At 60.6% G+C, this 57,671-nt stretch carries 50 protein-coding genes and 1 pseudogene (1 of these 51 running past the window's edge); 21 read left to right on the plus strand and 30 right to left on the minus strand.

Annotated features, from left to right (window positions below; genetic code table 11):
- The 5 genes and pseudogenes from FZE95_RS14945 to FZE95_RS14965 all read right to left on the minus strand — a co-directional run.
- Positions 1-77: pseudogene (locus FZE95_RS14945) on the minus strand (electron transfer flavoprotein subunit beta/FixA family protein); the annotation flags it as partial.
- Between the two features lie 161 nt (positions 78-238).
- Complete coding sequence (locus tag FZE95_RS14950; protein WP_150301677.1) at positions 239-1,369, minus strand: acyl-CoA dehydrogenase family protein; 1,131 nt, start codon at positions 1,367-1,369, stop codon at positions 239-241.
- A gap of 10 nt (positions 1,370-1,379) precedes the next feature.
- Complete coding sequence (locus FZE95_RS14955; protein WP_150301678.1) at positions 1,380-2,576, minus strand: acyl-CoA dehydrogenase family protein; 1,197 nt, start codon at positions 2,574-2,576, stop codon at positions 1,380-1,382.
- Positions 2,577-2,672: 96 nt separating this feature from the next.
- Positions 2,673-4,766, minus strand: a complete 2,094-nt coding sequence (locus FZE95_RS14960) for a 3-hydroxyacyl-CoA dehydrogenase NAD-binding domain-containing protein (protein ID WP_150301679.1) — start codon at positions 4,764-4,766, stop codon at positions 2,673-2,675.
- Positions 4,767-4,968: 202 nt separating this feature from the next.
- Positions 4,969-5,760: an IclR family transcriptional regulator gene (locus tag FZE95_RS14965; RefSeq protein ID WP_150301680.1), complete on the minus strand. Its 792-nt coding sequence runs from the start codon at positions 5,758-5,760 to the stop codon at positions 4,969-4,971.
- 310 nt (positions 5,761-6,070) lie between these two features.
- On the opposite strand from FZE95_RS14965, the gene FZE95_RS14970 reads away from it, so the two are divergent.
- Positions 6,071-7,696: an AMP-binding protein gene (locus FZE95_RS14970; protein ID WP_150301681.1), complete on the plus strand. Its 1,626-nt coding sequence runs from the start codon at positions 6,071-6,073 to the stop codon at positions 7,694-7,696.
- Positions 7,693-8,370, plus strand: a complete 678-nt coding sequence (locus FZE95_RS14975) for a crotonase/enoyl-CoA hydratase family protein (RefSeq protein WP_150301682.1) — start codon at positions 7,693-7,695, stop codon at positions 8,368-8,370. The genes FZE95_RS14970 and FZE95_RS14975 overlap by 4 nt, the downstream gene beginning before the upstream one ends.
- A gap of 44 nt (positions 8,371-8,414) precedes the next feature.
- Here the strand turns inward: FZE95_RS14975 and FZE95_RS14980 are convergent, their stop codons facing one another.
- From FZE95_RS14980 to FZE95_RS14995, 4 genes are all read right to left on the minus strand, one after another.
- A complete protein-coding gene (locus tag FZE95_RS14980; protein ID WP_150301683.1) occupies positions 8,415-8,897 on the minus strand; it encodes a YbhB/YbcL family Raf kinase inhibitor-like protein in 483 nt (160 codons plus the stop codon).
- A 93-nt stretch (positions 8,898-8,990) separates the two neighbouring features.
- Complete coding sequence (locus tag FZE95_RS14985) at positions 8,991-9,287, minus strand: hypothetical protein (RefSeq protein ID WP_150301684.1); 297 nt, start codon at positions 9,285-9,287, stop codon at positions 8,991-8,993.
- 169 nt (positions 9,288-9,456) lie between these two features.
- A complete protein-coding gene (locus FZE95_RS14990; protein ID WP_190324585.1) occupies positions 9,457-10,659 on the minus strand; it encodes a 3-oxoadipyl-CoA thiolase in 1,203 nt (400 codons plus the stop codon).
- 1 nt (position 10,660) lies between these two features.
- The gene (locus FZE95_RS14995) at positions 10,661-12,175 is read right to left on the minus strand and encodes a 3-hydroxyacyl-CoA dehydrogenase (protein ID WP_150301686.1); all 1,515 of its coding nucleotides are present in this window, start codon (positions 12,173-12,175) and stop codon (positions 10,661-10,663) included.
- A 219-nt stretch (positions 12,176-12,394) separates the two neighbouring features.
- Here FZE95_RS14995 and FZE95_RS15000 point away from each other — a divergent pair, with 219 nt between their 5' ends.
- From FZE95_RS15000 to FZE95_RS15020, 5 genes are all read left to right on the plus strand, one after another.
- Positions 12,395-12,823, plus strand: coding sequence for a PaaI family thioesterase (locus FZE95_RS15000; protein WP_150301687.1), 429 nt, complete (start codon positions 12,395-12,397; stop codon positions 12,821-12,823).
- A gap of 10 nt (positions 12,824-12,833) precedes the next feature.
- Positions 12,834-14,177: a hypothetical protein gene (locus FZE95_RS15005; RefSeq protein WP_150301688.1), complete on the plus strand. Its 1,344-nt coding sequence runs from the start codon at positions 12,834-12,836 to the stop codon at positions 14,175-14,177.
- A gap of 11 nt (positions 14,178-14,188) precedes the next feature.
- Positions 14,189-15,001: a bifunctional DNA-formamidopyrimidine glycosylase/DNA-(apurinic or apyrimidinic site) lyase gene (mutM, locus tag FZE95_RS15010; protein ID WP_150301689.1), complete on the plus strand. Its 813-nt coding sequence runs from the start codon at positions 14,189-14,191 to the stop codon at positions 14,999-15,001.
- 158 nt (positions 15,002-15,159) lie between these two features.
- A complete protein-coding gene (locus tag FZE95_RS15015; RefSeq protein ID WP_150301690.1) occupies positions 15,160-15,498 on the plus strand; it encodes a multidrug transporter in 339 nt (112 codons plus the stop codon).
- A gap of 68 nt (positions 15,499-15,566) precedes the next feature.
- Entirely contained in the window at positions 15,567-17,507 is a 1,941-nt protein-coding gene (locus FZE95_RS15020; protein ID WP_150301691.1) for a Na/Pi cotransporter family protein, read from the plus strand.
- Here FZE95_RS15020 and ggt read toward each other — a convergent pair.
- The 9 genes from ggt to FZE95_RS15065 form a co-directional block, all read right to left on the minus strand.
- Positions 17,494-19,179, minus strand: coding sequence for a gamma-glutamyltransferase (ggt, locus tag FZE95_RS15025; protein ID WP_150301692.1), 1,686 nt, complete (start codon positions 19,177-19,179; stop codon positions 17,494-17,496). The two genes, FZE95_RS15020 and ggt, sit on opposite strands and share 14 nt — an antisense overlap.
- A 4-nt stretch (positions 19,180-19,183) precedes the next feature.
- Positions 19,184-19,435: a YfhL family 4Fe-4S dicluster ferredoxin gene (locus FZE95_RS15030; RefSeq protein ID WP_150301693.1), complete on the minus strand. Its 252-nt coding sequence runs from the start codon at positions 19,433-19,435 to the stop codon at positions 19,184-19,186.
- Between the two features lie 41 nt (positions 19,436-19,476).
- A complete protein-coding gene (coaD, locus tag FZE95_RS15035) occupies positions 19,477-19,956 on the minus strand; it encodes a pantetheine-phosphate adenylyltransferase (protein ID WP_150301694.1) in 480 nt (159 codons plus the stop codon).
- Positions 19,957-20,008: 52 nt separating this feature from the next.
- On the minus strand, positions 20,009-21,655 hold the full coding sequence (locus FZE95_RS15040; protein WP_150301695.1) for a GMC family oxidoreductase: 1,647 nt from the start codon (positions 21,653-21,655) through the stop codon (positions 20,009-20,011).
- A 23-nt stretch (positions 21,656-21,678) separates the two neighbouring features.
- Positions 21,679-22,206 carry a twin-arginine translocation pathway signal protein gene (locus FZE95_RS15045; protein ID WP_150301696.1) on the minus strand — a complete coding sequence of 176 codons (528 nt, stop codon included), beginning with the start codon at positions 22,204-22,206 and terminating at the stop codon, positions 21,679-21,681.
- Between the two features lie 28 nt (positions 22,207-22,234).
- Positions 22,235-23,677 (minus strand): coniferyl aldehyde dehydrogenase, encoded by a 1,443-nt coding sequence (locus FZE95_RS15050; protein WP_150301697.1) that lies wholly within the window; start codon positions 23,675-23,677, stop codon positions 22,235-22,237.
- A 454-nt stretch (positions 23,678-24,131) separates the two neighbouring features.
- Positions 24,132-24,707 (minus strand): 16S rRNA (guanine(966)-N(2))-methyltransferase RsmD, encoded by a 576-nt coding sequence (gene rsmD / locus FZE95_RS15055; protein WP_150301698.1) that lies wholly within the window; start codon positions 24,705-24,707, stop codon positions 24,132-24,134.
- Positions 24,704-26,272, minus strand: a complete 1,569-nt coding sequence (locus FZE95_RS15060) for a M16 family metallopeptidase (RefSeq protein ID WP_150301699.1) — start codon at positions 26,270-26,272, stop codon at positions 24,704-24,706. Before FZE95_RS15060 ends, rsmD begins: the two co-directional genes overlap by 4 nt.
- On the minus strand, positions 26,272-27,633 hold the full coding sequence (locus FZE95_RS15065) for a M16 family metallopeptidase (protein ID WP_150301700.1): 1,362 nt from the start codon (positions 27,631-27,633) through the stop codon (positions 26,272-26,274). Before FZE95_RS15065 ends, FZE95_RS15060 begins: the two co-directional genes overlap by 1 nt.
- 124 nt (positions 27,634-27,757) lie before the next feature.
- Between FZE95_RS15065 and ftsY the strand changes: the two genes are divergently transcribed.
- The 6 genes from ftsY (at position 27,758) to hemN (ending at position 34,275) form a co-directional block, all read left to right on the plus strand.
- Complete coding sequence (gene ftsY, locus FZE95_RS15070) at positions 27,758-29,044, plus strand: signal recognition particle-docking protein FtsY (RefSeq protein WP_150301701.1); 1,287 nt, start codon at positions 27,758-27,760, stop codon at positions 29,042-29,044.
- Positions 29,045-29,047: 3 nt separating this feature from the next.
- Positions 29,048-29,710 (plus strand): cell division ATP-binding protein FtsE, encoded by a 663-nt coding sequence (gene ftsE / locus FZE95_RS15075; protein ID WP_150301702.1) that lies wholly within the window; start codon positions 29,048-29,050, stop codon positions 29,708-29,710.
- A gap of 2 nt (positions 29,711-29,712) precedes the next feature.
- Positions 29,713-30,750 carry a permease-like cell division protein FtsX gene (ftsX, locus tag FZE95_RS15080; protein WP_150301703.1) on the plus strand — a complete coding sequence of 346 codons (1,038 nt, stop codon included), beginning with the start codon at positions 29,713-29,715 and terminating at the stop codon, positions 30,748-30,750.
- A gap of 125 nt (positions 30,751-30,875) precedes the next feature.
- Entirely contained in the window at positions 30,876-31,739 is an 864-nt protein-coding gene (gene rpoH, locus FZE95_RS15085) for an RNA polymerase sigma factor RpoH (RefSeq protein WP_150301704.1), read from the plus strand.
- 419 nt (positions 31,740-32,158) lie between these two features.
- Positions 32,159-32,764, plus strand: coding sequence for a hypothetical protein (locus tag FZE95_RS15090; RefSeq protein ID WP_150301705.1), 606 nt, complete (start codon positions 32,159-32,161; stop codon positions 32,762-32,764).
- Positions 32,765-32,886: 122 nt separating this feature from the next.
- Positions 32,887-34,275, plus strand: coding sequence for an oxygen-independent coproporphyrinogen III oxidase (gene hemN / locus FZE95_RS15095; RefSeq protein ID WP_150301706.1), 1,389 nt, complete (start codon positions 32,887-32,889; stop codon positions 34,273-34,275).
- Positions 34,276-34,336: 61 nt separating this feature from the next.
- Here the strand turns inward: hemN and mtgA are convergent, their stop codons facing one another.
- Positions 34,337-35,095, minus strand: a complete 759-nt coding sequence (gene mtgA / locus FZE95_RS15100) for a monofunctional biosynthetic peptidoglycan transglycosylase (RefSeq protein ID WP_150301707.1) — start codon at positions 35,093-35,095, stop codon at positions 34,337-34,339.
- 51 nt (positions 35,096-35,146) lie between these two features.
- On the opposite strand from mtgA, the gene FZE95_RS15105 reads away from it, so the two are divergent.
- From FZE95_RS15105 to gloA, 6 genes are all read left to right on the plus strand, one after another.
- The gene (locus tag FZE95_RS15105; protein WP_150301708.1) at positions 35,147-35,521 is read left to right on the plus strand and encodes a DUF423 domain-containing protein; all 375 of its coding nucleotides are present in this window, start codon (positions 35,147-35,149) and stop codon (positions 35,519-35,521) included.
- 73 nt (positions 35,522-35,594) lie between these two features.
- Positions 35,595-35,795 carry a sulfur carrier protein ThiS gene (gene thiS / locus FZE95_RS15110; protein ID WP_150301709.1) on the plus strand — a complete coding sequence of 67 codons (201 nt, stop codon included), beginning with the start codon at positions 35,595-35,597 and terminating at the stop codon, positions 35,793-35,795.
- 52 nt (positions 35,796-35,847) lie between these two features.
- Positions 35,848-36,639, plus strand: coding sequence for a thiazole synthase (locus FZE95_RS15115; protein WP_150301710.1), 792 nt, complete (start codon positions 35,848-35,850; stop codon positions 36,637-36,639).
- A gap of 104 nt (positions 36,640-36,743) precedes the next feature.
- Positions 36,744-37,391 (plus strand): tRNA (guanosine(46)-N7)-methyltransferase TrmB, encoded by a 648-nt coding sequence (gene trmB / locus FZE95_RS15120; RefSeq protein ID WP_223825088.1) that lies wholly within the window; start codon positions 36,744-36,746, stop codon positions 37,389-37,391.
- Between the two features lie 122 nt (positions 37,392-37,513).
- Positions 37,514-38,362: a crotonase/enoyl-CoA hydratase family protein gene (locus FZE95_RS15125; protein WP_150301712.1), complete on the plus strand. Its 849-nt coding sequence runs from the start codon at positions 37,514-37,516 to the stop codon at positions 38,360-38,362.
- A gap of 102 nt (positions 38,363-38,464) precedes the next feature.
- A complete protein-coding gene (gene gloA / locus FZE95_RS15130) occupies positions 38,465-39,007 on the plus strand; it encodes a lactoylglutathione lyase (protein WP_150301713.1) in 543 nt (180 codons plus the stop codon).
- A 159-nt stretch (positions 39,008-39,166) separates the two neighbouring features.
- Here the strand turns inward: gloA and FZE95_RS15140 are convergent, their stop codons facing one another.
- From FZE95_RS15140 to FZE95_RS15185, 10 genes are all read right to left on the minus strand, one after another.
- On the minus strand, positions 39,167-39,601 hold the full coding sequence (locus FZE95_RS15140; protein ID WP_150301715.1) for an acyl-CoA thioesterase: 435 nt from the start codon (positions 39,599-39,601) through the stop codon (positions 39,167-39,169).
- Positions 39,602-39,657: 56 nt separating this feature from the next.
- Positions 39,658-40,821 (minus strand): iron-containing alcohol dehydrogenase, encoded by a 1,164-nt coding sequence (locus tag FZE95_RS15145; RefSeq protein WP_150301716.1) that lies wholly within the window; start codon positions 40,819-40,821, stop codon positions 39,658-39,660.
- Positions 40,822-40,937: 116 nt separating this feature from the next.
- Positions 40,938-41,288, minus strand: a complete 351-nt coding sequence (locus tag FZE95_RS15150) for a hypothetical protein (protein WP_150301717.1) — start codon at positions 41,286-41,288, stop codon at positions 40,938-40,940.
- Between the two features lie 281 nt (positions 41,289-41,569).
- Complete coding sequence (locus FZE95_RS15155) at positions 41,570-43,477, minus strand: beta-ketoacyl synthase (protein WP_150301718.1); 1,908 nt, start codon at positions 43,475-43,477, stop codon at positions 41,570-41,572.
- 448 nt (positions 43,478-43,925) lie between these two features.
- Positions 43,926-44,780, minus strand: coding sequence for an alpha/beta hydrolase family esterase (locus FZE95_RS15160; protein ID WP_190324582.1), 855 nt, complete (start codon positions 44,778-44,780; stop codon positions 43,926-43,928).
- Between the two features lie 396 nt (positions 44,781-45,176).
- On the minus strand, positions 45,177-46,517 hold the full coding sequence (locus FZE95_RS15165) for an aspartate aminotransferase family protein (protein ID WP_150301720.1): 1,341 nt from the start codon (positions 46,515-46,517) through the stop codon (positions 45,177-45,179).
- 534 nt (positions 46,518-47,051) lie between these two features.
- Positions 47,052-49,130 carry a TonB-dependent receptor family protein gene (locus tag FZE95_RS15170; protein ID WP_150301721.1) on the minus strand — a complete coding sequence of 693 codons (2,079 nt, stop codon included), beginning with the start codon at positions 49,128-49,130 and terminating at the stop codon, positions 47,052-47,054.
- 14 nt (positions 49,131-49,144) lie between these two features.
- Entirely contained in the window at positions 49,145-50,404 is a 1,260-nt protein-coding gene (locus FZE95_RS15175; RefSeq protein ID WP_150301722.1) for an osmoprotectant NAGGN system M42 family peptidase, read from the minus strand.
- A gap of 33 nt (positions 50,405-50,437) precedes the next feature.
- Positions 50,438-52,189 (minus strand): N-acetylglutaminylglutamine synthetase, encoded by a 1,752-nt coding sequence (ngg, locus tag FZE95_RS15180; protein WP_150301723.1) that lies wholly within the window; start codon positions 52,187-52,189, stop codon positions 50,438-50,440.
- 105 nt (positions 52,190-52,294) lie between these two features.
- Positions 52,295-54,067, minus strand: coding sequence for an N-acetylglutaminylglutamine amidotransferase (locus FZE95_RS15185; RefSeq protein ID WP_150301724.1), 1,773 nt, complete (start codon positions 54,065-54,067; stop codon positions 52,295-52,297).
- Positions 54,068-54,331: 264 nt separating this feature from the next.
- Between FZE95_RS15185 and FZE95_RS15190 the strand changes: the two genes are divergently transcribed.
- The gene (locus FZE95_RS15190) at positions 54,332-54,799 is read left to right on the plus strand and encodes a MarR family winged helix-turn-helix transcriptional regulator (RefSeq protein WP_163981854.1); all 468 of its coding nucleotides are present in this window, start codon (positions 54,332-54,334) and stop codon (positions 54,797-54,799) included.
- Between the two features lie 54 nt (positions 54,800-54,853).
- Here the strand turns inward: FZE95_RS15190 and FZE95_RS15195 are convergent, their stop codons facing one another.
- The gene (locus FZE95_RS15195) at positions 54,854-56,260 is read right to left on the minus strand and encodes a phospholipase D-like domain-containing protein (RefSeq protein WP_150301726.1); all 1,407 of its coding nucleotides are present in this window, start codon (positions 56,258-56,260) and stop codon (positions 54,854-54,856) included.
- A gap of 468 nt (positions 56,261-56,728) precedes the next feature.
- On the opposite strand from FZE95_RS15195, the gene FZE95_RS15200 reads away from it, so the two are divergent.
- Positions 56,729-57,671 carry the 5' end (the start) of an intermembrane phospholipid transport protein YdbH family protein gene (locus tag FZE95_RS15200; protein WP_163981853.1) on the plus strand. Its footprint extends 1,682 nt past the window's final position, so the window shows 943 of its 2,625 coding nt (coding positions 1-943); its start codon is at positions 56,729-56,731; its stop codon lies beyond the right edge, outside the window.

The following is a 57,671-nucleotide window of genomic DNA, read 5'->3' on the forward strand; positions in this document are numbered from 1 at the left end:
ACACCGGAATTGTCCGCTTTGACGCGAACCTTGACGTTGTAATCGACCACGCGCTTTACGGCGACGAGGATTTTCATGGACGTTAGTCCTCCACAAGTCTATGAGACGCCCGGCGGGCGCATGACATTAAAAGGGTGCATAGCATAACGGGCACTGTGCCTGGCTGATAGTGCAAATCGCCATCAACCGGGTCACAAGTCGGCCGGAACAGCTTCAGCGGCTGTTCCCGCCGAGCGGCTCAGATGCTCAGTTGAGCAGCGTAGGCTTCGAGATGATGATCATCATCACCGAACTGATGGCCAATCATGACCAGACGCTTGGCGTAATGAGCACCGGCGTATTCCCAGGTCATGGCGATACCGCCGTGCAGCTGAATGCTCTGCTCTGCCACGTACTGGGCAGCGCGGTTGACCATGTACTTGGCAGCGGACAGCTTGGCGCTGCGCTCTTCGCTGTCTTCGTCGTCCGCCAGGCAGGCAGCCAGAATCGCCATGGAAGTAGCACGTTCCAGCTCGCTGATCATGTCCACCATACGGTGCTGCAACACCTGGAACTTGCCGATGACCACGCCGAACTGCTTGCGGGTCTTCAGGTAGTCCAGAGTGATGTCGCACAGTACGCGCATGGAACCGACGGCCTCAGCACAGAGTGCAGCAATGGCACGGCCGGAGTGATAGCGGATTGCGTCGTAGGCTTCGCCGTCGGTACCCAGCAATTCGCCCTTGGCGTTGTCGAGGAACAGTTCGCAGCCCTTGCGGCCATCTACAGTGGAATAGGTGCGGCGGCGAACGCCCTGGCTGTTCGGATCGATGATGAACAGGCTGATGCCGGACTGGTCGCGCACATCGCCCGCGCTGCGGGCAGAGACCAGAATCTTGCCGGCGGTGTGACCGCCGATAACGACAGCCTTGCGACCGTTGAGTGTCCAGCTGCCATCCTGTCTGGTTGCAGTAGTGGTGACGTGGCACAGGTCGTAGTGGCTCTGCTGTTCTTCCAGCGCCACAGCCGCCTGCAGCTCGCCGGAGGCGATGCCAGCCAGCAGCTCTTCCTTCTGTGCGTCGGAACCGAGCTGGGTGATCAGTCCGCCTGCGAGGATGACCGATTCCATATAGGGCTCCAGGCAAAGCCCCTTGCCCAGCTCCTGCATGATCAGCATGTTCTCGATGCCGGTGCCGCCAAATCCGCCCAGCTCTTCGGGGAAGGGAATCGCAGTCAGGCCCAGCTCGCCCATCTGATTCCAGAACTCAGGGCTGAAACCGGCTTCGCTTTCGCTGAATTTCTCGCGGTTGCTGAAAGTGTAAGCGTCGCGTACCAGACGCTCCGCAGTTTCCTGGAGCATTTGTTGCTCTTCAGTCAATTTGAAGTCCACGGCAGGCTCCTTAAAGTTCGAGAATCATTTTCGAGACGATGTTCTTCTGGATCTCGTTGGATCCGCCGAAGATCGACAGTTTGCGCATGTTGAAGTAGATGGAAGCCAGCGACGGGCTGTAGTCTTCCAGCAATACTTCGCCTTCGTAACCGTATTCCATTTCCTCCGGCAGGAAAGGCAGAGCGTACGGGCCGATGGCCTTGCGCAGCAGATTGGTGATCGCCTGGCGGATCTCGGTGCCCTGTACTTTCAGGATCGAGCTTTCAGCGCCGGGAACGCCGCCTTCCGAGGCTGCTGCGACAATACGCAGGGTGCTCATCTCGGCTGCCATCAGTTGCATCTCGATCTGGGCGATCTGCGTGCGGAACAGGGTGTCTTCGATCAGCGGCTTGCCATTTTTCTGCTGCTTGCTGGCAACGCGCTTGAGGTGACGCATGGCAGCCTTGGAGGCGCCGATGCCGGCCAGTCCGGTACGCTCGTGAGTCAACAGGTACTTGGCGCAGGTCCAGCCCTTGTTTTCTTCGCCCACCAGGTTCTCGACCGGTACCTTGACGTCGTCGAAGAAGACTTCGTTGACTTCATGGTCGCCGTCCAGAGTGATGATTGGACGTACGGTGATACCTGGGGTCGCCATGTCGATCAGCAGGAAGGAAATGCCGCGCTGCTGCTGCGCTTCCGGATCGGTACGTACCAGGCAGAAAATCCAGTTGGCATGCTGGCCCAGTGTGGTCCAGGTCTTCTGGCCATTGACGATGTAATGGTCGCCATCGCGCACGGCGCGGGTTTTCAGCGAGGCCAGGTCGGAACCGGCGCCCGGCTCGGAATAACCCTGACACCACCAGTCTTCACCGGACAGGATGCGCGGCAGGTAATGCGCCTTCTGCTCCTCGGTGCCGAACTTGATGATTACCGGAGCAACCATGTTCACGCCGAAGGGGATGGTGCGCGGCGCGCCGGCTGCAGCGGACTCTTCATCAAAGATGTGCTTTTCGACGGCTCCCCAGGTGGTGCCGCCGTGCTCAACCGGCCAGCCCGGAGCGTACCAGCCCTTGGCCGACAGGATTTTCTGCCAGCGCTGGTGGTCTTCCTTGGACAGGTGCTTGCCCAGCTTGACCTTGGACGCGATGTCTGCGGGCAACTCGTTTGTCAGAAATTCACGCACTTCATCGCGGAAGGCGAGCTGTTCAGATGAGTAATGGATATCCATGTGTGGTCCTCGTTGTAATCGGTCCAAATACGGCTGCTCCACCCGGTTGCGTTGACCGGGCTTCACAAGGACGTTTTCGGAATCCTCAATAATTGTTCAGAGATCAGCGAACTTGCGGCCTTCTTTAGCCAGCTTTTCCAGCAATGGAGCCGGTTTCCACCAGGCGCCGAGCTTTTCATGGAACTCGCTTATCTTCGCATAAACGCGATCCAGGCCAATGCTGTCGGCATAGTACATAGGGCCGCCCTGGTAGGCCGGGAAGCCATAGCCATTGAGATAGATGACGTCGATGTCGCTTGCGCGCTGGGCGATGCCTTCCTCGAGGATCTTGGCGCCTTCGTTGATCAGGGCGTACAAGGTGCGCTCAAGAATGTATTCGTCGCTCAGCTGCTGACGCTCGATACCCTGTTCCTTCGAAGCAGCTTCGAGAATCGGCGGCAGGGCCGGGTTCTCCAGCGGCGTGCGCGACCCTTTCTCGTAGACGTAGAAACCCTTGCCGGTCTTCTGACCGAGCATGCCGGCCTCGGCCATCTTGTCCAGAATCGCCGGCAGCTTGTACTCGGCAGGCAGTGTTTCGCGCTGACGGGTGCGGATCGCCAGGCCAATATCCAGGCCGGACAGGTCGCGCATCGCAAAGGGGCCCATCGCCATGCCGAACTTGCGCAGCGCGCCATCGACCTGGGCAGGTGTAGCACCTTCTTCGAGCAGGAATTCGGACTCGCGGCCGTACTGGAAGACCATACGGTTACCGACGAAACCGTCACACACGCCGACCGGCACCGAGACTTTCTTGAGTTTCTTGCCGATGGCCATGGCGGTAGCCAGTACGTCGTTGGCGGTTTTCTCGCCACGGACGACTTCCAGCAGACGCATGACATTGGCCGGGCTGAAGAAGTGCAGGCCGACTACATCCTGGGGACGCTTGGTGAATTCAGCGATCCTGTTCAGATCCAGCGAGGATGTGTTGCTGGCCAGGATAGCGCCCGGCTTGCAGTTGGCATCCAGTGCTTCAAAGACCTTCTGCTTGACACCCATTTCTTCGAAAACGGCTTCGACCACCAGGTCTACGTCAGACAGGTCGGCGTAATCCGTTACGCCCTGAATCAGGTCGAGACGCTTGTTCATGGCGTCTTCGGTCAGGCTGCCGCGCTTGACGCTCATCATGTAGGTATCGCGGCAACGCTGCATGGCCTTGGCTTTGGCGTCTTCGCTGATTTCCAGCACCTTGACCGGAATCCCGACATTGGCAAAGCACATGGCGATACCGACGCCCATGGTGCCGCCACCGATAACGGCGGCGATCCTGATATCACGGACCGGTGTGTCCTTGGGCAAGTCATTGACTTTGGATGCCTGGCGCTCGGAGAAGAACGCATGAACCAGGGCGCCGCGCTGAGGGGAAACCAGACATTCGCCGAACAGTTCACGCTCACGCTTGAGGCCTTCCTCGAGCGGCAGGGTGAAGGCGGCTTCGACAGCAGAAACGCAGCGCTGTGGTGAGAACAGGCCGGGCGTCTTTTTCTCGATTTCTGCACGCTTGGCAGCAACGGCAGCGGCGTTGTCTACCCCTTCCAGCTTGTCGGTGCGCTCGCCGGTACGACGTGCATCCTTGCCTTCGGCAATCAGCTTCTCTGCATAGGCGATACCGGCAGCTTGCAGGTCGCCTTCGATCAGTTCGTCGATAACACCCAGTTCGTGGGCTTCGGTGGCACCGATCGGGTTACCGCTGACAATCATGTCCAGAGCCTTGGACACACCTACCAGACGCGGCAGGCGCTGCGTGCCACCGGCACCCGGCAGCAGGCCCAGCTTGACTTCCGGCAGGCCGACCTTGGCGCTCTTCACGGCAATGCGGTAGTGGCAGCTGACTGCCACTTCGAGTCCGCCACCCAGGGCGGTGCCATGGATAACGGCAACGCTTGGCTTGTTGCCGGCTTCAATGCCGTTGACTACTTCAGGCAGGCTCGGCGACTTCGGCGGCTTGCCGAATTCCTTGATGTCGGCTCCGGCCATGAAGGTGCTGCCTTCACAGACCAGTACGATCGCCTTGACTTGCGGATCGGCCTCGGCGGCTGCGAAGCTGTCTTGCAGGCCTTCACGAACAGCAATACCCAGGGCATTGACCGGTGGGTTGTTGACTCTGACGACTGCGATAGCGCCGTGTCGTTCCAGGGTGACCACGTCCGACATGCTGAACCTCCGTTCTGGTGAATCGTTATGGTTTCACTATGCGGAATAATGAAACCAAGTTTCGCTATGCAAAATACAAAAAAAGAATCTGTTTGTCGATGATTGAAGAAGCGAAATGTGGATCATTGATAACGGGTCATCGATAAGCAGACATACCGACCCCGCGCCGCGATTTTAGTGCGACGCAGGGTATGGCTGTTGGTCAGACGCCGAGTCGCTCGATATCCCGCGCGAGCATCTCCAGCTGATGGGCCAGCTGGTTCTTGACCTTTTCCGCAGGCACCAGATAGGTCGGTGCGCCGCAGGTCAGTACCATAATAGTGCCGTCCTGCAGGAACAGCGGAACGCCTGCAGCGTTAACGTTGCGGTCCCAATCACCGAGCGACAGGCAGAAACCATAGGCTTCATATTCTTCCAGCGCGGTTGCCACACGCCGTTCGATGTCCGGCCAGGTTTCCGGATGACGGTTGGCCAGAGCGGTCAGCACATGGGCGCGCTCTTCTTCCTTCATCGCTGCGAGATAGGCGCGCCCTGCGGCGGTGGTGCCGAGCGGCAGGCGGATACCGACATCCATGCGCAGGGAGGTCGCTTCGGCAGGGCGGCAGTTTTCCACGTAGATCATTGACAGACGGTCGCGGCAGGTCAGGCCCACCGAGGTGTTGGTGCTGCGGGCGAACTCGTCCATGTACGGCTTGGCCAACTGACGCACTCGCAGATTCGAAACATAGGCATAACCGAGGGCCAGCACGCCTGAATCAAGCTGATATTTCTCCAGCTGCGGCGAGTAGCTCAGATAGCCGAGTTTGGTGAGTGTGTAGGTCATGCGGGAAACGGTGGGCTTGGGCAGGCCGGTGATGCGGGCGATATCCTGATTGCCCATGACCACGGTGCCCTGGCTGAACGCGCGCAGCACGTCGAGGCCGCGGGAAAGCGCCTCGACAAATTTGCGATCCTTGACCGCCGTTTCCTTGATTGATTGCGAATCTTCGTTCATGGCGCTTTATTACCCTTTAAGCGTCTTGGACATTGGTCTGTGCACATTCCGTACGTTGGACTGAAGTGCCTGAGATACCGTGCTATGGATCATTCGGCGGCGCTATGTGAGCGCTGCCCGAACGGAGCAAATATTCAATGTCCGGCTGTTTTTGTTGTCTCGATGCTCTGAGCAATTGAGCCGGTGTGGCCGAGCAACGATGCGTGCGTCGTTGCCTGATCATTGCACACTCACTTTGGATAGAATAGCATCTTTTTGGTATTCGGTTCCGCAGTGCAAAATAACAGTCCAAAAAAATCAAGAGGTTCAGATGTCGATATCCGCTCACTCTGTCGTCGGCACCCAGCTGGCGCAACTGGGTCACGCCACCATCTTCGATGTGCTTGAAAAGGCCTGCCAGGATTACGGCAACAAGCCAGCGTTTTCCTGCGGTGCAGACACCGAGACCTTCCTTGAACTGCGCGCCTCGGCGGACTTCTTTGCGCGTTACCTGCGCCACGGGCTGGGCCTTGAGCCTGGCGACCGCATTGCCATACAACTGCCCAATCTTCTTCAGTACACCGTCGCCATCTTTGGCGCGATGAAGGCCGGACTGGTCATCGTCAATACCAATCCGCAATACACCCCGCACGAAAGTCGCCACCAGTTCGCCGACTCCGGTGCCAAGGCGATTGTCGTTCTCGACAAGCTGGTGCCGATGTTGCGCAGCATTCAGGGCAATACCGAGATCGAGCACCTGATCGTCACCAGCGTGGACGATCTGCAAAACCCCGTCCATGAAGCAGACGAGCCTGATGTGACACGTTTCCAGCAAGCGTTGCGATTGGGTCAGGGCCTGCCCGAGGTACAGACCGCACGCGGTCTGGATGACCTGGCTCTGTTGCAATACACCGGCGGCACCACCGGCGTTTCCAAGGGCGCGATGCTGACCCATCGTAATATTCTGAGCAACGTGATCCAGGCCACCAGCATCATCCGCGAGGGTGATGTCGAATACGGTAACGAGGTTCGCGTTTCGCCGTTGCCGCTGTACCACATCTTCGCATTCACGGCGAACTGCATCGCCTCTGTCGCGACAGGGTTTCACAGCGTTCTGATTACCAATCCGCGTGATCTCGACAGCATGATCGCCGATATCAAGCGCCGTCCGGTGACGCTGCTTACCGGCATCAACTCGCTGTTTGTTTCGCTGTTGGCGCATCCTGAATTCGACAGTATCGACTTCAGCCGGCTCAAGTGGGTGAATTCCGGCGGCGCGCCCCTGAACACCGAAGTGGCCAGGCGCTGGCTTCAGCGCACCGGCAGCGTGGTGCGTGAGGGATACGGTCTGACTGAAACCTCTCCGGTGGTTATCGCTTCCACTGCCTTCACGCCCTATAAGGAAGGTTTTATTGGTCGGGCGGTGATCGACACCGAACTGAAGACGGTCGATGAGGATGGCCAGGAGACTGCACCGGGCGAACCGGGCGAGGTGCTGATCCGCGGGCCGCAGGTCATGCAGGGCTACTGGCAGCGCCCCGAGGAGACCACCGAAACCTTCACCGCCGATGGCTGGCTACGTACAGGTGATGTCGGTCTGATCGATGAAGAAGGTTTTCTCAAGTTGGTCGACCGCAAGAAGGACATGATCCTGGTGTCCGGTTTCAATGTGTATCCGAACGAAATCGAAGAAGTCGTCATGCTGCACCCGGCGATCCGCGAATGCGTGGCGGTAGGCGTGCCGGATGAGAAGAAGGGCGAGGCGATCAAGCTGTATGTGAGCCTCAGCGAGGCCAGCCTCGACGAGGCCGCGATTATCGCCCATTGCCGCGAACACCTGACCAGTTACAAGGTGCCCAGCACGGTCGAGATTCGGGATGACCTGCCCAAATCGACGGTCGGCAAGTTATTGCGGCGGGTGCTGCGTGACGAGGCGCGCGCGGGGTCTGCATCATGAGTGGCTTGACGCTGAATATCACCAACAGCATCGCCGAGATCACGCTGGATGACGGCAAGGCCAACGCCTTGTCGCAAACCATGCTCGAGGCCTTGCTGAAGGCGCTCGAGGAAGCGGCAGCGGCCGGTTGCGCGGTGTTGATCAGCGGGCGACAGGGCATATTCAGTGGCGGTTACGACCGTAAGCTGATTGATGCTGGCGGGCCTGCCTGTGATGCCATGCGCGCGGCGGGTGATCGCCTGTCGATGGCGATGCTGGATTTTCCTGCGCCGCTGGTGATCGCCAGCACCGGACACGCAATGGCCAAGGCGGCGTTCATGCTGCTGTTGGCGGATTACCGTCTTGGCATTGAAGGCCCGTTCAAGGTAGGGCTGAATGAAGTGGCAATTGGCATGACCATGCCCGATGCCGCCATGCCCCAGGCACGGGCGCGCTTGAATCCGGCGTGGCTGTCGCGTTGTGCATTGCAATCAGAGACGCTGGATCCGGAGCGGGCAGTGCAGGCGGGCTTTTACGATGAGTTGGTCAGCGCGGATCAGTTGCTCGATCGCGCTCGGGCAAAGGTACAAGGTCTGGCGAAGCTGGATCGCAAGGCGTATCGGGAAACCCGGCGATTGATGAGCGAGCCACTGCGAGCAGAGTTGAAGGCTGCGCTGGAAGGGCGCAACGCATAGAAATGCCCGCCGGTGAGCTTGCTCGCCGGCGGGATGCACCGGGCTCAGCCGCGCTGGTAGGTGCCGATCAGGCGGTTCATGGCCAGCGTATGCGGCTCAATCTTTTCCAGCAATTCCCACATGCTCAGCCCCTCGGGCAGGTTCAGCTCGGCGTCGAGCGCCAACACCCAATAGTAGTAATGATGACGGCCGTGACCTTCGGGCGGCATCGGTCCCTTGTAGCCGTTCTCACCGAAATTGTTGGTGCCCTGGGTGTAGTCCGAGGTCCCCTCCGGCAGCGAATTGACCTCGCCGGGGATGTTATAGAGCGTCCAGTGAACGAAACCGTAAGTGCCGTTGGGCGATACCAGCGGTGCGTCAGGATCATGGCAGATGATCGCATAGGACTTGGTGCCTGCCGGTGGGTTGCTCCAGCTCAGCGCCGGGGATACGTCTTGCCCCTCGCCGGTGTGTTTGGTGGGAATCGCGCCGTGCTGTTCGAAGGCGCTACTGGTCAGTTGCAGATCGGTGGAAAAGGCAAATCCCATGATGGTCTCCTCTGATGAAGTTGATGCCTACGCATAGGTCGTTCTATGCGGACTCTCATTTGTGCTCTCGGTTCACGCGTGCTGCACCGCGGCTCAGCGCACCAGCGCGCTCAACAACCAGAGCCCGAGCAGAATCCAGATGACTCCGCTGATAAAGCGCTTGCGCATCAGCGACTGCACTCCGCTATACAGCAATAACAGGCCGACAATCACGGCGCCGATGCTCAGCCAGCTGCTATCGACGCCCAGCGTGCGCGCAAATCCGTTGATGAAGCCTGCACTGGCGGTGCTGAGCAGATCGAATATCCAGGTGAGGCTGTCGATGACGATACGCACCAGGCTGCCCAGCACTTCACCGAGCCATTCGAAGGGATTGGAAGCTATTTGCATCTGCGATACCGGGTTGATCAGAAGCGTTCACGATACCAGAAGCGCCGGGAAATTCGATGCCGCCATGTCACGCCTGGCAGGCAGAGAGCAAACAGCCAGACCGCCGATTCGGCAGGTCTGGCTGTTTGTGGCGCTCCGCATACTGCTCAGCGGAGAATCGGGTCAGTATTCAGACGCGTTCGATGACAGCTGCGACGCCCTGACCCAGGCCAATGCACAGGCTGACCAGTGCATAGCGACCGCCGGTGCGTTCCAGCTGGCGAACCGCCGTCAGCGTCAGTCGGCCGCCGGAAGCGCCCAGCGGGTGACCGACAGCAATGGCGCCGCCGTTGGGGTTCAGGCGTGGATCGTTGAAGTCCAGCTCGAGCATCTTGGCGCAGCCAAGCACCTGCGAGGCGAAGGCTTCGTTGATTTCGATGAGATCCATGTCTGCCAGCGTCAGGCCGGCGCGTGACAGTGCCTTCTTGCAGGCTTCAACCGGACCAACCCCCATGAGGCGCGGTGCGACGCCAGCGACAGCGCCAGCCAGAATGCGTGCGCGGGGCTTGAGTCCATACTTCTGGCCGATGGCTTCGGAGCCGATCAACAGTGCTGCGGCACCGTCGTTGACGCCAGAGGCATTGCCGGCGGTAACCACGCCGCCTTCAAACAGCGGACGCAGTTTCGACAGCGCTTCCATGTCGCTGCTGGGGCGGGGATGCTCGTCCTTGTCGACCAGCTTGCTGGGCTTTTTGCGGCCCTGGGAGACTTCAATGGGGTGTATCTCCTCATCGAAGAAACCGTCGGCGCGGGCTTTCTCATACAGCGCCTGGCTGCGTGCAGCGTAGGTGTCGGCCTGCTCGCGGGTAATGCCCAGTTCCTCGGCAACATTGTCTGCCGTCTCCGGCATGGTGTCGCAGCCGTAGTCTTTCTCAACCTTGGGGTTGGGGAAGCGCGCACCGATGGTGCTGTCAAAGGCGCGGATCTCGCGGGAGTAGGGGTTCTCGCTCTTGGCAATGACGAAGGGCGCACGGCTCATGCTTTCTGCGCCGCCAGCGATGAACAGCTCACCTTCGCCAGCCTTGACCATCCGGTGTGCGTCCAGCACGGCAGCCAGGCCGGAACCGCAGAGGCGGTTTACAGTCAGGCCGGGAACTTCCTGGGGCAGGCCGGCCAGCAGGGCAGCGTGGCGCGCCAGGTTACGGGCATCTTCACCGGCCTGGTTGGTGCAGCCCATGACCACGTCTTCGTAGTCCTTCTGGTCGAAGGGGTTACGGGCGATCAACGCGCGCATGACTTCGGCCAGCAGATCGTCAGGGCGTACGCTGGCCAATGCGCCAGCGTGGCGGCCGAAGGGGGAACGCAGACCATCATAAATATAGGCAGTCATCAGATTACTCCTGGAAGTCGGGGGCGGTTAATGGCAGGTCGAGCTGAACGCGCCGACGCAGCCAGGGGCTCGGCCGGTACCGCGGTTCGCCATAAACGGCCTGGAGGTTGTTCAGTGCGGTAAGGACGCGATGCTTGCCGTAATGCTCGCCGAAGGCCAGCGGGCCTTTCGGATAGCCCAGCGCAAGCTGAATGGCGCGGTCCAGGGTTTCCGGCGTGGCAATACCTTTCTGGGCGATCTCGGTGCCCAGATTGATAACGCTGGCAATCAGACGCTGAATGACGAAACCGGGGGAATCGTTGATCAGCTCCACCGGCACGCCATCGGCGCTCAGCGCCTGGCGCGCCTGGGCAACGATATCGGCCCGGGCGGCGGGCTGGCGCATCAAGGTACGGCGCTTATCCCAGTCGGCAAAGCAGTCGATGGCCAGAGTGCGTTCGGCGGGCAGCCCAAGATGGATCAAAGCCGTGGTGCAGTCTTCACCCAGGGGTGTGACCAGGCAGATGGCTTCATCGCTGGGCTGATTGCCGTCTTCCAGCGTGGCGCCGGCGGCGGACAAGGCAGCGTGTACATTGCTGCGTACCGCGTCGTCATCGGTATGCAGCCAGAACGGACGATTGATCAGCACGGTTTCGGGTGCGGCTTCCTGCGGCTCGATTTTCTGGCCGTTCTCGTAGCGGTAGAAGCCCTGGCCGGTCTTGCGACCCAGCAGGCCAGCCGCTACACGCTGCGCAGCCATGAACGACGGCGTATAGCGCGGATCATGGTAGAACTGCTCGTATACCGACTCCATCACCGCGTGGGAGACGTCCAGGCCGGTCAGGTCGAAGAGTTCGAAGGGCCCCATGCGAAAGCCCGGGCCGTCGCGCAGGATGCGATCGATCTGTTGCGGCGTGGCAATGCCTTCGCTGAGGATACGCAGCGCTTCAGTGCCGAAGGCGCGACCGGCGTGGTTGACCAGGAAGCCGGGGGTGTCGGGCGTGATCGCGGGGAAATGCCCGGCGGTGTTGGCCAGATCAACCAGACCCTGAATGTAGCGCTCGTCGGTGCGCTCGCCACGTACCACTTCGACTATCTTCATCAGTGGCACAGGGTTGAAGAAGTGAAAACCGGCAACGCGCTCAGGCTTGTTGCAACTGCTGGCAATACGGGTGACCGACAGCGAGGAGGTATTGGTGGCCAGAACGCAATCATCACGGACGATGGCTTCGAGCTGATCGAACAGCTTCTGTTTGACCTCGAGAATTTCGACAATTGCCTCGATAACCAGATCGCAATCCTTCAGCTCTTCGAGGGTTGCCGCGGGCTGCATGCGACCCATGGTGGCCTCGAAATCCTGCTCGCTGAGCTTGCCTTTGGCTACAGACCGCTGCAGCAGGTTGCGATTGAATGCCAGCGCGTCGTCGATTGCCTCTTTACGCGTGTCGTACAGCAGCACTTGTTGGCCGCTGGTGGCAAACAGCTGGGCAATTCCGCGACCCATGGCACCGGCGCCGATTACGCCAATCCGGTTGAACATGCAATGTCTCCTCGTTTACCCTGCATTCCGCAATGCGGAACGATATTTCGTTTGAAGGTGCGTGAGATTAAATCCTGCGCTTATCGAGCGCAAGTTCACTGGTCGCGCGCGTTTCACGCGGCACGGCAGGCAGCGTGTAGGGCTGGTCAATTTCATGGCCGATGGGTCAGTCGCGCTGAATGGTAACGATCAACATAAAAACATTAAGGGTAATGCTTCATGGATCAGGATCAACGGCAAGCAGTCGCACGGTCAGTGACCGGATTCTTTCAGGACCTGGGTGCTGAGCTGGTCGAATATTCGGAAGGGCGAGCGGTCGTTGCGCTGACGCTGACAGAGCGGCACATGAATAACGCCAGCAACCTGCACGGTGGCGTGACTGCCAGTCTGCTGGATATCGCCATGGGTTTGTGCGGCACCTGGGCACCTACCTCCGAAGAACGTCGCGTGGCCATTACGCTCTCGATGAATGTCAATTTTTCCGCGACCGCGCCAGTCGGTACCCGGGTGCGCGCGGTCGCGACCTGCCGCAGCGCCGGGCACAAGGTGTTCATGGCCGCCTGCGATTTGCTGGACGATAACGACAAGCTGATCAGTTTCGGCGAGGGTGTATTCAAGAAAGGCCTGTATCGCAAGGACCTGCCTTGAGTCGCCGGCAATGATTGCCGGATTATTGCCGCTGGGTGTCGGGCTCGAGCTGGCGGCGCTGGTCAGCCAGCAGAAGCCCTTGAGCTGGCTGGCTGCGTTGGTTCTGGGGACGTATTTTTGCCTGCGATTCCGACGCCTCAATCCTTACCCGCGCTGGCTGGGCTTTATCACCCTGGCATTGCTACTGGCGGTCGTCTTCGGGTTCCGGGCCGAGCCGGACCTGTGGCCACGGCTGGCCAGTTCAGCCGCCTACTACACCAGCTTTCTCGGCGCGCTGGGTCTGATGCAGTTGCTGGCGCGGCGCCTGGAGCCTTTGCGCCAGCTGCACAAGATGTTGCTCTCCGGCCCAACCTCGATTCTTTACCCACGATACGTGCTCACCGCCGCCAGCATTGGGTCGGTGCTCAATTTCGGCATGATGAATCTGCTCTGCGGCACGCTCAAGGAGCACCTGCAGCGTTATCCGCTGACCGAGCAGCAGCAGCGTGACGGCCTGCGCAGCGTGATGGTGACGACACTCCGAGGCTTTGCACTGGTGCCTCTGCTGGCACCCACCAGCATCACTATCGCGATTATTTCCCGGGAGATGCCAGATGTTTCCTGGGTAGACCTGTTTCCCTACGGTCTGGCCGCGACCTTGATGATGGTGGTCGCCGGCTGGCGCCATGAAACGCGTGGTTTGAAGCGCCTGCGTGACAGCATCGGCGATGACAGCAAAACCGACGGTATGTGGCCACTGGTTCTGGGCAGCCTGCTGGGGCTGGCCGCCATGGGTGCGCTGGCCTACATGACCATACTCACGGCTTCGCAGTCAGCCATGGTGCTGGTGCCGCTCGGGGCGGTGGGCTATCTGCTCTGGCGTGACCGCGCGCCGAAGGCGGCCTGGCAGGAAGTCACCGAGAATATGGTGAGTATGCACAACGAAATGTTCATCTTCGGCTGTGCTGCGGTGCTTGGCGGGTTGCTCGGCGCGGCCGCGCCACTGGGCGACTTTGCCGCCTGGTTGGCTCAGGCTCCGAGATACAATGTCCTGCTGGCGGTGGCGAGCCTGTTCAGCACCATCATACTGGCGGCGATAGGCGTTGCGCCTATCGTCTCGTTGTCACTGATCGCGGGCTTGCTGGCGCAACTGGCGGCGCTGGGCGTACCGATCCTGACCCCGGCGGTGGGCTTGATGTGCGGCTTCTCACTGGCGATGATCTTTTCTCCGTTCGGCCCTTCCACGCTGATACTGGCGCGCTATAGCGGCGAAGCGCCGGTGCGTGTGGCTTTCGTCTGGAATGCGCGGTTTGTGGCCACAGTCATGCCGATGTTGTTGCTGTTAATATTCGCCACCTATTGGCTGCACATCTGAGCAGGAGCCCCATGCCAGAACTACCTGAAGTCGAAACCACACGCCGCGGCATCGCTCCGCATCTCGAATGTCATCGGGTTACCCGCTTGATAGTGCGTGACCGGCGCCTGCGTTGGCCGATTCCAGAGGATCTGGCGATCCAGATTGAAGGGCAGACATTCACTGCGGTGCGTCGCCGCGCGAAGTATCTGCTGATGGACATTGGCGGCGGCACTCTGATCAGCCATCTCGGCATGTCCGGCAATCTGCGGCTGGTGCCGGTGGATACACCGGTGCTCAAGCATGAGCATGTGGATATCGAGCTGGATTCGGGATTGGCGCTACGTTACACCGACCCGCGGCGCTTCGGTGCCATGCTCTGGCAACGCGCCGGGGAGCAGCACCCGCTACTTGCCAGCCTTGGTCCGGAGCCCTTGTCCGATGCGTTCAATGGCGACCGGCTGTATCAGCGCTCCCGTGGCCGCAGCATGGCGGTCAAGCCGTTCATCATGGATAACGCCATCGTTGTGGGGGTGGGCAATATCTATGCAACCGAGGCGCTGTTTGCCGCCGGGATTGATCCGCGACGCGAGGCAGGGCGCATCAGCAGGGCGCGCTATCAGCGCCTCGCCGAGGAAATCCGGAAGGTCCTGGCCTTCGCCATCGAACGTGGCGGCACCACTCTGCGCGATTTTACTGGCGGCGACGGCAAGCCGGGCTATTTTCAGCAGGAGCTGTTCGTGTATGGACGGGCCGGCCAGCTGTGCAAGGTGTGCGGTATGACATTGAGCGAGGCCCGGCTGGGCCAGCGCAGCTCGGTATTCTGCCGCGGCTGCCAACGATAAGCGCTCTGCCAGGCCCTGAAAACGGGGTGGTGTGTGAATTTCCCCGGCCCGATTCCGAAAAGTGCCTTTAAGGCCTACAATGCAGAGTGAACGGTACCCGGGAAGGGTTGCCGGCATGATAAAAAACGCCTATCGGGCCACAAACCAGGGACTCAATTATGCGCCTGTTACGTCATACCACAGCTTTAATGGCCGGCTTGCTGCTGGCTGGCAGCGTTGCGGCTGCTGATCAATCATTTGGATACAAGGAAGAGGTCAACAACCCCGGAATTTTTGCCATGGTTGGTGATCTGATCATTGCCCGGCCGTTGTTGCTGGGCGTCACGGCTGTGGGCACTGCGGCGTTCGTTGTCAGCCTTCCGTTCACTGCTCTGGCCGGCAATACTGCCGAGGCCGGACAGGAGTTGGTAGTCCGTCCGGGACGCGAAACCTTCATGCGTTGCCTGGGCTGCACCAAGAGCGGCTACGGTCGCAAGCAGCAGGACGAACGCTTCTGATATGAACCCTGGCGAGTCGGACGACAGCCAGCAGGTTGTCGATCCGGTCGCTGGATCATAGGAGCTTAATGCGTACTTTTCTCAAGCCGGGCTGGCTTCCGGTCGCCCTGCTGGTACTACTGATTCTCTTTTTCTGGAAGGTTGAGCTGGCCACCCTCGCCGCAGGGGTCGCCTTGTTCATCATGGGTATGCGCCATCTCGAAGATGGGTTTCGGGCCTTCACCGGCGGTGCGCTCGAGCGCTGGCTGTCCAGAAGCACCGATCGGCTGTGGAAAAGCCTGGCCTTCGGTTTCACCAGTACCGCCCTCGTTCAATCCAGCTCTCTGGTGACCCTGCTCAGCATCGCCTTTCTAAGCGCCGGCCTCATCAGCCTGATGGCGGGTATCGGCATCGTGTTTGGTTCAAACCTGGGTACCACGACGGGCGCCTGGCTGATTGCATTGGTAGGCCTGAAGGTCGATCTGGCTTCGGTGGCCATGCCATTGCTGGTGTTTGGCGTCATGCTCGGACGTCGAGCCGAGGCGCACTGGAAAGGCATTGGCCAGGTTTTGCTCGGCATTGGTCTGCTGTTTTTCGGCATCGATCTGATGAAAGCCGGCTTCGCCAGTTTCGAAGGCGCACTGAACCTTGATACCTATGCGTTCTCCGGCTGGCTAGGGGTGATTGTCTACCTGGTGCTGGGTCTGCTGGCGACGGTGCTGATGCAATCCAGCCACGCCACCCTGATGATTACGCTGGCCGCGCTGGCCAGTGGTCAGCTGGCTTATGACAATGCGCTGGCAATGGCTATAGGCGCTAATCTGGGCACTACTGTAACTGCCCTGATCGGCGCGCTCGGCAGCAACAACGCCGGTCGGCGGCTGGCCGCGGCACATATCATGTTCAACGGCGTTACGGCTGCAGTAGCCTTGCTCATACTACCCCTGTTGGCCCGCAGCGTTGATTCGATGGCTTATGTGCTGGGTATCGCCGACGATGCCTATACGCTCAAGCTTGCCTTGTTCCATACGTTGTTCAATCTGCTTGGGCTGGTGCTGATGCTGCCCTTCGTTCCCTTGATGATAAAAGTGCTGATGCGCTGGTTTCCGGAAGCAATTCCCGTCGGCAGTACCGAAATCAAGCCGCTGGTGTTGAGTGAGCAGCCACGCGCACGGGCCCAGTACCTGAATGATTCGGCCTTGCTGCATGCCGATACCGCGCTCAAGGTGCTGGACCAGGAACTTCTGCATCTGGCAGCACTGACGCGGCAGGTCATTGCCGCGGCGACCTACCTGCCTCCAGCGGTACTGCTCGGCATGCCGCGGCGTCAGTTGCACGAGGCGGTGCGCGCGCCCGTGGCGGCGACCCAGCGCGAAAATGCCGATGTGCTGTACGAGCGGCATATCAAGGGCGTGTATTCGGATATCGTCGACTTCATCAGCCGTATGGATATCTCGCTGTTGCCGGAACAGCAGCAGGTGCTGATGGAACATAACCTGGCGGGGCGCGATCTGGTCGAGGCTGTCAAGGCGGCCAAACATCTGCAGAAGAACCTGCGCAAGCAGCTTGATGACGCTCCCCCTGCCGTGCGGGTGTCTTACGAGGTGCTCCGCGAGCAGTGCGGTCTGGCCTTGCTGGCACTGGGGCGGCTGGAAGATATTCAGGGCGACGCTGCCGCTCAGGCTGAGTTGTTCTACGAATACGAGAAGCAAGGCAAGCTGTTCTCAGCCGAGTTCCAGAAGGGCGTGCAGCTGCAGCTGCGCAACCGCGACCTCGACGGTTGGCAGGCGACCTCGTTGCTTAACGACATGCACTATCTGATGGACATTCGACGCCATCTGGCAATGGCTCATGCCGTGTTGGCCGCGCGGGGTGAGGTGGTCGAGCAGGTTGTCGCGCCGTACGAGCCGGAGCCAGCCGAGGTCGAACAGCCGCGAAAGCGCGAGCGGCCGACCAGGACCAAGCCTCTGGCGAGAAAAAACCGCAAGGGCGGACGGGAGCGGATCGAGCCCTCGATCAATCTTCCTTGAGCGGGTGTTTGACCTGCGCCGCCCCGACGCCGCGCGGGTCGCTTGCGGCACTGACTTCTCCTTTGCGCTTGTCCCACTCCAGCGCATGCATGTCACCATAACGGCGTCCGGCAGGTTCGATCCGGTGACCCAGCTTTTCCAGTGCAGCCTGCTCCTCTGATGTGAAGGCGTTATCTTCTGCCTGAATCCGGTCAGGCAGATACTGATGATGGAAGCGTGGACGGCTGACCCAGCGCTGTACCGGCTGTTGCTCGATGGCTTCCAGTGCGCCGAGCAACACCATGGTGATGATGCGGCTGCCGCCCGGCGTGCCGAGCACTGCCAGACGTGAATCACTCTCCAGCATGGTCGGCACCATGCTCGAAAGCGGACGTTTACCGGGGGCGATGGCATTGGCCTCGCCACCGGCCAGCCCATACTCGTTGCGCCCGGCCGGATCGGCGGCGAAGTCGTCCATCTCGTTATTCAGCAGCACCCCGGTACCGGGCACGGTGAAGGCTGCGCCGAACGGCAGATTGATGCTCAGCGTTGCCGAGACGGCGTTGCCCTCTGCATCCATCAATGAGAAGTGCGTGGTGTTGGTACCTTCACTGAATAGCTTCGGTGCCCCCAGTTCAGCGCTGGGGGTGGCGCGTTGCGGGTCAATGGTAGCGGCGAGTTGTTCGGCATACTCTCTGGAGACCAGGCGCGCAACCGGCACCTCGACGAAATCACCATCACCCAGTAATAACGCGCGGTCGCGATAGCTGCGACGCATCATCTCTACAAGATTGTGCGTCCAGGCCACCGATCCAGGTTGTGTCGCGGGCAGGCTTTCGACGCCTTGGAGTATGGTCGCCAGAGCAATGCCTCCGGCCGACGGCAGAGGCGCGCTGATAATCTCCATGCCATGCGAGTGAAAGCGAATCGGTTCGCGCTCTATTACCTCGTAGGCATCCAGGTCAGCTTGCTGCCAGATGCCGTCTGCTGCCTCGACACCCTTTAGCAGCTGCGCCGCAACCGGGCCGCGGTAAAACCCGTCGCGGCCGTTGGCGGCGAGTTGCCGCAGTGTTTGCGCCAGCTCCGGCTGTTTGATCACCTCTCCTTCGGCGGGCAGTGCTCCATTGCGCAGAAACAAGCGGGCGGTTTCGGCGTCGCGGCGCATGGCCTCAACGCGGAAACCGCCCAGCATGCGGTATCGGTCAGTCACAGCAAAACCCTGCTCAGCCGCCTCGATGGCGGGCGCCAGGCTTCGGCTTAGCGGCAGGTCTCCGTAGTGTTCGGCCAGATGCACCAGCGCGGCAGGTAGACCGGGGATGCCGGCGGCGAGCGGACCATTCAATGCGGGGACGCGCTGCACCACGCCTTTAGCGTCGCGGTACAGGTCACGGCTGGCGCGTAGCGGCGCGGTTTCCCGTGCATCGATGAAGCGGTAGTCAATGGTTTCGCCATCAGGCTGGCGCAGCAGGAAGAACCCGCCGCCACCGATGCCGGAGCTGTAGGGCTCGACTACACCGAGCGTCGCAGCGGCAGCAATGGCCGCATCAAATGCATTGCCGCCTTCGTCAAGAATGCGGTGGGCTGCGGCGGTGGCGTCAGGATGGGCGGTGGCGACTGCCTGCTGGCCAGGCAGGGAAGCTGCCTGAATCGTGAATGCCAGCAGCAGGGCTGGCAGCAGAAACAGGCGGTGCACGGGCTTAAGCCGTACCGACGAGGATCTGATACTTTTCCATCAGTTCCTCACGGCTCTCGACATGGTTCGGGTCCAGCGGAATGCAATCAACAGGGCAAACCTGCTGACACTGCGGTTCGTCGAAATGCCCGACGCACTCGGTGCACAGGTTCGGATCGATCACATAGATCTCATCGCCCTGTGAAATGGCGTTGTTCGGGCATTCCGGCTCGCAGACGTCGCAGTTGATGCAGTCGTCAGTGATGATCAGAGACATGAAACCGGGCACTCCTACGTGATGGTGCGTTAGGTCTGAGCCTAGGCATTATAACGCTTGCGCAGGGCCTCATTGACTACCGGATGTACGAATTTGGTGACATCACCTTTCAGACTGGAGATCTCGCGCACCAGCGTAGAGGAGATGTAGGAATACTTCTCCGACGGCGTCAGGAACAGACTCTCGACCTCCGGCGCGAGGACGCGATTCATGTTGGCGAGCTGGAATTCATACTCGAAGTCCGACACGGCGCGCAGGCCTCGCAGTAGAACATTGGCGTTCACTTCGCGGGCAAAATGCGCGAGTAGCGTCGAGAAGCCAACTACTTCGACATTGGGCAAGTGCGCCAGGACTTCCCGGCACATGCTGACGCGCTCATCGAGGGAAAAGGCAGGGTTCTTCTTGCTGCTGACCGCAACCGCCACGACCACCTTGTCGAACATCCTTGCCGCGCGTTCGACCAGATCGGTATGGCCCTTGGTGATGGGGTCGAATGTGCCGGGATAGAGTACGGTGTTCATTGGCAGTTTGCCTTTTCATGAGTGCTTGAAGGGGCAAATGGTAGCTTAATGCTTATCCGCGGCCAACCGTTGTGCTGCTGGCCTGCTTTGTTGCCGTTGGGCTAGCGCCCCGGCTCAACTGCTCGGCCAGCTGCGTTGCCAGACGTGCTGTCAGTGCATACACCGACAGCTGCGGGTTGGCGCCAACACTGGTGGGGAACAACGACCCGTCGAATATCGACAGGTTTTCCAGTTGATGATGCTGGCCGCGACTGTTGGCGACTGATCGGGAGGGGTCTTCACCCATCGGGCAGCCACCCATGACGTGGGCGCTGGCCAGCCGTACGTCGTGGATAACATAGCGCAAGGCTTCGACCTGTTGTCGGTATGCAGTCCAGCTGGTGCTGTATTCGCCGCGGCTGTGTACCGGCGCTACGGCGTTAGCGCCGGCAGCGAACTGGATTTCGCCCATCGCCAGATACGCCCGGCGCGCACCGTCCCACAGATACTCGTTGAGCGGGTAGTCGAGCACCGGCGTGTCATCGTCGCGCAGCATTACCGTGCCGCCCGGGCTCTGCTCGTGGAAGCCGTCGCGCAGCAGCGCCAATATCAGGTTGCTATGGGACAACTTGTGCATGCGCTGCAGGTTGGTGCTGCCGTGGCCACCCAGCAGGGCGGAGGTGATGCTGGGTTGCATCGGGGGCACTTCGAGCTTGAAACCCATCGGCCCAATCGCCCCGTCTTGCCACTGGAACTGGTCGGAGTAGATCGACTGCGGCGCGCCGTAGAAACCATTGATCGGTTTATCAAATTGCGCTGTGCTGAAATTCACCGGATGCAGAAAAGTGCGTTTGCCAGCCAGGCCGTGCGGATCAGGTGCGCCGGAGCGCAGCAGCAGTGCGGGGCTGTTGATTGCGCCGCCGGCGAGCACGATATGTTTGCCACGCACTTCAATAGCCTGGCCGTCAGCGCGAGTCAGCTCGGCATTCATCGCCCGGCATTGCACGCCTTCCACGCGATCGCCCTGAATCAGTAAACGCTCGGCACGGGCGCGGTGAATCAGCGTTGCGCCACGCTTCAGGGCGGCGGGGATAGTGGTCACCAGCATCGATTGCTTGGCGTTGGTCGGGCAGCCCATGCCGCAATAACCCAGATTCCAGCAGCCGCGTACGTTGCGCGGGATGACTGCCTGATGCCAGCCCAGCTTTTCGCAGCCGCTACGAATCACATCGTTGTTGGCATTGGGTGGCACGGCCCAGGGCGCGACGCCGAGGCGCTGCTCGATGCGCTCGAACCAGGGCGCCATGCTGGCGCTATCGATACCCGTCACGCCATGCACCGAATTCCAGTGAGCCAACGTCTGATCGGGGGTACGAAAGCTGCTGGTCCAGTTGACGGTGGTGCTGCCACCAACGGTACGGCCCTGTAGAATGCCGATGCCGCCGTCCTTGCTGGCCCGCGCTGCGCCTTCCTGGTAGAGCTCGGCGTAGCCGGTGGCTTCGTCATTATGAAAGTCGCTGGAGGTGCGCAGGGCACCTTCTTCAATCAGCACTACTTTAAGTCCTGCTCCAGCCAGGATCTCCGCACTGGTACCGCCACCCGCGCCGGTACCGATGATGACCACATCAGCCTCGAAAACCGCGTCCCGGTCGAGGCTGCTCGCGTCCAGCACATCCCAGCCCTGTTCAATCCCTTGCAAGACTACGTCTGGTACAGGCATTTACTCATGTCCCCTTTGGTGTATCAGATGACCGGCGGGCCGGGATAGCCGGCGGCTTCCCAGGATTGGGGTAGCGCGTACCAGCTCATCAGCAGCAACTGTCCCAGGGCTTTATACCCCTGGCGCAGCAGGTCCAGCCGGCTGTCGCGCCAGCGCTGCAGAAAGGTATCGATTTCGGCCGGGCTGGCCTGCTCGATAGCGCCCCAGATGCCCGTCAGTGGACCGCGGGTAGGGGCGAAGCTGAGCAGCCCCAGCAACTGCAGTGCCTCTTTCTGGGTCTGCGCGGAGCTATGCGCCAGGGTGAAGTCCAGCTGGCGAATGGCCGCCTGGATCGCCACGTCGTCCAGCTTGGGATGCGGGCCGATAAAGGCCGGAAAGAGAAGGGCCAGTACCGGCAGGTCAACACTGCGCAGGACTTTCATGCCGGCATGCGGTTGGTCGGGCGTGGAGCCAGTAATGGTGGCTACAAGACCCGCCGTAGACAGCGCAACACTCGCACCGACGCCGAGCTTCAATAGATCCCGGCGATTGAGCCGTATTGGGCGGGGCATCCTTTTCCCTCCTCTGGTTAGCTGCGCGTCAGCGAATGAATAACTTGTATATCAGCTGCAACAGCGTGCCGCCGTAGGGTGGATAGATCGGCCGGGCGCCGTTGAGGCGTTGCTTGATATATACACCTTTCGCCTGGCTGAAGGTAAGGAACCCTTCGCGGCCGTGATATCGCCCCATTCCCGAAGGCCCTTTGCCGCCGAAGGGCAGGTCGTCCTGCGCTACATGCAACAGGGTATCGTTGATGCACATGCCGCCGGCCTGGGTTTGGGTCATGATCCGTTGCTGTTCGGCGCGGTCGTAGCCGAAGTAATACAGGGCCAGCGGCGTGGGTCGCTCGGCGATATAGGCAAGCGCCTGTTCCAGGTTGTCATAGGGCACGATGGGCAGAAGCGGACCGAAAATCTCGTCCTGCATCACCAGCATGTCATCGGTGACATCCAGTAATAGCGTTGGCGGCAGCACCCGGCTCCCGCCGATATCTTCCCCGGCTGGATTGATCGCATGCGCTGTGGCGCCCTTGTCGATGGCGTCCGCCAGATAGCCCTTGAGCCGCTGAAGGTGATGTGGATTGATGATCTGCGTGTAGTCCGGATTTTCCGCCAGGGTGGGGTACATCGTGCTGAAACGTTGGCGCAACGCCTCGACCAGCTCATCGACACGCGCGCGCGGACACAGCACGTAATCCGGCGCGACGCAGGTCTGGCCAGCGTTGAGTCCCTTGCCGAAGGCGATTCGCTCGGCAGCATCGGCAACAGGCACATCGGCTGCAATGATCGCTGGCGACTTGCCGCCGAGCTCAAGTGTCACCGGCGTGAGATTTTCCGCCGCTGCACGCATGACATGACGGCCGATTCCGGTGCCGCCAGTAAACAGCAGATGATCAAACGGCAGCCTGGCGAAGGCCACGGCGATATCCGTCTCACCGCAGACGACCGCTACCTGTTCCCGCGGAAATACCGTGGCTAACAAGTCAGCCATAGCCGCAGCGGTGGCTGGCGTCGACTCGCTCATTTTGATCATCGCCCGGTTGCCGGCCGCCAGGGCAGCCGTGAGGGGTCCCATGGCGAGATAAAGCGGGTAGTTCCAGGGTACGATGATGCCCACCACGCCCAGCGGCTGGTAGATCACCCGCGCTGTGGCCGGCTGGAACGCCAAGCCAACGCTGCGCCGAGACGGCTTCACCCATGCGTTCAGATGCTTGATCGTGTAGTTGATGCCTTCCACCGATGGCAGCAGTTCGGCCAGCCGGGTTTCGTCACTGGAGCGGCGTCCGAAATCCTGGTTGATGGCATCGATCAACTTCTGTTGCTGGGCGATCAGAGCTGTCTTTAACTGCCTGAGCTGGCGGACGCGCTCTGCCGCGTCCGGGACCGGCGCAACCCGAAACGCAGCGCGCTGATGAGCAAAGGTATCGTTCAGGGCAGAAATGGCTTCGTCTTGCTGCTGGAGGTAGGCGATGTCGGCAACCATAAGAGCTCTACTTAGGGGTCGGCGGGCCGACTGACAGGGGATTCAAGAGAATTGGTTCTAGAGTAATACCCTGGGGCTGTCAATTGCTGGGAATGTATCGCTGCAGGGGGTTGGGGATCGAGCGGTGTAGTTGCCAGTCGCGCTATATCGAGGCGGAGCTCGACACTCCATCGTTCGGTGTTTTTATGGAGGGCCGGGTTCCATCCCGGCCAGCGTGCTGGCTGGCTGCATCTATGGTCGAGTCCGATCGTGGCCCGTGGTGCTCGGCCTTCCCAGGAGGCGAGCTACATCCTTAGCAGCGGAGTCGCCGGCGGTAGCGCTATATCGAGGCGGAGCTCGACACTCCATCGTTGGGTGTTTTTATGGAGGGCCGGGTTCCACCCCGGCCAGCGCGCTGGCTGGCGGCACCCATGGTCGAGTCCGATCGCGGCCCGTGGTGCTCGGCAATCCATCGTTATGCTTCGCGACGCCACAGTGTGTACCACACCTGGCCGGCGCGCTTTTCGCGGTGTAGCCGCCAGCTGGCAGGGACTGTCTGGCGGTCCGGGGGCAGTTCGCTTTCGGTATAGATCCAGGCCTGGTCTGTCAGCCAGCCGTTGTCCTCTACCGCAGCGCAGGCGGGTGCCAGCAGCGCTTGCCGGAACGGCGGGTCGAGGAACACCACATCAAAGGGTGTATCCGGCGTGCTGGCCAACAGGCTCAGGGCGTCCTGTTGACGCACTTCTCCCTTCTCGCATTCCAGCATGGTCAGATGACTGCGCAGGGTGGAGACAACATCGCGGCTGGCGTCGGCACATAGCGCGAAGCTGGCGCCACGTGACAGTGCTTCCAGGATCAGCGCGCCGCTGCCGGCGAAGGGGTCCAGGCAGCGTGCGCCTTCGATTTCGCCGCTGAGCCAGTTGAACAGGGTTTCCCGCACCCGGTCCGGCGTGGGACGCAGTCCGGGCTGCTCGGTGAAGGTGAAACGTCGGCTGCGCCAGGTTCCGGCAATGATCCGCAGCTGGCTCTGACGGCCCTTGTCCTGCCTCATGGGGTTACTTCCTCAAGCGCATCTGGCGCGGTCTCGGTGTCGGTATCGTCCGGGTCGGTTTCTGCTTGAAGCACAGGCCCGACGGTGACGACGAGCCTTCCGGCCGGCTCGAAGTGACGCGCAAAGGCTTCGCGGATCTGCTCGGTGCTCAGCGCCTGAATGCGATCCATGAACAGCTGCATGTGATTCAGCGGCAGGTCATAGAAGCCGATGGCACCCAACTGGCCAACGATCGCTGCGTTGCTCGCGGTGCTGAGCGGGAACTGGCCCATTATTTGCCGCTTGGTGCGCTCCAGATCCGCTTCACTCGGGCCTGTCTCGATGAATTCATCCAGGCTGTCGTTGATGACTTCCAGCGCCTGTTCGACCTGATCGGCGCGGGTCTGCATGCTGATCATGAACGGGCCGGGTGCCTGCATGGGAATCAGGCTGCTGCCGACTGAATAGGACAGGCCGCGCTTCTCGCGGATTTCCTCCATCAGTATCGAACCGAAGCCCGAGCCACCCAGCATTTCGTTGCCGACATAGAGCGCGGCATAGTCCGGATCGTGGCGACTGATGCCGCGCTGGCCGACCAGAATGTGCGTTTGCTGTGCATCGAAGGGGATATGCGTAGGTTCAGGCTCGATCGGATCGGGGACAGGCGTTTTTGCCGCTGCGGGACCTTCCGGCATGGCATCCGCCAGGCGCTGCGCAATGCGCTCTGCTTGCTGGCGGTCTATCGCGCCGACCATGGCGATAACGGCGTTGCCCGAAGCATAAAACTGCTGATGAAAACCTTCCAGTTGCGCAGGTGTTATCTGCTGCAGGCTCTCCGGGGTGCCCTCTGGCAGACTGCCGTAGGGATGGTCGGAGTAGAGCTCTGCCCAGAACGCTTCGCTGGCCAGTGCTGCCGGACGCTGCAGGCGATAACGCAGACCCGCCAGCAATTGGTTGCGCAGGCGCTCGAAGGCGTCCTGCGGAAAGCTCGGACGGCTGACGACTTCAGCGAACAATGCCAGGGCGGGGTCCAGCTTGTCGGCAGCGGTCAGGCTGCGCAGGCTGGCCAGTGCCATGTCGCGATGAGAGCTGTTGCTGAACTGCGCGCCCAGGCGCTCGAAGCCTGCGGCGATGTCGCCCGCATCCTTGTCACCGGTACCTTCGTTGAGCATCGCGTTGGTCAGTGTGGCCAGGCCTGGCTGATCGCCGTCACGGCTGGCGCCTGCGGCGAACAATACCTGCACGTCGAGCATGGGCAGTTCATCAGCCTGCATGAAATACACCCGCGAGCCTTGCTCTGTCGTCCAATGCTGCAAATCGAGTTTACGACGGGCCGGTGGCTTGTCCGGATCCAGAGTGCTCAAGGACTCGAGGTCGGGTAACGGTGCGTCGCCAGCGCTGCCCTGGGCGGTGCTCTCGGTATCCACTGCGGCTGGGGTGGTATCGACCAGAGGAGCCGGGGCGGCCTTCGCTTCGGCCGGAGGATTGTCCCCGCCTGGTTTGAGCAGCGTGATGCCGGCAATCACAGCCAGCGCGATGAGGACAAGCAACCAGCGCAGCGTTTTTCGGGAATGCGCGACAGCCATCAGCGAGTCTCCTTGTTCTGGGGGGCAGGCAATACATGGGCGCGGGTCAGGCGCTCACGTGTCAGGTAGCGTCGGGCGACCTCGCTGACCTGTTCCGGCGTGATGGCTTCGAGGGTCTCGACGTCCTTGTCCAGCAGGGTCCAGGGCAGACCGATGCTTTCCAGCTGACCGATGCGGTTGGCCTGCTGGCTGATCTGATCCTGTTCGTAAACCAGGCTGGCGATCAGTTGCGATTGCACCCGGTTCAGCTCCTCGGCATTTGGCGGCTGGTTCTTCAGCTCTTCGATCTGCTCCCAGAGCGCGTCTTCCAGCTGCTCCAGGGTGATATTGCGCGACTCGTTGGGCACGCCGCTGAGCATGAACAGCGAATCGCCCCGGCTGAAGGCGCTATAACTGGCGGACGCCGAGGTGGCGATTGATTGCGCCCGCTCCAGACGGCTCGCCAGGCGGGCGCTGTATCCGCCATCCAGTACGGCTTCGAGCAGTCGCAGCGCGTGGGCCTCCCAGTCATGCTCTGCGGTATTCAGACCCGGTACGTTGAAGCCCATGATCAGGCTCGGCAGCTGTACGTCGAGTTCCAGCACCATGCTGCGCTCGCCACCGCCGGGGAGTTCCAGCGGTGCCTTCTGTTCGGGTACCGGGCCAGCGGGAATCGGGCCGAAGTAGCGCTCAACCAGCGTCCGAACTTCTTCCAGTGTGACGTCCCCCACGATAACCAGTGTTGCGTTGCCCGGTTGGTAGTGCAGCTCATACCAGGCGCGCAGGTCTTCGACGGTCAGCCGGTCAAGATCATGCATCCAGCCGATAACAGGCTGCGCATAGGGGCTGGCCATGTAAGCCTGGGTCATGAATCGTTCATAGGCGAGGCTGTTGGGATTGTCATCGACACGCAGTCGGCGCTCTTCCTTGATGACCTGCATCTCGCGCATGACCTCGTCCTCGGGCAGGGACAACAGGTGCATGCGCTCGGCTTCCAGCTCCAGGGCAACGGCCAGCTGGTCACGGCTGAGCACCTGATAATAGGCAGTGTAATCGCGGCTGGTGAAGGCGTTCTCCTGGGCTCCGAGACTGCTGAGTAACTTCGACGCCTGCCCCGGCGCGATGTTTTCGCTGCCCTTGAACATCATGTGTTCCAGCGCATGCGACATGCCGGTTCTGCCTGGCGGCTCGTCGCTGCTGCCGACCTTGTACCACAGCTGCGATACCACCACCGGTGCGCGATGGTCCTCTCGCACTATGACCTTGAGGCCATTGTCGAGACTGAATTCGTGGGTAGTCTGGCGTTGTTCCTGGGCATGGGCGAGGCCGGACAGCCCAAGCATCAGCAGCAGGATCGAAACGGGTTGCAGAAGGCGCGACATGCGATGGTCCTGGATGGTCTAGGAGGGACGACGGTCATACCGCCTGTGGCGGAAGTGGGGTAGGATAACCCAACCTACAACGTGGCGGCCAAACCGCGTCGCCAGACTCTGATAGTGATCGTAAATGTTTGGTTCAAAAGACAAGTCAGATAAGCCGGATTCGAAGCGCCCGGAGAACGAAGCGTCCAAGCCCGAGAAAAGGGGCCTGTTCGGCTGGGCTCGGCGCAAGAGTGAACCGGCCCCGCCTGCTGCCAGTGAGCCGGTGGTCGACCCGGTCGACCAGCCGGTTGAGCAGCCGGCCGAACAACCGGCCGCCCGCGACACGCTTCCCCCTGCGCCCGCCGAGACCGAAACTCCTGTTTCGACACCGGTCGTCTCAAGTCAGGATAAGGCCGCCCGGGAAGTCGCTGCAGAGCTGTTCTCTGGCCTCGGACAGACATCGGAACAGTCCGAGAAGGAGCCCGAGCCGGAGAAGCCGGCAGCCGAGCCCAGGGGCTTCTTCGCCCGGATGAAGGCGGGGTTGTCGAAGACCAGCGCCAATCTTGGCGAGGGCATGGCCAACATGTTCCTCGGCGAGAAGGAAATCGACGATGAGCTGATGGAGGATATGGAAACCCGTCTGCTGATGGCCGATGTCGGTATCGAAGCCACCACCCTGATCATGGAATCGCTGCAGCAACGCGTCAGCCGGCGCCAGGTGAACAACCGCAAGGCGTTATACGGCGCCTTGCAGGGCGAGCTGGAAAGCCTGCTGGGTAATGTGGCCAGACCCATGGTCATTCCCGCTGAGAAAAAGCCTTTCGTTATCCTGGTAGTGGGCGTCAATGGCGTCGGCAAGACCACGACCATCGGCAAACTGGCCAAGCGACTGCAGGGCGAGGGCAAGCAGGTGATGCTGGCTGCTGGCGATACCTTCCGTGCCGCAGCGGTGGAGCAATTGCAGGTGTGGGGCGAGCGCAACCATATTCCGGTTGTCGCGCAGCATACCGGCGCTGATTCAGCTTCGGTGATCTTCGACGCGTTGCAGGCCGCCAAGGCGCGGGGAGCGGATGTACTGATCGCCGACACTGCTGGGCGCCTGCATAACAAGGACCATCTCATGGATGAGCTGAAGAAGGTCAAGCGGGTGCTGGCCAAGCTGGACGATGAGGCGCCGCACGAAGTGCTGCTGGTGCTCGACGCCGGCACCGGTCAGAACGCCATCTCCCAGACCAAGCTGTTTGATCAGGCGGTGGGTCTTACCGGCCTGGCATTGACCAAGCTTGATGGTACCGCCAAGGGCGGGGTGATTTTCGCGCTGGCCAAGCAGTTCGGACTGCCCATCCGGTTCATCGGTGTCGGCGAGAAGATCGATGATCTGCGTCCCTTTACGGCGCCGGAGTTCGTCAAGGCTCTGTTTGGGCGCGAGTAAACCATGATTCGCTTCGATCAGGTCAGCAAGCGCTATCCTAACGGTCATCAAGGGCTCGATAACCTCGACTTTCATATCCGCACCGGTGAGATGGCGTTTATCACCGGCCATTCCGGTGCAGGCAAGAGTACGCTGCTCAAGCTGGTGATGTGCATGGAGCGGCCCAGTACCGGGCGTGTGCATATCGGCGGCCAGGATCTGCACGAACTCGGCAGTGACGATATCCCCTATCTGCGTCGCCAGATCGGCGTCGTGTTCCAGAACCACCAGTTGCTGTTTGATCGCACGGTATTCGATAACGTTGCGCTGCCGCTGATTATCAATGGAACGCCGCGGGATGAAATCGGCAGGCGCGTACGTGCAGCGCTGGATAAGGTCGATTTGCTGAAAAAGGAAAACCTGTATCCCATCTCCCTGTCGGGTGGTGAGCAGCAGCGAGTCGGTATTGCCCGGGCGGTGGTACACAAACCCGCGTTGCTCCTTGCCGACGAGCCCACAGGTAACCTTGATCCGGCGCTATCGGCGGAAATCATGACCCTGTTCGAGGACTTCAACCGCGTCGGTGTGACGGTACTGATCGCCAGTCACGATCTGCCGCTGATCGCGCGGCTGGATCACCGTATGCTCACGTTGCACGAGGGTCGCCTGGTCAGGGACGGGGAATAGGCATGGCTGAGAACAAGCGAAACCCGGCAGCGCCGCGCAAGCGGCAGACCGTTGATGCGCGTGAGAGCAAGAACACCCATGCGCCCAAGGGCGCAGCGCGCTCGCAGCGCAACTGGAAACATCCGCTCCGCAGCTGGCTGGGCAGTCATCGTGACAGCGCATCGCAGGCGCTGCAGCGCCTGCGCCGGCACCCGCTGAGCAGCGCCATGACCATCCTGGTGATGACCATCGTACTGGCGCTGCCTACCGGGCTCGCTGTGTTGATTGGCCAGGTTGAGCGTCTGGGCGTCGACTGGCAGCGCGCTGCACAGTTATCTGTCTATCTCCAGGATGAGGTTAACGCCAGCGCCGCCGAACAGTTGCGCGACAGTATTGCCGCGCTGGACGAGGTTGATGAGGCGCAGCTGCTGGACAAGGCTCTGGCGCTGGCCGAATTCCAGGAGCACTCCGGAATGGGCGATGCCCTGGAACAGCTGTCCTACAACCCCTTGCCCTCGGTGATTCTGGTAACGCCGGCGAGCATCGAAGGCGGCGCCTCGGCACTGCAGCCGTTGCGGGACCGCATTGCCGGTATGTCCGGTGTCGAGCTGGTGCAGATCGATCTGCTCTGGGTCGAGCGCTTGACCTCGATTCTTGCCATGCTTGAACGCTTTACCGGCGGGTTGGCGGTATTGTTGATCTTCGCTCTGCTACTGGTGATGACCACTACCATACGACTGGCCATTGAGAGCCGGCGTGAAGAGATTCAAATAATCAAGCTGGTCGGCGGCACCGATGCCTTCGTGCGTCGGCCGTTTCTCTATATCGGAATGGTTTACGGGTTGGTCGCCGGGATACTGGCCTGGCTGCTGCTTGCCGGCGGTATCGCCTGGCTGAACACTACGGTGCGTCAGGTTGCGGCCCTGTATCAGAGCGGTTTCGAGTTATTGCCGATGCCGGCGGGGGATGGCCTGCTGCTGGTCGCAGGCGCTGTGCTACTCGGCTTGCTCGGCGCATGGCTGGCAGTGGGTCGGCATATCCGTGACATTGAGCCGCAATGAAAATGTTACCTGCCCGTAACATTCTGTTTTGTATGGAATTAGTCTCCTTTTGATGAACTTCCCCAGGCGTTCACAGTCTCATCCAGCGGTGATACACTGAGCCGTCAATTTTTCGGAGTTCGAACATGAGCACTGCCTTGCAGCCCGTACATAACCTTGTTCCCGGTGCGAACCTAGAGGCCTATGTCCAGACCGTAAGCAGCATTCCGATACTCAGTGTTGAGGAAGAGCGCGAGCTGGCTGATCGTTTGTACTATCACGAAGATCTGGAAGCGGCCCGCCAGCTGGTCATGTCGCATCTGCGTTTCGTCGTGCATATCGCCCGGAGTTACTCCGGCTACGGTCTGGCCCAATCCGACCTGGTTCAGGAAGGCAACGTGGGCCTGATGAAGGCGGTCAAGCGCTTCAACCCGGAGATGGGCGTGCGCCTGGTGTCCTTCGCAGTGCATTGGATTCGTGCGGAAATCCACGAGTTCATCCTGCGCAACTGGCGCATTGTCAAAGTCGCGACTACCAAGGCCCAGCGCAAATTGTTCTTCAACCTGCGCAGCGCCAAGAAGAAGCTTGCCTGGCTCTCGCACGATGAAGTCAGCGCCGTTGCCGAAGATCTGGGTGTCGCCACCCGCGAAGTCCGCGAGATGGAAAGCCGCCTGTATGGCCAGGATCTCGGTTTCGACGGAGCGCAGGACGAAGATGACGACACGGCCTATGCGCCAGTCCACTATCTTGAGGACAAGCGCTACGACCCTGCGACCCAGCTGGAATCAGCGGACTGGACAGACAGCTCTGTCAGCCAGTTGCAGCAGGGACTGGAACAGCTCGACGAGCGTAGCCGCGATATTCTTTATCAGCGTTGGCTGGCCGAAGAAAAAGCCACGCTGCACGAGCTGGCGGCCAAGTACCAGGTCTCTGCCGAACGCATCCGGCAACTGGAAAAAAACGCGATGAACAAACTGAAGAAAAATCTGGCCATCGACGACGCGGCGTGACGTTGTTTGGCCGCATGAAAGGGCACCTTCGGGTGCCCTTTTTGGTTCCTCTGCGCTAATCAGTGTCGCTTGCTGCGCCGCCAGGTCTTTGGCGGCAAACGTCTGGTCTTGAAGCCGCACAGCATGATCAACCAGGCGTTCCTGGTGCGCGCTGCCGGGAGGGCCCTGCGGACGGAGCCGATAGCCACTGTCGGTCTCGCCGGTTAGCTGCATGGATCAGATTGCGTGAAAACCTCAGGCCCATCCTGCAAGTCTTGACCTGGCTCAATTGCAGGAAGCAAAACATCGGCGAAAATAGGGCCATGGCTGATTCGTTGTTGTATGGCTATTGCGAAGGAGCCGGCCTCGTTCCAGCCTTTCAACCAGGAGGGCCGGGCTGCATAATGACGCCGATACCGCATTTTTAATGGAGTAACGGCATGTCCCTGCAAATGGGCGTTCGCACCCTGACCATTCTGGTTGTCGTGGTGCTGGGGTTTTTCGCCCTGGGTAGCTGGATGGCAGAGCAAAACGCACCTGGCGAGATGCAGTGGCATGGTAAGTATCAGGCGTCCTTGTGGCAGCCGTTGCAACAGCAGACGCTAACGCTTGCCGGCGTCGATGCGGCGCTCGGAACAGGTAGCCTGTGGCTGATCAATGCGGAAAACCAACCGTTGCTGGTCAGTCGCCATCCGCTTGAAAGCGACGGTTTGAACTGGCGCGTTCAAGCGGTGATCGAGCTGGATTCAGTGCAGACCGATAGCCTGGTACGCGCTCAGGCCTGGACAGTTGATTCGCCTGAGCAGTCGATATCGCCCGGCGTGGCTGCAGCATTAGCCGGCCGCCTGATCAAGCGTATCAGCCTGATCCCTGAGGAGCCGGTGGACGTGGTGAGCTTCCAGGGTTCGTTGGGCAATCCGGCGATGCGTATGGATGTCGGCGACGGTAGACAGGCCTGGGTCTATCCTGAACAGGGTGCGGTGGTTGCTGTGAGTGAAGACCAGGCTCATTCAGTCCTGTTTGGCCCCAGCGACGATTACGAATAGCGCTGTCGGCTATACCTCGAACTGCATATTGTGCCGACAGGCGCGATTTCTGATCATCATTCGTCCTGTCTGTTGCCGGCGAAATCGAAACCGCAGCAGACGTTCAAAGTTGTGGAGTGGATATGGACCAACGGCTGAGTTTCAATCGTGATCTGATCGAGAAGTACGACCGGCCCGGACCGCGCTACACGTCCTATCCCACTGCGCCGCAGTTTCACAAAGCGTTCGCCATGGATGACTATCGGGCGGCGGCCAAGGCCAGCAATGAGGTGACTTCACCCAAGCCACTGTCGGTGTATATCCATATCCCGTTCTGCAAAAGCCTGTGCTATTACTGCGCCTGCAACAAGATCATCACGCACAAGACCGAGCGCGCCGTCGAGTATCTCGAATATCTCAAACGCGAGATTGCCGAACAGGCGAGCCTGTTCGATTCGTCACGTCGCTTGACCCAGCTGCACCTGGGCGGCGGTACGCCCACCTACTTCACCAGCGAACAGCTGGCTGATCTGATGCAGACGCTGCGCAATGCCTTCAATATGGACGACAGCGACGCGCATGAGTTTTCCCTCGAGGTCGATCCGCGCACAGTGGCACCGGTGCAGATTCATACGCTGCGCGAACTGGGCTTCAACCGCCTGAGCTTCGGCGTTCAGGATTTTGACGAGAAGGTGCAGGCGGCAGTCAATCGGATCCAGAGCGAACAGCAAACCCGTGAGCTGGTCATGGCTGCGCGCGATGCTGGCTTCAAGTCGGTGAGCGTTGATCTGATTTACGGTTTGCCGTTGCAGACTGTCGCCAGCTTCGATGCCACGCTGGACAAGATCATCGATCTGCGTCCCGACCGCATCGCCGCCTATAGCTACGCACACCTGCCCGAGCAGGTGAAGGCGCAGGGGCTGATCCGCATGGAAGACATGCCGCCGCCCGAGCGCAAACTCGAGCTGCTGGAACTGACCATTCGCCGGCTCACCGATGCGGGCTATGTGTATATCGGCATGGATCATTTCGCCCTGCCTGAAGACGAGCTGAGCCGCGCGCAGGCGAATGGAACATTGCAGCGCAACTTCCAGGGCTACTCGACGCATGCCGACTGCGACCTGATCGGCATCGGCGTGTCGTCAATCGGCAAGGTTGGGGATAGCTACAGTCAGAACGTCAAGGAACTCTCGCGTTACTACACTCGGATGGACGATGGCATGCTGCCGGTGCAACGCGGCTACCAGCTCAGCGAAGACGATCGCCTGCGCCGGGACGTGATTACCGATCTGATGTGCCATGGGCGCGTGGACTACGCCAAGTTCGAGCAGCGTTATCAGATCAATTTCGCCGAATATTTCGCCGACGCGCTGGCGCTGTTACGTGAGCATGAACGCGACGGTCTGGTGGAGCTACATGATGACGCGCTGGTCTTGTTGCCACAGGGCCATCTGCTGATGCGCAGCGTGGCGATGACTTTTGACGCCTACCTTGGCGAAGAGCAGAAGGGCAAGTTCTCCCGCACGGTATGACTTGAATCCTGCCGGACGCCGGACGCCGGACGCCTGGCGTCGGGCAGCGCCCTGCCGTTGATCACTTCAGCGAAACCCGTTCCTGCCAGTAGGCGAACCTCAACCAGTCGGGTCGCGGGCGGCCCGCTTCCATCTGGTCGAGATAATGCCGGCCGCCAAGCTGGCGGGCCTGGCGCTGGATCCAGGTGGCGCGTCGCTGCACATAGTCAGAGGGTCTGGCGGCGCTCCAACGGATCGGGCTGGGCAACACCGCAGCCAATTGTGCGGCCTGGCGATCAGACAGCGTGGCGGCCCCGACGTTGAAATGGTGTCTGGCTGCAGCGTCGATACCGAACACGCCCTGATCCCATTCCGCCACGTTCAGATAGATTTCCAGAATACGCTGCTTCGGCCACAACACCTCGATCCACGCCGTGAACCAGACCTCCAGTCCCTTGCGTACCCAGCTGCGTCCGGACCATAGAAACTGGTTCTTCGCGACTTGCTGGCTGATGGTGCTGGCGCCGCGCAGGCTGCCACCTTCGAGATTGTGTTCCATCGCCGCGCGAATCGCCTTGAGATCGAAGCCGTGGTGCTCGGCGAAACGCTGGTCCTCGCCAGCGATGACCGCCATCTTGATGCTGTCGGAGATGTTCGCGTAGGGCACCCATTGGTGTCTGATGTTGACGTCGCTTCCCTGCTGGCGAAATTCGATCCAGCGCTCTACCATCAGCGTCGAGCCGGGGGAGGGGATCCAGCGCAGCAGAATGACCGGGATCAGGCTCAGCACCATCAGGTACAGCAGCCAACGAGCTGAGGTGCGCAACAGTTTTTTCAACATGGGCGAATCGGTTTCAGGATTGGCCCGCAGTATAGACCGGGGGATTTATCCATGGCCAAGTTATTGCTTTTGCTGGCGTCTTTTTGCGGCTTCACTGGCGTCGCGCTGGGCGCCTTTGCGGCACATGGTTTGCGCAGCCGACTGCCGGACAATCTGCTCAATGCCTTTCAGACTGGCGTGCAATATCAGCTCTGGCACACTGCTGCGCTGTTTGGCATAGCGCTGCTGCTGTTGCGCTGGCCGGACGTTGCCCTGTTCAAGGCCTCTGGCGGATTGTTCGCGTTCGGCATCCTGCTGTTCAGCGGCAGCCTGTACGCCATGGCGCTGACTGGGCTGGGCAAGTTGGGCATCATCACGCCGGTAGGCGGCGTGATGTTCCTGCTCGCCTGGCTGTGCCTGGGAATCGGTGTCTGGCGTGCTCTGTGAGCTGCACTAGCGTGGTCAGCACTGGCCAAAGCAGGCTATCATTGTCGCTTTCCTGACTACGTTCGAGTATCCCATGCAGATCCAACTGAATGGCGAAGCCTACGCCCTGGAGAACCCGGTTACGCTGGCTGAACTGGTCGAGCGGCTGGGTTTGAGCGGCAAGCGCCTGGCCGTAGAGCTGAATCTGGATATAGTGCCGCGCAGCCAACACGCCGAGACCCGACTCGCAGACGGCGACCGGGTAGAAATCGTTCACGCCATAGGCGGCGGATAGGGTAGTTGCCGTTTCATCGCGGCCCTGCCTTTCCCCCCAAATCGGAGTTCACATGACTGACCTGACCCAGGACGCGCTGGAAATTGCCGGCGTGCGTTACCGTTCCCGCTTGCTGGTAGGCACCGGCAAGTACAAGGACATGGACGAAACCCGCGACGCGATCGAAGCCTCAGGCGCCGAGATTGTCACCGTGGCTATCCGCCGGACCAACATCGGCCAGAATCCAGGCGAGCCCAATCTGCTCGACGTGCTACCGCCGGATCGCTTCACCATCCTGCCCAACACCGCTGGCTGTTTCACTGCTGAAGACGCCGTGCGTACCTGTCGCCTGGCGCGTGAACTGCTGGACGGACACAAGCTGGTCAAGCTCGAAGTGCTGGCGGACCAGAAAACCCTGTTCCCGGATGTCATCGAAACCATCAAGGCCGCCGAAATCCTGGTGCGCGATGGCTTTGATGTGATGGTTTACACCAGCGACGATCCGATCATCGCGCGTCAACTGGCGGAAATCGGCTGCGTCGCGGTCATGCCGCTGGCCGGGCTGATCGGCTCCGGGCTGGGTATCTGCAACCCCTATAACCTGCGCATCATCCTCGAAGAGGCCACCGTGCCGGTGCTGGTGGATGCGGGTGTCGGCACCGCCTCGGATGCTGCAATCGCTATGGAGCTGGGCTGCGCCGGCGTGTTGATGAACACCGCTATCGCCCATGCGCAGCAACCGGTGCTCATGGCCGAAGCCATGAAACACGCGGTCCTGGCAGGTCGCGGTGCCTATCTGGCCGGACGCATGGAGCGCAAGCTGTATGCCTCGGCTTCCTCGCCGCTGGCCGGCACTTTCTTCTGATTACACTTTGAGCCTTTGCCATGACTGACAGCCAGACCCCTTCCGACCTGCCCGAGAACGATAGCAACAGCGAACATCCGCGCCGCGCGATTCGCAGCTTTGTCATGCGTGCCGGACGGATGACCGATGCGCAGAAGCGCGGCATCGACGTCGGTTGGCCCAGATTCGGGCTTGATCTCGAAAGCGGTATGCTCGACCTGGATGCGCTGTTTGGCCGCCAGGCACCGCGTACGCTGGAGATCGGTTTCGGCATGGGGCAGTCGCTGCTGGAAATGGCAGCGGCCGCACCGGAACAGGATTTTATCGGCGTAGAGGTGCATCGCCCCGGCGTCGGCTCGTTGCTCAATGGCGTGCTTAACGCGGGGCTGAGCAACCTCAGGGTGTTCGATTGCGATGCCATCGAAGTGCTCGACAAGACCATTCCTGATGCCAGCCTGGACCGGGTGCTGCTGTTCTTCCCCGATCCCTGGCACAAGAAGAAACACAACAAGCGCCGTATCGTGCAGCTGGACTTCGCTGAGAAACTGCGGAAGAAGCTCAAGCCCGGCGGTGTATTCCACATGGCCACCGACTGGGAAGCCTACGCCGAGCAGATGCTCGAGGTGATGAGCGCGGCCCCTGGTTACCGCAATCTGGCTGAAGACGGCACCTATGTACCCCGTCCGGAAGAGCGCCCGGTAACCAAGTTCGAGCGCCGCGGCGAGCGTCTCGGTCACGGCGTCTGGGACCTCAAGTTCGAGCGCGTCGACTAGGTAACCACTCAGGATCAATCGGCCCTGCCTATGGCTTTGCATACGCAAAGCCGAGGGTCATGGCCTGAGGGCATTTGCGCTCTTACACTGTCAGGCCTTCCCATTCTTGCAGGAGTGCCGCAGTGAGCTATTCAACGCTGAATTATCAGGTCGAGGACGGCATCCTCGTCCTGACCCTCAATCGCCCCGACCGCATGAATGCCTTCAATGCCGACATGCGTCGTGAGCTGATCGAAGCTTTCGATGCCGCCGACGCTGACGATGACGTACGCGTCGTCATCATGACGGGCGCCGGGAAGGCGTTCTGCGCCGGTGCGGATCTGGAGAGCGGCGGCGACACCTTCAATCGTCACAAGCGTAGCAACGCCGATCTGCGTGACGGCGGCGGTACTGTTTCGCTGCGAATTTTCGAATGTACCAAGCCAGTAATCGGTGCCTTCAACGGCGCGGCTGTGGGTGTAGGTGCCACCATGACCCTGCCCATGGATATTCGTCTGGCCTCCACCAAGGCGCGCTTCGGTTTTGTCTTCGCGCGCAGAGGTATCACCATGGAAGCCTGCTCCAGCTGGTTCCTGCCGCGTCTGGTCGGCGTACAGCAGGCCGCTGAATGGGTCTACACCGGTCGCGTCTTTGATGCCGAAGAAGCACTGCGCGGTGGCCTGATTCGCAGCATCCATGAACCGGAAGAGCTGCTGCCTGCCGCCATGAAACTGGCCCGTGAAATTGCCGACAACACATCGCCCATGTCCACGCTGCTTAACCGTCAGATGCTCTGGCGCATGCTTGGCGCCGACCATCCGATGGAAGCTCACATCGTCGATTCCCGTGCGATCGCTTTCATGGGTGAATCGGCCGATGCGAAGGAGGGCGTGCAATCCTTCCTGGAAAAACGTCCTGCACGCTTCACTCTGCGTCCCAGCCAGGACCGTCCGGACTTCTTCCCCTGGTGGCAGGAGCGGCCTTTCCGCTGAGGGCCGGATTCGGTTGGCGTTTTCGGTCCTTCGCGATAGAGCGCCAACCGATGCTGAAATGCTAGGCTTCCTTTCAAACCATCCATTTGAGGAGCCGCTGCCATGTCACGCCATTTCGAAACCGCTGAAGGCCTGTGCGAGGATCGCGACCCGGCCACGGAGGGCTTCGTCCTTAACCAGACCATGCTGCGCGTCAAGGACCCGACCGCGTCGCTGGATTTCTACACCCGCATCATGGGCATGACGCTGGTCAAACGGCTGGATTTCGAAGACATGCGCTTCAGCCTGTATTTCCTCGCAATGATCGACGAGCTGGATCTTGGCTACTGGTCGCATGAATCCAGGGTGCGGCTGGTGCAGACCTTCGGCCGGCCGGCAATGCTCGAGCTGACGCACAACTGGGGCACCGAGGACGATCCAGAATTTGCCTATCACAACGGCAACGACCAGCCCCAGGGGTTTGGTCATATCGGCTTCGCCGTCCCTGATCTCGATGCGGCCTGTGAGCGCTTCGAGTCCATGGGCGTGGAATTCGTCAAACGTCCGAACGACGGCAAGATGAAGCGCATCGCCTTTATCAAGGACGCAGACGGCTACTGGATAGAGCTGTTTACGCCGGGGCAGTTGCCGGACGTACTAGGTTGAGGAACCTCCAAAAAACTACTGCGCTCGGCCATACAGCGTTGAAATCTCGCTCAAGATGCTCATTTACAAGACGTAAACTGGTACGCCAGCCCGGTCCGTCTTTCGCTCGATTTCGCCTTGTCTGGCCTTCGCTCGCTACGTTTTTAGAGGCCCCTTTATTCAAAGCAGCAACCGTTCGAGCGCGGCGCGCGGTCCGGCCGGTATGGCGCATGAGCGTTTGCTGGCGCGTTCGACGAACACGTGTACAAAGCGCCCGGCTGCGCAGGGCCCTTCTTCGCCTGTCTTGAACACTGCCAGTTCGTAATGCACCGAGCTGTTACCCAGCTTGGCTACGCGTACGCCCACTTCGATACGATCCGGAAAGGCTACGGGTTTGAAGTAGTCACAGGCGGAGCTGACGACAAACGCCACCTGTTCACCCTCGTGAATATCCAGCCCACCCTGTTCAATCAGCCAGGTGTTCACAGCGCTGTCGAAGAATGCGTAGTAGGTGACGTTATTGATGTGGCCGTAGAGATCGTTGTCGTGCCAGCGGGTGGTGATGGGATGCAAATAGGGGTAGTCGCTGCGTGAAGAATGGGCGGCTTCGGTCATGGCGTGTCCTGAGGGCGGGCCGCGGAAGTGACTCCGCAGCCCGGCAGTGATGGGTATCAGTAGGCTTTCTGGTAGATGGCCAGCGCGTCGGCTTCGGTCAGCTCGCGGGGGTTATTGACCAGCAAGCGTTGCTGAAGCATGGCGTCGCGGGCCAGCATGGGCAGGCTGTCTTCCGGTACACCGGCATCGCGCAAGCGGCTTGGCAGGCCATGGTCAGGGCTGAGCCGTGACAGTGCAGCCACCAGCTGCGCGGTCAGGCTTGCATCGTCGCCGGGCTGTAGAGCAGGGCCGAGGATGATCGGAGCCAGTTCTGCGTAAAGCGGTGCGGCGTGGGAGGCGTTATATTCGATTACCGCAGGCAGCACCAGTGCGTTGGACAGGCCATGCGGGATATGAAAATGCCCACCCAGCGGATAAGCCAGCGCGTGCACTGCTGCAACCGGCGCGTTGGCAAAAGCCTGGCCCGCAAGCAAAGCGCCGAGGAGCATCGCCTGACGCGCTTCGCGGTTCTGTCCGTTATGCACCGCCTCGCTCAGGTTGTCGGAGAGCAGGCGCAGGGCTTCGCGGGCCAGCATATCGGAGAGCGGATTCTTTTTGACCTTGCTGGTGTAGGCCTCGATCGCATGCACCATGGCATCAATACCGGTGGCTGCGGTGACGGAGGGCGGGAGGCCCAGCGTGAGGTCGGCGTCGAGTACGGCCAGATCGGGTAGCAGCAATGGCGAGACCACGCCCATCTTGGTGGTTTCACCGGTGGTGATGATCGCGATCTGGGTGACTTCCGAACCGGTTCCGGCGGTTGTCGGCACTTGAATCAGTGGCAGGCGGCGACCGCGCGCGTTGCCCACGCCATAGATGTCGGGCAATTGCTGTGTGCACTCGGGGTGTGCCAGCAAGGCCACGAGCTTGGCTACATCCATTGAGCTGCCGCCCCCAAAGCCGATCACCAGCTCGGCCCCCATCGCTCGCCCCTGTTCAACCGCCGCCAGCACCACCGCCTCCGGCGGATCGGCCTCTACCGCATCAAATATCCGGTATTGGATCCCGGCGTCTGCAAAACCGGGAAGAATATCCTTCAGCAAGCCTAACTGAATGATGCCGGGGTCGGTCACTATCAGCACGCGGTGAGCGTCCCGCTCGTGGCAGAGTTCGGCCAGGCGCAGGGCGGAGCCGGGTTCACAGAGAATTTGTGCGGTAGTGGCGAAGCTGAAAGGGGACATGCTGACCTCGGTTCAGTTGAGACAGACAGCTGAACTGTACGGGGTATGGGGCGGCAGCATCAAGGAACAGATGGCGGGCGTGACGCCGCTGACAGTCAGCGGCGCCGCGATAGTGCTTACAGCGGTGTCTGGCTGCTGTCAGTGCCGGCTTGATGGCTATTCTGACGGCGTGGCTTGGTCAGGAAATAGGCCACCAGAGCGAAGGCGCCGGCGGCAATCGCCAGCGTCACGACGGGATGCTGTTTGACCATCTGGCCTGCCTGCTGCAGCGAGTGAGAGGCGCGGTTGTTGTGACCGCCGAGATGCATGTCGTGCATGTTATGGCGCGCACGTTTTTGCAGCTTTCTGAAATCGCGGCTGGACTCCTTGGCGGTGCCCTTATAAAAACGGCGTGCAACCGAACCCAGGTGGTGCGCTTCTTTTTCGGCTTCTTTGCGGGCAGCTGATACTTGCTTACTGAATGACATAAGTGTGCTCCTTTGACCAGAATGCTCAAGGAACCCCGAAATGATGGGACGCGGTCATGCAGCGTTGATGTCGCTTTGAAGAGGCTTGTTACAGCTGCACGCTGCAACCGTTCTCTCCATTACGCCTTGTCTGACCTTCGCTCTCTATCTTTTCAGAGGTTTCTACGGTTCCAAGTTATGGACTACAACTCAGAGCAAAGGTGCGGTAACTATTGAGAATCGCCTGATCTGGCAAGCCTGACGCGGAACGGAGCCGGCGTTATCGCCCGGCTCCGAAGCGCTTAATCGAGCATGTCGCTGAAGCGATCATCCTTGCGAAATATCAGGGGCTGGCTGAAGCCGGGCACGGTCATCTGTTCGACCGACATCTCTATCTGCCGGTCATCGATCATGTCCTGACCAAACTTGTAGATCACCTCGAGCTGGCCTTTCTGGGCGCGCTGTTCGTAGGCCAATGCAGCGGCCCGGACCGCTTCGCGACGGACAGCATATTCGGCGAAACGCTCTTCCCCGTGACGCTTGCGGAGCATCCGCTCGACCACCTGCGGGGCCAGCACCACCGCGCTGGCGTTGTTGCCGCCGAAGCCCTTGGAGTTGATAAAGCACACCTCGAGCGGATCCTGCGCGCGGTCAACATCACGGGTGCTGATGCGTAAATGCTGTTGATGAACATCGTCCGCCACTTCATCAATGGTTTTGATGCCGGGAATGATCTGGTATTTGAACGTGCCCAGCGCCGAAGCCAGCTGATCACCACTGGCGCTGGCAAGCGAATGACCGACGAAGGCCTTGACCGCTGCCACCGGCCAGTCGGCAATACCGAAGGCCTCGGCAACACGGTCCAGCAGTTCTGACTCGGTTACCCGGTTGGCCGGGGTGCTGGATCCGTGCGCATGTACGAAGCTGCGCCGGCGCACGCTGTCTTCGCCGAGGATCTGCATCGCGCTGTGTACGCATTTGGCCATGGTCAGGTAGTTGCCAGGCCCCGGCGCTGAAATCGATTTCTTGAAACCGTCGGCGCTGACAAACACATCCGGAACCGAGCCGTGGATATCGGCGCCCAGCTCCATCGCCAGCTCGTCATCCATCAACAGGAAGAACTGGCTGGACTCGGCCAGGGTAAAGCCGCAGTTCTGTCCAAAGGGCCGGCTCGCCCGCCGGAAGTTCACATCCGTCGTGCCTTCGATATTGCGCAGCCCTTCTTCGGTACCCAATGCGCCCATCGCACCGTAACCTTCGATGCATTCCTGGGTTATAGGTGCTTCACTGCTGCCGACCAGGGCGACCCGGGCGCGACCGCTGGTAATCATCTCGGTGGCTTTCTGCAGGTTGTACAGGAAGCTGGCGCAGGCACCGGTGATGGCCCCCGTCGTGCCGACACTGCCAAGGATATAGGCGTTGATGAAGTCCGCCGGCATGCTGTTCAGGCCCAGCGCGAGCTGCTTGGCGCTGACCCGGTTGCCCTTGAGCCGGGACTGCATCATGCCGCCGAAGCTGAATTCATCCAGCTGACTCATGATGCTGCTGGCGAACACGGCGACTTCATCCGGCTGGATGCGTTGGGTGATGTCTTCCCAGGCGATACCGCTGGAACGCAGCGCATCGGTAGCGGCGACGATTGTCATTTGCAGGCCGCGTGGGTGAAAACGTGATGCGTATTGCTCGCCGGGCTCGAAGCCGCTGGGCAGCTGTCCGGCGGACTTGACCGCCAGCGAGCGGTAGCTGTCGACCTTGATGTCGCAACCGTCATACATGGTGACCATTACTTCGGCGGCATTCAGCGGCTCGACCACCCAGTCCGATGGCAGGGGTTCGGGCAACTGTTTCGCCAGAGTGATGAACGAGAAGGGTTTGCCGGCTTCGCCGGTCACTGTCAGGTTCTTGTGCCAGTGCGCGGCGTCTACATCCAGGTGACGTTTCTCTACCCGGCGTACCAGGGTGCTGTCGAGGATCTGCTGACCGAAACGCTCTTCGAGGTCCGCCAGGCTGAGCGGCTGCTCCTCATCATCGAGATAGACATCACCCTCTACGCGTACCAGCTTCATGAGAACGGCCAGTCCGGCCAGCGTTTGCTGCCGGTCGGCTGGGTTCAGGGATTCAATGATGGTGCGGCGAAAGCCATGGTGGAATGAGCTACGGCCAGCGGCGTTGTATCCGCCGAACCCGACAATGACTGGTAAACGCGACATCTCGCAGGACTCCTCACTGTACCCCGGTGCGCACCCGCCACGCGTGACGAACAGGCTGAACTCGATGGTCGCCGGGCGATTTACCCGGTCTGGCCATTGATCCTGAGGAATCTCTGAGAGCCAAGGGCTCGCCGCGACAGGCGTTCATATCACGCTTGGCAGCCCTGCCTGGTCACAAGACAGGATTGCGGTGTGGTATGAGTGCGTCCCGTCAGGCCGGTGCATGGCTGGCTCTCGGAGCTTCCTGAACAATCCAGGGGAAATTATGGTCTTGAATGCATTGGTTGACGAGGAATGTAACCCGTCAGTCACGTTTAGACCATGCTGTGTCGGCAAGAAAGATGTTCAAGTCAGTGCCGAGTGGGTGCCCAGCACGCGTGCGCAACCGCCAGCAAGCCGGCGGGTGCGCACCTGTTGGCCGTTGCGGCCGCTAACGTACGGAAATATCTCAGGGCAGGGCGTGGTCCTTGAGGAAGTTCCAGCTGGCTTGTGCATCCCAGGCCTTGTGACCACCGAGCCTGGCGGTGCAAAGGACTGCCTCGGTGTCGCCGTCACAGTTGCTATAACCCTTGCAATTGTTACCCATGTCAGTAGCCGTGCCGCTGCAATTGTTGATATCAGCCCATTTTTCCAGGCTTCCCTCAGCGCCGAGGAAGGTGATTGGGTCGAGACGGTAGCGGGTCGGCGGAGTGGATTCACCACCCTCAAACGGCACGATGGAATCGCGGGTGCCACGCGCTGCGAACACGGACACCGGGCGCGATGGCTCGCAGGCGGTCTCCTCGATCATGTCGAAAGCTGCGGGTGCGACTGCCGCGAACATGTCTGCCGCCCGGCATGCCAGGGTATAAGCCATGCCGCCGCCGTTTGAATAGCCGGTGGCGTAGACGCGTTTCTCATCGACGCAGGCCTGGGCTGATACTTCCTCGACGACCGCTCTGGCAAAACCGACGTCATCCACTGCGCGCGATTCGGTGCAGCAGGGACCCAGGTTCCAGGCGTTATCCACGCCCTGGGGATAAGCTACGATGAAGCCTTCCTCATCGGCGACTTCCCGCGTACCGGAGTTCTCGATCTGATAGTCAGCGCTGGTCATCAGGGCATGGAAATCCAGCATCAATGGCGTTTCGCTGGCGTTGTTATAGGACTCCGGCACGTACAGTACATATTCGCGACGTTGGCCGCCGACATTGATGGTGCGGGTGGTTTCGCCCGGTTGCAGATCCTTGTCAGTGCAGGCTACCGGGCCATCCGGCGGCGGATCAGTCGGCCCAGGGCCCGGTGTTGGAGGGTTGAAAGCCATTGCTACAGGCGATAACAGACACACAGCAGAAACTAGCAAGCAGATCTTCACGGTAATTATTCTCCGGATTCTGGAGCCGGAGCATGACGATCATACGAAGGCGCCCCGGCAGATTTCGGTCCCGGCGCGCTCGGCTGTGGCGCAGCGGAACCAACACGCAGAGACGGCAAACTCTGCTATGAACGATTGTTCATTATCAGGTTGGCCGGTTATCTGGGCAGGGGCAATCTGCAGCGGGGATTGTTGCGGACGGGTTCGCATCTGGGCCTGCTTAACCCCGAATCCCCCTGACCCCCTTTTTCAAAAAGGGGAATTGTCCGAGAGCTTGTTCGAGCGATGTGCGACGGATCGTACGGCGGAGAGTCGGGAGTGACCCGGTTCCGCTGGAGGCGACGCTTATGGCGTGCGGCGGAGCACTTTTTCCAGCGTTTCGATAATGCGGTCGATATGGGGCTTTTCGATTATCAATGGCGGCGACAGAGCGATGATGTCGCCAGTGCAACGTACCATCAGGCCGTCCCAGAAACATTCTTCAAACACCTCATACCCGCGCGCGCCGGGTGCTCCGTCACGACTCGCCAGATGCAATGCACCGACCAGACCGGCGTTGCGGATATCGATGACGTGGTGCAGGTCCTTCAGGCTGTGCAGCGCCTCTTGCCAGTAAACCTCCAGCTGTTGCGCGCGGGTCAGCAGTCCGTCGTTGGCGTAGATATCCAGTGTCGCCAGCGCTGCGGCGGCAGCAACGGGGTGGCCGGAATAGGTGTAGCCGTGAAACAGCTCGATCATGTTCTCCGGTCCCTGCATGAAGGCGTCCTGTATCTGCTCGCTGACAAACACGGCACCCATGGGAATCGCGCCGTTGGTCAAACCCTTGGCTGTGGTAATGATGTCCGGGGTTACGTCCCAGCGCTGCGCGGCGAAGGCGTCGCCAAGACGGCCGAAACCGGTGATGACTTCGTCGAAGATCAGCAGGATGTCGTGTTTGCTGGTGATCTCGCGCAGGCGCTTGAGGTAGCCCTGCGGTGGCAGTATTACGCCGGCAGACCCGGCCATGGGCTCGACTATCACCGCGGCGATGTTCTCACTGCCGTGCAAGGCGATGATCCGCTCCAGGTCGTCTGCCAGTTCCGCCCCGTGTTTAGGTAACCCGCGGGTGAAGGCGTTGCGCTCGATATCCAGCGTATGCGGCAGATGATCGACACCGGGCAGCAGGCTCCCGAATGCCCTGCGATTGTTGACCAGACCGCCGACCGAGATGCCGCCAAAGCCTACCCCGTGATAGCCCAGCTCGCGACCGATCAGGCGGGTTCGATTGGCCTGTCCACGGCCTCGCTGATAGGCAAGTGCGATTTTCAGTGCGGTATCCACTGACTCGGAGCCCGAGTTGGTGAAGAACACGCGGTTCAGTCCGGCTGGAGCAATGTCTACCAGACGTTCAGCCAACGCAAACGCCAGCGGATGGCCCATCTGGAAGGATGGCGCAAAATCCAGCTTGCCGACCTGCTTGCTGACCGCCTCGGTTATCTCCCGGCGGCCATGTCCGGCATTGCAGCACCACAGCCCGGCGGTGCCATCCAGCACCTCGCGCCCCTGTATATCGGTATAAAACATGCCCTGCGCGCTTTCCAGCAGGCGGGGCCGCGCCTTGAACTGACGATTGGCGGTGAAGGGCATCCAGTACGGGTCCAGGCTGAGGTCCTGTTGGGCATCGAAACGGGGTGGCATGCTATTCATGGTGGCTCCTGGCGCGGACCGTCGAAAGGGGTGTGCCTGCAATCGAGTCTATGTGGTTTTTCCTGGGGGTGTCGAGCGCCTGCTCGTTGTGGGGCTTGCACGGATATATACGTCGACTCATTGCTCCCGGGGGCGGCTGTGCGGTTAGTGCGCGCGGATAGCTTGCCGTAGAGTCCGAACGCGGCCCGAGGCGCTTCACAGCCCCAGGAGACGCAGCGTTTTGCTGTAGAACGTGGTGTTTCTGGGAGGTCTCACCCCGCCTGCGCCGGCGCGCATCGATCATGGACCGATGCGGGATGTCTGCGGCGGAGTCCGGATGGATTTCCCGCGAAGTTCGAGCATCAACTCGTACGATAGGCGTCGCCGACAGGTACGCTGGCGAAATGAAACTGGGCGCTACGGAGTGCCGAGTTCCACCTCGACCAACGGCGTTACCAGCGAGTAAGCTGGCCAGGATGGCACCTGGCCCTCCATAGCACGTGCTATCCCGGCCCTGTTGTGCCATCCACAAAGGTACCGATGTCCGTGTTCAGCTTATCGCCACTGATACTCCACACCCAGCCCCACCAGCCATTGCCTGTCCGGTGCGGGTTCATAGAAACGGTTGCCCGCGCCGTTGATGATCAGCGATCCGATGTACTCCTTGTCGCCGATGTTGTCGATCCGGGCGAAGGGCTCCAGAGCCAGTTGACCCATCTCGTGCCGATAGCCGGCGCGCCAGTTGAACACGGCGTAACCTGGCGCCTGGGCGCTATTGTCGTCCGTGGCATAGCGCTGGCTCAGGCTCTGCGCCTCCAGCGCGGTCGTAAATCCCGTTCCTGGCGGCTGCCAATTGAGTTCGGCGAACAGGCTATGTTCGGGCACGCCTGGCAATTGCCGGCCTGATAGATCTTCGCCGTCACTGTTGCGATAGCGGTCGAAGGTGGCATCCAGGTAGCTATAGGCGAGGTAGGCGCCGATTCCATGGGCGAACTGCTGATCGATCGACAACTCGACTCCACGCCGGGTCGAGCGCCCTGCGTTGGCATAGGTAGAACGGCCGGTGCCCAGTTGATCAGGACCGGTGACAATCTCGTCCTTGACCCGACTTTCGAACAGAGCGACGTTGACCTGGGTGCGATTCCTGCGCAGCTTCAGGCCGATCTCAGCATTGCGTGACAGGCTGGGTTCCAGGCCGAAATTCAGGCCGCTACCCTCGGGCAGGTAAGCCAATTCCTGAAAGGTCGGTGTTTCAAAACCCTGTCCGAGCGCGGCGTACAAACTGACCGTCTCGGTCCATTGATAACTGACGCCCAGCGCCGGGTTGGTCTGGTTGTAGCGCACGCTGCCGCTGTCGTTCTGGCCATCGAACAGAAAATCATCATCCGAATCGAATTCGATTCGGCTGTGGCGCGCTCCGGCGGTCAGACTCCAGCGTGGGTCAAGCTGCCAGGTGCTGATGAGATAAGCTTCCTGGCTATCGACCCGGTTGAACTCGTCGCGTTTGAGCGCACCTTTGAAACCTTCGTTATTGACGAAGCCCTTGCGGCCTTCGCCCTGATAGTCGTAGGTCAGGCCGGCGGCCAGTTCCACGGGTAGCCCGAACAGCTCGGTATTGCGTTGCCAGCCGAGTTCGCCGCCGCCGAAACGGCGATCCAGCTCGATGACGCCGCCCCCCGAGTATTCCAGGCCCCCGGCAAACGCCAGATACTGCTGCACGTCGCGCTCGCCGCCGTAGATCATTACCGTGATTTCATCGTCATTGTCCAAGCGCCGCTGATAGTTCAGGCCGGCCTGGTTGTGCTTGACTGATTTGCGAGTGTTATAGAGATAAGCGTTCGGCACCGCCTGGCGGCGATCCTCCCGCAAGGCGTCTGCAGTCAGCCCCAGCGGGTCTTCGGTTTCCGGCTGGTCGAGCATGTTTACCAGCAGTGTCAGGCTGGAAGCATCATCGATATCCCAGCCCAGACGCAGATTGGCCAGGTCGCGGCGGGTATCGCTGTGATCACGATAGCCGTCGGTTTCCAGTCGCGACACATTGGCGCTGACATTCAGATCGCCATGCTGACCGCCATAGCGCAAACGCGAGCGTCGCAGCCCGTCGGGGCCGAAAGCGGTCCGTGTGTCCAGAGTCGGGTAGAAGGGTGCTTCGCCGGTGAAGCCCTGGATGATTCCGCCGGAGGCATTGCCATACAACGTGGTCAGCGGACCGCGCAGTACTTCGATGCGCTGCAGGCTGTCCAGATCAAACAAGGCTGGCTGGCCCTGCCCGTCAGGCATGGTCAGCGGGATGCCGTCCTGTACCAGACGCACGCCGCGCACACCAAAGGCTGCGCGAGCACCAAACCCACGGGAGGAGATCTGCAAATCCTGCGCGTAATTCTGCCTGTTCAGCGCAACGATGCCTGGCACTCGCTGCACCGATTCAGAAATGTTCGCGCCCAGGCTCTGGGGGCTGAGCTGATCGCCAGTGAGGGTGTCACGGGCAAGAGGCAGGCGTACCTCTTCGTCGCCGCTCTCGCTGCCCAGTACGACCTGCGCAGGCAAACTCAGCTGCCGTTCCTGTGCCTGCAGAGTGGACGTCATAATAGCGAGCGCCAGCCCGCCAAGGGCCAGCGTAGGAAGTTTGTGCATGGTCAAGGGTCCGCTCAAGTATTGTTGTTGTCGAGGTGCCGGTTGGTTCCGGTCAGTCGTTTCGTTTCTTCCAGCTCCGGCAGGTCTCTGTCCATGCTCTCATGGGCGAACACTCTTTCCAGTGGCGGCAGGTGCGTTTCATTGCTGGACATGGTCTCGGGATCGAGTTGGCGCTGGAAGTTTTCCCGTGGCGCATCGTCGCGTTCGTCGTGCTCGAATACCGGCGGACTGAAAGCATAGGCCGTCAACAGGCGAGCGACGGCTTCGAGACTATCGCGATGGGTACGCTCGTAGCCATGCGTGGCGTCGGTGCCGAAGGCAATCAGCGCGGTGCGGATATCATTGCCCGAGCGGATCGCTGACTCGGCATCGCTGTGGTAATAGCGGAACACGTCACGGCGGACGGGTATTTCGTCGCGCTGGCAGAGGCTGAGCAAGTGGCGCGACAGGTGATAGTCGTAGGGCCCGCCCGAGTCCTGCATGCATAGCGATACGGTGTGTTCGGTACTGGTCTGCCCGGGAGCCGAAGGCGCGATATCCACGCCCACGAATTCGCTGACATCCCAGGGCAAAGCGCCGGCGGAACCGGTGCCGGTTTCCTCGGTAATAGTGAAAATGGGGTGCAGATCCATCGGCAGTTCTTCGCCACTTTCAACAATCTGCTTGATGCTCGTGAGCAGTGCGGCGGCGCCGGCCTTGTTGTCCAGATGCCGGGCACTGATGTAACCGCTGTCGGAGAATTCCGGCAGCGGATCAAAAGCCACGAAATCGCCAACGTGCACACCCAGCGCCTCGGTTTCGGCACGGCTGGTGGTCTCAGCGTCAATGCGGAGTTCGACGTTATCCCAGCTCACAGGCAGGGCGTCCACTTCTTCATTGAAGGCGTGACCGGACGCCATCAGCGGTAGCACGCTGCCGCGCAAACAGCCGTGGTCGCCGAACAGACTGACCCGGCTACCCTCAGCGAAGCGGCTCGACCAGTGACCGATAGGCGCCAACTCCAGCCTGCCGTTGGGTTTGATGCTGCGCACCATGGCGCCGATGGTATCCAGATGCGCGGCAATGGCGCGGTCCGGGCTGTTCTGTCGCCCTTTGATGGTGGCGCGGATGGTACCGCGCCGGGTCAGTTCGTGGGGCACGCCCATCGCATCCAGATGCTCTGACACATACCGCACTATGCCATCGGTAAAACCGGTCGGGCAGGGGATGGCGAGCATCTCGAGCAGGGTGCCTTTGAGAAAGCCCATATCCGGGCCGTAACGCTTATAAGGCATAAAATCTCCGTTCGCGGGCTGTCGCTTCTCGCATCAAGGATGCGCCCGACTTAGCGGAAACAGCAAGTCGATGAAGCGCTCGGCGGTGGGCTGTGGCTCGTGGTTAGCCAGGCCTGGCCGCTCATTGGCTTCGATAATGACGTATTCCGGCTGGTCGACTGCCGGCACCAGAAAATCCAGGCCGACCACCGGATTCTCCAGGGCGTCGGCAGCTCGGATCGCGGCTTGTTTAAGGTCTGGATGCAGCCGGTCGGTCACATCCAGCAAAACGCCACCGGTATGCAGGTTGGCGGTGCGTCGCACATACAGATGCTGACCGGCGGGCAGCACGTCGTCCAACGAATAGCCCTGCGACTCAACTGTACGCTGCGTCTCGGCATCCATCGGAATCTGGCTTTCGCCGTCAGTGGCGGCCTGTCGCCGGCGGCTTTGTTTTTCGATGAGTCGAGAGATGGGGCTGCTTCCATCGCCGCAGATTTCGGCGGGCTTGCGGATCGCCGCAGCCACCACTTCATAGTTGATTACCAGCACCCGCAGGTCGTCCCCGGGGTGATAGCTCTCGAGCAGAACTTCAGTGTCGTATTGCCTGGCTTCGGCGATTGCCTCTTCCAGCGCCTCGGCGTCGCGGATATTGACCGCCACGCCATGACCTTGCTCACCATTGTTCGGCTTGACTGCGAGCGCCTTGTGTTCGGCAAGAAACGCCGCGTTCTGCTCCGGCTCGCCTGCCAGCTGAAACTGCGGCGTACGCAGCTCATGGCGTTGCAGGGTACGGTGGGTGAGCTTCTTGTCCTGACACAAGGTCATGCTTACGGCGCTGGTCACGTCGCTGAGCGATTCGCGACAGCGAATGCGTCGTGCGCCATGAGTCATTATGAAAAGCCCGGCGGGCGCATCTTCGATCTGCACCTCGATACCGCGTCGGCGGGCTTCACGGGTGATGATACGAGCGTAGGGGTTGAGCTCCTTGTCGCTCTCGAGGCCGATGAACAATGGCTGGTTGAAGCTGTTCTTGCGCTTGATGGCGAAGGTCTGCAATTTGCGAAAACCCAGCTTGCGATAGAGCGTCTTGGCCTGCTGATTGTCATGCATTACCGACAGATCCAGATATTGGCAGCCACGGCTCATGAAATACTCGACAAGGTGACGCACCAGGGCTTCGCCGATGCCCAGCCGCAGGCTCTGGCTGTCCGCGGCGAGGCACCAGAGGCTCGAGCCCTTTTCCGGATCATCGAAGGCTTTTGCATGATTCAGACCCATGACCGTGCCGATGACCTCGCCGGTGTCGTCATCCTCGGCCAGCCAGTAGGTGGGCCCACCATTCGCTCGAGCGGTGATGCGTTCTTGATCGACTTTGACCATGCCTGCCGCGGCATACAGGGCGTTGATCGCAGACCAGTCGCCCGGATGCTGCGGCTGGCGAATCTGAAATCCGTGGAGACTATGGTGCGCCGGGCGGTAATCGCTGAACCACAGGCGCATGGTATCGGATGGGTCGAGGAACAGGTGCTGCGGAGCAAAGGACAGCACTACCTGAGGATCGGCCACATACAAGGCGATATCGCGTTCACCGGGGCGTTCGTCCAGCAAGGTATTGGCCAAGACTTCGTAATCGGAAAAGGTCTGGCCTACCAGCAATCGGCCCCAGCCGCACTGGATGGTCACCGGTTTGGTATGACCCCCATCCGGCGAGCCCTGTTGGGCGTGTCCAGCGCGCATGCTCTCATAGGTCGGAGCCTGCCCGCGCATCAGCCGGTGCTGGTCGGGATGCAAATGCTTGGTCATTCGAGCGTTATCCTCTTCTTGCCCACTGACATGAATCGGGCTATTGGGTGATATCCGGCGTGGCCGCCGATGCATTCCCTGTCCAATCCTGACCGTCATAGCGGATCAGAGTTCGTGCGCCTCCAGCCAGAGCCCAAGGACGGCGAGCTGCCACAGCTTTGATCCGCGAAGCGGCGTGATATGGCTCTTCGGGTCCTGGAGCAAGGTGTCCACATAGTCGGTATCAAACAGGCCACGCTCGCGGGCCCGCTGGCTGGTCAGCGCCTCGCGTACCCAATCCAGCGTACCGCCTTCCAGATACTTCAGCCCCGGCACCGGAAAATAGCCCTTGGGCCGGTCAATCACCGCGGCGGGAATCACCTTGCGTGAGGCTTCCTTCAACACATACTTGCCCTCGTCGGGCAGCTTGTATTTGCCGGGTATGCGCGCTGCCAGCTCGACTACTTCGTGATCGAGGAAGGGCACACGTGCTTCGAGACCCCAGGCCATGGTCATGTTGTCGACGCGTTTGACCGGGTCATCCACCAGCATCACCGAGGTGTCCAGGCGCATGGCCTTGTCCAGGCCGCTGGTCGCACCGGGCTGGGCAAAGTGATCGCGAATGAACTCGCCAGCGTAATCCTGTTGTGCCCAGGCGGGCTGGACTGTGCGGCGATATTCCGCAAAATCACGGTCCATGAAGGCCTGCTGATAGGCCGCCAGCGGGTCGTCCGCTTCGTCGACCTTGGGATACCAGTGATAACCGGCAAATATCTCGTCCGCGCCCTGGCCGCTCTGCACCACCTTGCAGTGCTTGGACACTTCCCGCGACAGCAGATAGAAGGCGATACAGTCGTGGCTGACCATCGGCTCGTTCATCGCGCGGAAGGCGCTGGGCAGCTCGGTGAGGATTTCCTGCTCGGGGATCATCAGCTGATGGTGATCGGTCGCAAAATGCTCGGCGATCAGATCCGAATATTTGAATTCGTTACCGGCTTCGCCGTTCACGTCAGCAAAACCAATCGAGAAGGTTTGCAGCTTGTCTGCACCGGCTTCGCGCAGCAGCCCAACCAGCAGGCTTGAATCCACGCCGCCAGACAGCAGCACACCCACATCCACGGCCGCCAGATTGCGGCGCTTGACCGAGGCGCGCAGGCTATCGAGCACCCGGTCCTGCCAGTCGTCGAAGGTCAGATCCTGCTCTTCGGCGCGGGCACCATATTGCACGGTCCACCAGCATTCCTGTCGCTGGCTGCCGTCCGCGTTAATCCGCAGCCAGTGCGCTGGGGGCAATTTCTCGACCCCGGCCAGCATGGTGCGCGGCGCTGGCACCACGGCATGGAACGACAGGTAATGATTGAGTGCTACCGGATCGATAGAGGTGTCCACACCGCCACCCTGCAACAGCGCCGGCAGACTAGAGGCAAAGCGCAGGCGCTCGCCGGTGCGGTTGATGTACAGCGGCTTGATGCCCAGGCGGTCGCGGGCGAGAAACAGGCGCTGCGCGTCGCGCTCCCAGATGGCAAAGGCGAACATGCCGTTCATGCGCGGCAATAGTTGTTCACCCCAGGCGTGATAGCCCTTGAGCACAACCTCGGTGTCGCCGCCGGAATGGAAGCGGTACCCCATGGATTCCAGCTCGGCGCGCAGTTCCGGGTAGTTATAGATCGCGCCGTTGAAGACCATCGACAGGCCGAGCTCGGCGTCAGCCATGGGCTGCCCTGAAGCGGCATGCAGATCCATGATCTTGAGGCGGCGGTGGCCGAATCCCATCGGCCCCTGTGACCACAACCCGGCACTGTCCGGCCCGCGCTTGATCATGTGATGCGTAATTCTATCCAGGGCGCCCATGTCCGCGGGTGCCCCGTCAAAGCGAAGTTCTCCAGCTATTCCACACATAGTCTCGTCCGTTTGAAAGAAATGGGGCCAAAAACGCTTTCTCGGGTGTTTTGGCTATGTGATCGCCGATTAAAACAGCCAACTATTTTGAAGTCAAAATACTAATGTTGTAGCATTCCTGTTTCCGATGCACTGAAAGCGCCGTTTGCTGGGGTTCATAGCTTTCGTTAGCGCGTCGAAAAAGTTTATCTAGTTATTACTGTAATATTTAGGGTTTGTGGCAAAATGCCGCCTTCGTTCGACGTGCCGCCGGAGTCAGACACCATGCACATGATGCACGACCTTTACCTTTCCCTCAGACGACTGCAGCGAGCCAGTGAGATTCATGCCAAACGCCTTGGCCGGCACAGCGGACTGACGCCTATCCAGCTGTTGATCCTGCACAGCATCAAAGCCATGGGCGAGGGTACTCTGGGCCAGCTGGCAAAGCAGGTCAGCGTGTCTCAGGCGACGCTCAGTACTATCATTGACCGCCTCGAGAACCGAGAGTTGCTTCATCGTATTCGCAGCCAGCGTGACAAGCGCAAAGTGCATCTGGCGCTGACCGATAAGGGCCTGGCCGCTATCCAGGCAGAACCCGCCTTGCTGCCAAGCCAGTTTCTTGATCGTTTCGGTCAGCTGGCTGATTGGGAGCAGCTGATGTTGCTGGCCAGCCTGCAACGGGTAGCCGGCCTGCTCGAAGCGGACCAGAACGGGTCTGCAGCATGGTTCGAGAACGAGACGGTGGCGTGACGAGGGAGTCCGCCTCCTAGGTTGGAGGCGTCTGCGGGTGTTGCCGCTCTGGGCTTAGAACGTAGAGATTCCGGTCGCTTCCATCAGCCGGTACAGAGCATAGCGAGCCCACGAATGATCGGCGAATTCGTCATAAGGCTGGCTGTAGGTTGCGCCGTCAGCATTTGACCAAACCTTTTCGAATACCTGGCGGGTTTCATCCAGCACAGGATGCTGCGTCGCGACCAGCCGGACGCTGGTTTCCAGATTGAGATCATCAAGGTTGCGGCGGGTGAAGTTGGCCGAGCCGCTGATCAATTCGGCACCGCCATTGGCTCGATCCAGCCGAATCCATTTGCGATGACATTGCTCGCCCTGGGTAAAACACCAGCGCAAATCGATACCGGCTTTATGCAGATCCCAGGCAGCCTGACGGTTCGGAATGCCATTCTTTTCCCGACCGAAGGCGTCGCGGTTCGGGTCGAGGATCGCTCTTATGGTTACGCCGCGTTGGTGAGCGCTGATCAGCGCGTCTATGACCGGTCGATGGGATAGATAGAACACTTCCATATCCAGACGGTCGCCCCGTTCTGACGAGTTGATCATTGCCAGTAACGCGTCGCGAATGGCGCCTTCGGTCAGTATCTGGATCGCAGGGTCAGGGGAGACAGGCACGGGCGCGGGTGGTGCAGGCCAGTTCGCACCGATCGCAGCGTCGGACATGCTTGATACGGCACGCTCGGTTTGCAGGAGATCCAGCACGGCGGCGCCACTGAAGCGAATGGCATTATTGCTGTGCCGGCTGCTGGCATCCTGGGGGTTGGCGGATGTGATCAGGCCAACCCAGTCATCACCCTGATCGACGACCAGCGTCTTGCGGTGGTTGGCCCGGAAATTCAGCAGATGCAGATAGGTCCGCAGCGTGACGTCCTCATCGGCTACCGGGTTGGGTAACCAGCCGCCGTCTGGATTGTTACCGACCCAGCTACAGCACAGCATCCACAATCCGGACCATACCGGGTTCGAGGCGGGGAGCCGGTCAACATTGGTATACACCACCTGGACACCGGATTCGGCCAGCTGCTCAAGATGCGGCGAACGCAACCCGCCATAAAGATGATTGAACGGGTCGGTGATGAGTACCACCTCGATGCCTGGCTGTGCCTGCCGCGCCGCGATCAGGGCTTCGGTCATTTGCGTGGTCAGGGGGCGATAGCTGTCCTCGGCCGCGAACTCATTGAACAGAAACATGTCGACCACAATGAGCTTGCGCGCTTGGTCGATCAGTCTGAACACTTCGTCGAATATCTGCTGCTCGCTGACTGGCTCGCCATCGGCCGAGCGGTAGGTTTGATCAGTCAGTAAGGCCAGATCGCCTGCAGGACGCAGTGGGCCGGCGAACGACATGCCCGTCGGCAGCGGTCGTAGTGCCTGATAAACCGCCAGGGCGATCCAGATCAGCAGGAATGCCAGCGCAAACATGCTGAACACTCCTATGTGGCGTCGCGGGCGGTTCAACCGCGCTAATGCGTCCATGTATCAGCTCCAGGCCCAGGCGTGTGATGTCTGGCGCCATGCTAACCTGACAACAGACCTTTGAGGAGATGTAGGGTCTGTTGACGTTTCATCGCGGCCGCGACGGAGGCCCGTTTGGTGCAGAACAAGGCGCGAGGAGAGGGATTTGTTCAACACATCCATGTGCTTCACCCCTGCGGGGCTTGCGCGCAAAAACGCTCCAGGCGTTTTTGTGGTCATTCCAAATAAACGACGAGCAACGCAGTGCTGCGCAAAACGGGGTCCGTCCCTTCGGGTGGGGCCGCCTAGGCTGCGGTTCCAAATACCGCCATGCAGTGTTGCAGGACTTGGCGAGGGAACAACCATTGCCTGCGTCCCGCGCCTTGCGGAACGCCGCCCGGCCTTGCGGCATTTGACACAGCAACGCGGCCCGCTATGAAACGTCAACAGACCCTAATGCGGACCGCGTTCCGGATCCTGATCGTGGTGCTTGCATTGATAACGCTGGCCGGCATCTTTGCCGTGCAGTCAGCGCAGCGAGCGTTACGGGATGCCGGCGTCGAACATCTCGACTGGCGAGGCGTGAGCTGGTCGGGCAACGAGTTGAGCGTCGCGGAGATCACCGGCCGATACGCAGCCGAACAGGGCGATCTGGGTTTTGCCGCCTGGGGCGTTCAGGTCAAACTGGTGTGGGAAGCAGGGCCGCGCCTGGAGTTGGTTGATGTGCGGGATCTGGATCTTGACTGGCGTCCCACGCCCGGTATGACCTTTGAAGATCCCATGCTTGACCCGAACCCCGGCTCACCGGCGCCGGCGTCGATTGATCAATCGCCCGCTTCGCTGGATCCGCGCGACTGGCTGCACGTGCCGCACTGGTTTCCCGCCGAGGCTGCTATCCGAGATCTGAGTCTGAGCATGCCCTGTCAGCAGGAGACCTGCGAGCTCAGCGGTTCGTTTGATGCGCGGCGCAATGTCATTTCTGCCAACTCGTTCGCCGCGCAGCTTGCTCTGCTGTCCGGCACGGAAAGTCTGGCTTTGAGCGTCGACTTGCGCGACGAGGCGGACGACCTTGTGCTCAGCAGCGATCTTGCGCTCTCAGGCCAGCACGCCCTGGCGCTGCGCGCGGATTGGCGAGGCGCTACAGATTCTGCTCAATGGCAAGGCAGCGTGAGCATGCCCGGCTGGCCGGACGCCAACTGGTTGTTCGGATTCGTTGATCCATGGCTGAAGCCAGGAACCCTGCCGCTGGAGCAGTTGCCGACTGGCCTGCAGTTCGATGCGAACTGGGTGCTGCAGCCCGGTCGAACGCCCGTTCAGTGGACGGATTTGCTGGCCGGAGCCGTGCGAGTCAAGGGCCAGCTCAACCTGCCGCAGCCCT

The sequence above is a fragment of the Pseudomonas profundi genome (assembly GCF_008638305.1).
Classification (GTDB): domain Bacteria; phylum Pseudomonadota; class Gammaproteobacteria; order Pseudomonadales; family Pseudomonadaceae; genus Halopseudomonas; species Halopseudomonas profundi.

What these genes read in the sequence shown, in the direction of transcription:
- FZE95_RS15050 (WP_150301697.1), bottom strand. Translation starts at nt 23,677, where the DNA reads ATGGTTGCCGACATCGCCTACCTCCAGCAGCAAGACGAAGCCATTTCT.
- FZE95_RS15105 (WP_150301708.1), top strand. Translation starts at nt 35,147, where the DNA reads ATGGCCAAGTTATTGCTTTTGCTGGCGTCTTTTTGCGGCTTCACTGGC.
- FZE95_RS15090 (WP_150301705.1), top strand. Translation starts at nt 32,159, where the DNA reads ATGTCCCTGCAAATGGGCGTTCGCACCCTGACCATTCTGGTTGTCGTG.
- FZE95_RS15020 (WP_150301691.1), top strand. Translation starts at nt 15,567, where the DNA reads ATGCGTACTTTTCTCAAGCCGGGCTGGCTTCCGGTCGCCCTGCTGGTA.
- gloA (WP_150301713.1), top strand. Translation starts at nt 38,465, where the DNA reads ATGTCACGCCATTTCGAAACCGCTGAAGGCCTGTGCGAGGATCGCGAC.
- FZE95_RS15195 (WP_150301726.1), bottom strand. Translation starts at nt 56,260, where the DNA reads ATGTTTGCGCTGGCATTCCTGCTGATCTGGATCGCCCTGGCGGTTTAT.
- FZE95_RS14995 (WP_150301686.1), bottom strand. Translation starts at nt 12,175, where the DNA reads ATGTTCAACCGGATTGGCGTAATCGGCGCCGGTGCCATGGGTCGCGGA.
- FZE95_RS15005 (WP_150301688.1), top strand. Translation starts at nt 12,834, where the DNA reads ATGATTGCCGGATTATTGCCGCTGGGTGTCGGGCTCGAGCTGGCGGCG.
- coaD (WP_150301694.1), bottom strand. Translation starts at nt 19,956, where the DNA reads ATGAACACCGTACTCTATCCCGGCACATTCGACCCCATCACCAAGGGC.
- FZE95_RS15170 (WP_150301721.1), bottom strand. Translation starts at nt 49,130, where the DNA reads ATGCACAAACTTCCTACGCTGGCCCTTGGCGGGCTGGCGCTCGCTATT.
- FZE95_RS15040 (WP_150301695.1), bottom strand. Translation starts at nt 21,655, where the DNA reads ATGCCTGTACCAGACGTAGTCTTGCAAGGGATTGAACAGGGCTGGGAT.
- FZE95_RS15115 (WP_150301710.1), top strand. Translation starts at nt 35,848, where the DNA reads ATGACTGACCTGACCCAGGACGCGCTGGAAATTGCCGGCGTGCGTTAC.
- ngg (WP_150301723.1), bottom strand. Translation starts at nt 52,189, where the DNA reads ATGACCAAGCATTTGCATCCCGACCAGCACCGGCTGATGCGCGGGCAG.
- FZE95_RS14975 (WP_150301682.1), top strand. Translation starts at nt 7,693, where the DNA reads ATGAGTGGCTTGACGCTGAATATCACCAACAGCATCGCCGAGATCACG.
- FZE95_RS14985 (WP_150301684.1), bottom strand. Translation starts at nt 9,287, where the DNA reads ATGCAAATAGCTTCCAATCCCTTCGAATGGCTCGGTGAAGTGCTGGGC.
- FZE95_RS15175 (WP_150301722.1), bottom strand. Translation starts at nt 50,404, where the DNA reads ATGCCTTATAAGCGTTACGGCCCGGATATGGGCTTTCTCAAAGGCACC.
- ftsX (WP_150301703.1), top strand. Translation starts at nt 29,713, where the DNA reads ATGGCTGAGAACAAGCGAAACCCGGCAGCGCCGCGCAAGCGGCAGACC.
- ftsE (WP_150301702.1), top strand. Translation starts at nt 29,048, where the DNA reads ATGATTCGCTTCGATCAGGTCAGCAAGCGCTATCCTAACGGTCATCAA.
- FZE95_RS15185 (WP_150301724.1), bottom strand. Translation starts at nt 54,067, where the DNA reads ATGTGTGGAATAGCTGGAGAACTTCGCTTTGACGGGGCACCCGCGGAC.
- ftsY (WP_150301701.1), top strand. Translation starts at nt 27,758, where the DNA reads ATGTTTGGTTCAAAAGACAAGTCAGATAAGCCGGATTCGAAGCGCCCG.
- rsmD (WP_150301698.1), bottom strand. Translation starts at nt 24,707, where the DNA reads ATGAGGCAGGACAAGGGCCGTCAGAGCCAGCTGCGGATCATTGCCGGA.
- FZE95_RS15155 (WP_150301718.1), bottom strand. Translation starts at nt 43,477, where the DNA reads ATGTCGCGTTTACCAGTCATTGTCGGGTTCGGCGGATACAACGCCGCT.
- mtgA (WP_150301707.1), bottom strand. Translation starts at nt 35,095, where the DNA reads ATGTTGAAAAAACTGTTGCGCACCTCAGCTCGTTGGCTGCTGTACCTG.
- hemN (WP_150301706.1), top strand. Translation starts at nt 32,887, where the DNA reads ATGGACCAACGGCTGAGTTTCAATCGTGATCTGATCGAGAAGTACGAC.
- FZE95_RS15015 (WP_150301690.1), top strand. Translation starts at nt 15,160, where the DNA reads ATGCGCCTGTTACGTCATACCACAGCTTTAATGGCCGGCTTGCTGCTG.
- FZE95_RS15165 (WP_150301720.1), bottom strand. Translation starts at nt 46,517, where the DNA reads ATGAATAGCATGCCACCCCGTTTCGATGCCCAACAGGACCTCAGCCTG.
- FZE95_RS14980 (WP_150301683.1), bottom strand. Translation starts at nt 8,897, where the DNA reads ATGGGATTTGCCTTTTCCACCGATCTGCAACTGACCAGTAGCGCCTTC.
- FZE95_RS15030 (WP_150301693.1), bottom strand. Translation starts at nt 19,435, where the DNA reads ATGTCTCTGATCATCACTGACGACTGCATCAACTGCGACGTCTGCGAG.
- FZE95_RS15065 (WP_150301700.1), bottom strand. Translation starts at nt 27,633, where the DNA reads ATGTCGCGCCTTCTGCAACCCGTTTCGATCCTGCTGCTGATGCTTGGG.
- FZE95_RS15060 (WP_150301699.1), bottom strand. Translation starts at nt 26,272, where the DNA reads ATGGCTGTCGCGCATTCCCGAAAAACGCTGCGCTGGTTGCTTGTCCTC.
- thiS (WP_150301709.1), top strand. Translation starts at nt 35,595, where the DNA reads ATGCAGATCCAACTGAATGGCGAAGCCTACGCCCTGGAGAACCCGGTT.
- FZE95_RS14960 (WP_150301679.1), bottom strand. Translation starts at nt 4,766, where the DNA reads ATGTCGGACGTGGTCACCCTGGAACGACACGGCGCTATCGCAGTCGTC.
- FZE95_RS14965 (WP_150301680.1), bottom strand. Translation starts at nt 5,760, where the DNA reads ATGAACGAAGATTCGCAATCAATCAAGGAAACGGCGGTCAAGGATCGC.
- FZE95_RS15190 (WP_163981854.1), top strand. Translation starts at nt 54,332, where the DNA reads ATGCACATGATGCACGACCTTTACCTTTCCCTCAGACGACTGCAGCGA.
- FZE95_RS15045 (WP_150301696.1), bottom strand. Translation starts at nt 22,206, where the DNA reads ATGCCCCGCCCAATACGGCTCAATCGCCGGGATCTATTGAAGCTCGGC.
- mutM (WP_150301689.1), top strand. Translation starts at nt 14,189, where the DNA reads ATGCCAGAACTACCTGAAGTCGAAACCACACGCCGCGGCATCGCTCCG.
- FZE95_RS15145 (WP_150301716.1), bottom strand. Translation starts at nt 40,821, where the DNA reads ATGTCCCCTTTCAGCTTCGCCACTACCGCACAAATTCTCTGTGAACCC.
- trmB (WP_223825088.1), top strand. Translation starts at nt 36,744, where the DNA reads ATGCGTGCCGGACGGATGACCGATGCGCAGAAGCGCGGCATCGACGTC.
- rpoH (WP_150301704.1), top strand. Translation starts at nt 30,876, where the DNA reads ATGAGCACTGCCTTGCAGCCCGTACATAACCTTGTTCCCGGTGCGAAC.
- FZE95_RS15000 (WP_150301687.1), top strand. Translation starts at nt 12,395, where the DNA reads ATGGATCAGGATCAACGGCAAGCAGTCGCACGGTCAGTGACCGGATTC.
- FZE95_RS15160 (WP_190324582.1), bottom strand. Translation starts at nt 44,780, where the DNA reads ATGGCTTTCAACCCTCCAACACCGGGCCCTGGGCCGACTGATCCGCCG.
- FZE95_RS15150 (WP_150301717.1), bottom strand. Translation starts at nt 41,288, where the DNA reads ATGTCATTCAGTAAGCAAGTATCAGCTGCCCGCAAAGAAGCCGAAAAA.
- FZE95_RS15140 (WP_150301715.1), bottom strand. Translation starts at nt 39,601, where the DNA reads ATGACCGAAGCCGCCCATTCTTCACGCAGCGACTACCCCTATTTGCAT.
- FZE95_RS14955 (WP_150301678.1), bottom strand. Translation starts at nt 2,576, where the DNA reads ATGGATATCCATTACTCATCTGAACAGCTCGCCTTCCGCGATGAAGTG.
- FZE95_RS14970 (WP_150301681.1), top strand. Translation starts at nt 6,071, where the DNA reads ATGTCGATATCCGCTCACTCTGTCGTCGGCACCCAGCTGGCGCAACTG.